The sequence below is a fragment of the Agrobacterium sp. ICMP 6402 genome (assembly GCF_009498615.1).
GTDB lineage: Bacteria > Pseudomonadota > Alphaproteobacteria > Rhizobiales > Rhizobiaceae > Agrobacterium > Agrobacterium burrii.
Genome location: NZ_QSNV01000014.1, coordinates 1 through 56626, shown reverse-complemented (window position 1 = coordinate 56626; position 56626 = coordinate 1). Strand labels below are relative to the sequence as shown.

Sequence of the window (56626 nt, the reverse complement as noted above, 5' to 3'; positions counted from 1 at the left end):
TCGCCCGCAAGGTCGCACCGCTTATTACCGTCAACGGCATTCTTTCGAGACCGGTAAAGTCCGCAAAACTGACATTGACAGTCGTACCACCCACCGTCCCGGCTACGGCATCAGCCTGCGCTGCCGCAATCGCATCCAGGAGGTGTTCGGTTGGATCAAGGCGCAGGCCGGCTTCGCCAAGGTCAAAGTCCGGGTCAGACCGAGAGTTGCCGCCGTCCTCAGATTCGCAATCGCAGCCTATATCCTTGTCAGAATGCCAAAACTGATCGCCGCAGCAGCCGCATAGGCTTCCGCCCAGCCACCAAAGACCCAGAGCCAACAGTGGCAACCAAACTCAGGAACCCTAACAAACATAATACCCAACCGAACGCGCCACCAAAAAAAGAACGCAGACGCATTGCAGCAACCTGCCAGAGTTTTGCCGTTACCAGTGGCTGCGTCTCCCTAAGGTCACCTATGGACCGTCATCCTACCATGAGGTGGCTCATCGCCGGATCGGCGATGACTACGAGCGCGCTTCCTTCGCGTACGTTTTCGTAAAGGTGGATCACATCTTGATTGATCATGCGGATACATCCGGATGACACGGCCCGACCGATTGTCCAGAACTCCGGATTGCCGTGGATGCGATAAATGGTATCCCGGTTGCCCTCGTGGATATAGAGCGCGCGCGCTCCAAGAGGATTCTTGAGCCCTGGGCCCATGCCGCCGTTTGCAATGCTCACAGGTTCCAGTTCCGGCTGGCGCGCCACCATCTCGTCAGGCGGGTTCCATCGGGGCCATTCTCGCTTATAAGCGATATGACGGCCCCGACCAGCCCACGAAAAGCCGTCTCGACCGACGCCGACACCATACCGGGTAGCACGACCGTATGCCTGTATATGGTACAGATAGCGGTTAGGCGTATCAACGACCACAGTGCCTATAACTTCATCGGTCGGATAGTCCACACTCGTCCGCCACCACTTTGGGTCGACCTTGGAGACATCGACTTCTGGAATAGGAAACATCTCGTTCGGCATGGCGTAGTACATGGGTGGGGGCACCAAGCGTGGCGTTTCAGTCTGCACGGCTTGGACTGGTTGTGTCTCCATAGTCGTGCAGCTAGCCAAAGCAAATGTTCCAAGCCCTCCGATAAACGTACGCCGGGCCATTGCGCCAGAGGCCAGTATTTTCGAATTCAAAACAAATCCCTCGTATCCTGTTTGATGGTCATATGACGAGGGAGCAACCTTAAGGACACCTTAAAGGAAACCGATTGACCCCTGACAATCGGTCTATCGCGCGTATCGCGTTCTGGCTTAGGATCTGTTGACAAAGTGGATTCCAAATCAGCGGAAGCGTGATTCAAACCTGCTTTTAGTAGGCGGTTTTGGCTCGCGGCGACCTGACAGATATCGAATGGCGGATCATCGAGGGGGTGTTGCCCACCAAACGTGGGGGGAAGTCCCGGCCCGCACACGATCGGCGATATCTAAACGGCATGTTGCATGTTTCGGGTCGGCTGTCCCCGGCGCCACAAGCACAATCGCTACGGCAAGTGGCGTTCCTTCTATGTGCGCTTCCGCCGTTGGACCGAACAGAGCGTGTAGGATGCCCTCCCTGAGACCCTCGTCGAACTGGGGCTGACTTATCCTTGCGTGGTGACCACTATCGGCGAATTTCGTTCCGGCGACAAAATTTCCACAATCGTTGGCACCGGAGCGACTGACGAGCGAGAAGATCAGGGCGCCCAACCGACGTCTTACCGAAACAGGTTCGACACAAGTCCCCAAAACGACTGCGTCGTGAGACCTAAACACGGCTGAGCGGTCCTTTCCAGGCTCCAGATTTCTATTAAAATAGCTGATCGACCGACACGACTAAAAAGATGGTCGGCCCGCTTCTTCCTGCGAAAGGCGAGCTACCGTGGTCACCGTCGAATGATATTTTCCCTTAACTGGCGGCCACCTTTAAGTTTGGCTTAAGGTTGGTGGTCGATGACGTGCGCGCTCGCGGGGGGCTCATCAAAGGGACGGGTGGATAGTGCATGGTGACGATGGGACTATTACTGGCGTTAAGTTTTGCCGTATCATTGCTGGCGCTTGCCTTCCTGATTTGGGCGATCAGTAACCGGCAGATCAAGCTCGATCAGAGAGATGCAAATGTCATCTTTGCAAGCGGAGATGATAGCCATCTCGATAGTCCCGATACTAAACATTCGCTCTCCGAGCGGCACTACTTCGACAGTGCGACTTCTGGCATCGATGGGATTTCTGCGACACCCGTCACCGTTCTTTTGGTCGCTGCAACCTTCTGGCTTATACTCGGCTCTACCTTTGGGTTAATTGCCTCCCTAAAGCTTCATTGGCCGGACTGGCTTTCGGCTTTTGCACCGATCACCTTCGGTCGGGTTCGCACCCTACATCTCAACCTCGTTATCTACGGTTGGCTTTCCCAAATGGGTGTGGCCTCGATGATTTGGATCCTGCCACGCGTCTTCCACACACCGTTGCGCGCGCCGAAACTCCCCATAATAGGCGCAGTTCTTTGGAATATAGCAATCTGTCTTGGAGCGCTTGCAATCGCCAATGGGTGGACTGACGGCGAAGAATGGCTGGAGATCCCGTGGCAGCTCGACATGCTCTTGGCGCTAGCAGGCATGTTCTTCGCCATATCGCTGGTTAAGACAACGATCGCTCGGCAAGTCCACCACATCTATGTGTCCGGCTGGTATTTTCTTGCTGGGATTGTATGGTTCCCTTTCCTTTTTGTCGTTGCGAATATCCCCTATATTCACTCTGGTGTCGAAGAGGCCACGGTCAACTGGTGGTTCGCCCATAACGTTCTTGGGCTTTGGCTAACGCCTCTCGGTGTTGGTACTGCTTACTATTTCATCCCTAAGATCATCGGGAAGCCAATTTATTCTTATTCTGTATCGTTGCTTGGGTTCTGGGGCCTTGCTCTCTTTTACAGTCAAGTCGGCATACACCATCTGATCGGCGGGCCTGTGCCGACTTGGGTTGTGACGCTCTCAATCGTCCACTCGGTGATGATGTTCATTCCAGTGATCGCGGTTGCCATCAACCAACATGTCACGGTCGCGCGCAATCTGTGGGCTCTTAAGGAATCGTTACCGCTTCGCTTCATCTCATTCGGCGCAGTCATGTATACGCTGGCGTCTTTCCAAGGCTCGATCGAGGCTCTTCGTTCCATAAACACAATCACACATTTCACGCACTACACCGTCGCGCACGCCCATCTTGGCGCCTATGCTTTTGTGACCATCATTATGTTCGGGGCGGCTTATCAGATCCTCCCGCGCATGACCGGACGTGCATTCCACTGGCCAGCGCTGATCAACGCGCATTTCTGGTTAATCGTGTTCGGCTTTGCGATTTACTTTTTTGGGCTGTCGATTGGCGGCGTCCTTCAGGGTCTTGCCATGCTCGATGCAACCCGGCCATTTGCAGACAGTGTCACCGTTACCATCCCCTACCTCGAGGCACGTAGCGTTGGCGGCGGCTTGATGACGCTCGGCCACCTCATCTTCGCGTTTAACGTCGCCTCAATCTTGTTCCCTTGGCGCGAACCGGCTGCCACGAAAATGGTCCCAGCAGAATGAACCGGTATCTCCCACTTTCAATCATTGCTTTGGGTATCCTTGCATTCGCGACCTTGATGCTTGTCGTCGCGCCTGGAATCCAAATCAGCCGGCACGAGATTCCGTCCGATCTAAAACCCTACACCGAGCAACAAACACGTGGTCGCGAGGTCTACGTCTCGCTAGGCTGCGTTTACTGTCACAGTCAGCAGCCGCGCTCACCCGACCAGGGGCCGGACGGTGAAAGAGGCTGGGGCCGTCCGGCGGTCGCCGCAGACTACAGTTATGACAGTCCACACCAACTCGGCACGATGCGGACAGGGCCGGACCTGCTCAATGTCGGCGCTCGTCTTCCATCGCGAGATTGGCATCTCACGCATCTCTACCAACCCCGCGCCATCTTCGAATGGAGCATCATGCCTTCCTATCCCTTCCTGTTTGAGGAAAAGAGCGCTGCGGCTCCCGGTGACGTCGTCGTCGCCTTGCCATCACAATATGCGCCGAAGGCCGGCGTTTTGATCGCTAAGCAGGAAGCGCTCGACTTGGCGGTTTACCTGCAATCGCTCGACCGAACCTATCCCGCGCCGGCCAATGCACTGCGCGACGATGGCTACTACCGTCAGGAAAGAGCGCAATGACGATCGATAAACCTTCGCAGAAGGACAGGTTAGAACGACCCGACGAGAATTTCGAGCCGTACGAGCTTCACGGCAAGATGCCATGGCCGTTGATTGCTATCGCTGTAGGACTTGGCATATGGGGCGCTGCGTCGCTATTTACCATGCGAGAGGATGTTGCAGCGCAGAGCGACGAGAGAGTAGCGGAAAGCGGAAAGGCGACAGGTGCAATTACGGAGCCGGGTGCCGCGCTGTTCACTGCCCGTTGCTCTACTTGCCATCAGTCTGACGGCGTGGGCGTGCGAGGCGCTATCCCGCCTCTTGCCGGATCGGCTTTCACCGCACAAGGACCCGAACTTGTTTCAACAATCATGTTGCGCGGCATAGATGGGCCGATCCGCGTCGGGAATTATAACTTCAGCGGCCATATGCCAAGTTTTGCCAGCGTGCTGAGCAACGTGGAGCTTGGCGAGCTGGCCACTTATGTGGCGCATCGGTTCGGAAAGTCGTCCGAGAAAATTGAAGCGGCGGCTGTCGCTATGCTCCGCACCGAGGTTGCCGACAAAGGCGGCTTCAAAGGAGGGGCGGAGATCGCGTCCTCCACCGGACTTTCCCTCGGCGACCAGCCTCCTTTCGAGGCGAAGACATCCATTTCTCTCAGCCCTGAAGTCTCCGCAATAATTTTCAAAGGACGCGGCGAGCAATGGGCATGTGCAAGCTGTCACGGCGATCTCGGACAAGGTAAGGAAAATGTCCCACGCCTTTCGGGCCTTCCAGCAGACTACATCATCAAGCAAATCGACGATTTCGCGCAAGGACGTCGGCTCAACGAGACTATGCGTATCGTCGCTATAACACTGTCCGATCAGGAAAAGCGCCAGCTGGGTGAATATTACGCCAGCTTGCGTGTGCCTTCGAACGCTAAACCGGAACTCGGAGGCGACATCGCGCGTGGCGAAGAGCTTGCACTGCGCGGTGACTGGAACCGAAATGTGCCGTCCTGTTTCTCCTGTCATGGGCCATCGGGCTTCGGTGTTTCGCCGGCATTTCCAGCTCTCGCCGCCCAGCACGCGTCCTATACGGCAACTCAGCTCGCTGCGTGGGTCGGTGGTCATCGCAACAATTCTTCGCTCGACCTGATGGGTCGGATTTCCCGTGAGCTTTCCGACGCGGATCGCAGAGCGGTCGCAGACTATCTCGCCTCGCTTCCTCCAGTCCCGGCAGGAGATGGCGCCAAGATCGGAGACGTGCAATGATGGAGCCAGAAGAAAACACATCAGTCAAACCGGCGGTGCCACAAAAAGGACGCATCGCTCGAACGTGGATATACGCTGCTGGAGCAGGTTTAATCGTAGCCGCTCTGGGCGCTCTGGCCTATGAGACAGGTTTTATTCCTAACCGACAGACTTCGGAGAACGAGGTAGTCGGTACCCATGCCAGTTTGTTTCAGCCCCCGACCGACGACCAGATCCCGAACGATCAGTTTGGCGCGGCTGTTCGGCGAGGCCAGGCAATATTCACGAATACCGCGACCAATGCCTCGCAATACGTTGGCAACGGCCTGTCGTGCTCCAACTGTCATCTCGGCGCTGGCCGACAACCATTCTCGGCCCCGATGTGGGCCGCTTGGGTACAATACCCGAAATACCGATCAAAAAACAAACAGATCAACACCATGGAAGATCGTGTCAAGGGGTGCTTCACCTACTCGATGAATGCACAACATTCCGTGAAAGGTGGTCCGCCGCCGGCGGGCGATGATATCTACCGTGATCTGCAGACGTATTTCTATTGGCTCGCCACCAATGCTCCGACCAATAAAGCTCTCGAGGGCGGCGGATTCGGCAAGGTTGCTAAGACCGAGCTCGGATATTCGCCGGAGCGCGGCCAAGAGGTTTTTGCAACGAACTGTGCAGTTTGTCACGGCGGCGATGGCCAAGGCCAGAAGGACATCAACGGCCGCTACGTCTTTCCGCCGCTTTGGGGTGCCAACTCGTTTAATTGGGGTGCCGGCATGGCCCGCATCGACACCGCGGCTGCGTTTATCAAAAACAATATGCCTCTGTCGCAACCCGGGCGTCTAACTGATCAGGAAGCATGGGACGTAGCCGCATATATAGACAGTCTGGAACGGCCTAAGGATCCACGCCAGAAAGATAAGACAATCGAGGCAACCCGCAAGCAGTACCACGACGGCGACCAGATCTACTACGGTCAGACAGTCGACGGCGTACTCCGCGGGATCGGCACGCCAGACCCGGAGCGCCCGGTCGGCGCCGTGGACTAGCGATTTGCGCCGCCTTTTCGGGGTCAGCGGCATGGCATGTGGAGGCTGCGCCCGCGGGCTTGAGCGTCATGTTAGCCGGCTTCCCGGCGTCAACTCGGTTGGCGTGCATCACCTAACTGCCTCGATATTGATCGATTGGGATGGTCCGCGTCTCTCCATTGCAGACATAACCTTGGCGGTCTCTGCCGCGGGATACACTCTGATTGATCGCCATCGGCCAGACGAACTCTCGGCGATCATGTCTGCCGACATAAGCTGTCTCTCTTTGCGCCTAGCAGTTGCCGTCATGTCGGGAATGTGGTCGATGGCACTTGCCATCGTTTTGTATGTCACGGTTCTCGATCCTAAGGCCGCATGGTGGGTAGCCTTTGGATCGGGAATACTGGCCTTGCCTGTTATCGTGTGGTCGGGTGCTGAAATTTTTTGGATGGCGTTCAGGTCAATACGGCTTCGCACTCCGGGCATGGACCTGCTTGTCGCGCTCGGCGCCGGGGGTGCATTCCTCCTCTCCTGCTTCTCTCTCTTTGCTGGATCGTCTCATGTCTATTTTGACACGGCAACGATGCTGATCACGCTGTTGCTTATTGGGCGTCTCGTCGATTTGATGACACGGCAAAGCGCGATCGAAGCGCTGAAAGCGCTCGAGGGAATCTCCCTTGAAACGGTGGTCCGGCGATCATCTGCTGGCGACCAGTCCATTCCGGCGACTGAGAGTGGAATCGGCGACAAAATTGTCGTCGACGCGGGTTCCACCATCGGGATGGACGGGGTGATCGAGGAAGGGCAAAGCCTAGTCAATCGTGCCGTACTCACCGGTGAAAGTTGTGCAATCAAGGTCTGCGTGGGACAACGTGTCGAAGCTGGATCCGTCAACCTCCAACATCGCATCGTTGTCGCTATCGATCGTCGGTATGGAGATCGCGACATTGATCGCATGGGCGGCGCGGTTGCGCTTGAGCTTGCGCAACGGGGCGCGACGACGTCACGCGCTGAGGAAATTGCCGCAACGCTCAGTTGGAGTATTCCTTGTCTCGCACTCATCACTGCTATAGCCCTGCCGATTGCAGGTATATCTGCGACGGAGAGCGCTATCAGGGGGCTTACCATTCTTGCCGCGGCCTGCCCATGTGCATTGTCGATCGCGGGACCCTTGGCACAGGCGCGCGCTGCAGGTATCGCGGCGACACTTAGTCTCCGTCTGCGCGACCCTATCGCATTCAGTGCACTCGCGCATATCACGACTGCGATCTTCGACAAGACCGGGACGCTGACTTCCGGTAGACCAACGGTAGTCGAGGTTCACCCCTCCGAAGGCTGGACTCAAGACGAAATACTACGAGTCGCCGCTCGGGCCGAGACGGGGATCGATCATCCGCTGGCGCGCGCTATCGTCGCACGGCACGGGCGCGAAGAAGGAAAGGGAGGGACACGCCTAGAGCGAAGTGCCGAGGGTAGCGATTGGGACGGCCGTCGCATTACGGTATCCGGGTTGAACACGAATGACGGACTAACATCGCTTGCCGTTACCCTTGACGGCGAATTGGTCGGCCGGCTTAGTGTTGCTGACGCCCCAACCGATGAAGCGCGCATGACAGTGCATCGATTGCGCGATAGCAACATTGATGTCTGGATCGCGTCTGGTGACGCCGTTGGGCCGACTATGAAGGTAGCCGCGGAACTTGGTATCCCCGCTCGTCGTGCAGTCTTTGGCTGTACTCCCGCGGACAAGGTCAAGCTTATAAAAGCCGTCCCCGGTCCTGTTTTGTTTGTGGGCGACGGCGTCAACGACGCACAAGGGCTCGTCGCTGCAGATTGCGGGATGTCGGTTGCCGAGGCCCACGGCGCCGCCGCGCAGACAGCCGATGTGGTCATTGTAAAGGGAGGCATCTCCCAGATACTGACAGCGATAGCGCTATCTAGCCGCATGGGGACAATCGCCAAGCAGAATCTGGTACTGGCTATTGCCTACAATTTGATTGCGGTTCCGTTTGCTATCACAGGCATTCTTACACCATCCATGGCTGCGCTAGCTATGTTCGCCAGCTCTCTCTCCGTAGCGTTGAACAGCATTCGGTTGAAGATATTGCCACAGCCGCGTCGTTAGACCGCCTCGAGCACTGGATCGTGAGCCAAAAAGCACCGAGTTTGGCAAGCTGTGTGCCGTGTACTCAAAATTCCACAAAAATCGGTTTCCGAAGCCTTCACGGGACAAGACGCGTTTTGCCGTATGCCTGGAGTGCGTGTATTGTGGACAAGCCGGCTGGCTCACATTGGCATCAATGCGTATCCTTCAGCTTCTAACGTTGTGATTGTCGTCAGCGCCGAGAGCGAAAGCGTAACCGACTTGTCGATCCAGGCATATTCGAACTTGTGTTCAGCGACAGCCTGACCGCAAACTGCGACATCCACCCCATGATCACGTAGCAGTTTGATAAGTGGTAGGTTGGGATTGTCGACTCCCAGCGCCGCCTTGTAGTGCTCGTTGTCCAACGCGAGGTTGGTCGCCTCCCCTGACGCGACAGCGACGAACTTGAGATTGGACAATGGGACACCCGCGGCGACATAGAGATTGAGCGTTCGTGCGACGTGGTCGAGCGAAGGATTGGGCTTGTCTGGCGCGGTCGCTGCCTTTGTCAGCCCGAAAACGATTTTGTAGGTTTTAGCCGGTTCAGGGCGATACTGGGCATCAGGAAGATCATGCATCTTCCCGTATCCAGGGATCGTCGGCGTTGTCCAAAAGTCAGACTGAGCAAAAACCGAAGGGGTTGTCGTGGCTAAACCCACAACAATGAGGCAAATCCTTCGTAGTGACATATGCATTTCTCCAGTTTACTGCGGCAACGAGCGCACGCCCCGCAAAATGCCGTGAAAGTGAACCCAGCAGGACAGGAAAGCCCTTTCGAGCGTCGTCGTGCTCTCGCCCTGATAATTATTGACGTTGAACCGACGTCTGATGTCGCGGTATAAAAGGACAACGCCTGATCTCAAATCCTATGCCGTACCGCACTGGAACGACCTAAAGGAAAGGGTAAGGTACCACCACCTACCGTTGGCGGGAAGTTCATGGAGTGATCCGGATTGCCCGAAGCCGCACGATCTGTACGGTGCACCGAAGAGTCGTATCGGCGCTCAGGAGCAATGACCAGAAGTTCAATTGGTTCGCTCACCGACACTGCCCAGCTTAAAAGTTGAATCTAGGATCGGGAACGCATACATTCTTCATGTCTTCAACCAATCTATCCTTAAGGCCGCGCCTGCGATTCAAGGAATGTGCGGCTTTACTCTGCATCCTCTTTGCGCGGCTGAAAATATCCGACCGGAATTTTAAGGTATGACCGGCCGTTGTTTTCGGGTTTCGGAAGGCGCCCACCACGGATATTTACCTGTAGGGCTGCCAGCATCAGCTTCGGTAGCGGCAATTTCGCGTCGCGCGCGTCGCGGACCTTCACGAATTCATCCTCGCTTGGCGATCCGGAAAAATGTTTATTGTGAGCAAGGTGATCTGCCACGCTCGCCTCACACTTCTGCGACCTACCCTCTGGAGCATAATCATGCCCGACAAAGAGTCTGGTCTCTGCCGGCAAATCGAGAATCCGGCGTATGCTACGGTAGAGCTCACGTGAACTTCCGCCGGGGAAGTCGGCTCGGCTCGAGCCGCTATCGGGCATCATTAAAGTGTCGTGCACAAATGCCGCGTTGCCTGCGACGTAGGTGATCGAGGCCATCGTATGTCCGGGTGAGAAGAATACTGTCACCGGAATTTGGCCGACTTCGAATGTTTCTCCATCTCTGAATAGACGATCCCATTGCGAGCCGTCCGCGCGGAAGCCATCATCAAGGTGGTAAATATCCTTCCACAGCTTCTGAACCTTCACGACGTGTTCGCCGGTCGCCATCGGCGCCGTCAGCTTCCCTTTGAGATAAGGTGCGGCCGAGAAATGATCGGCATGAGGATGCGTGTCGAGGATCCAGACGACTTCGATCCCCGTTGCCTCGATATAAGCCAGAATTTCGTCCGCGCGGGTCGTATCGGTTGCGCCAGCAAGGGTGTCGTAGCCGAGAACCGGATCGACGATCGCGCCCTTCATCGTGGACGCATCGTGAAAAACGTATTGCCAGCTGCCAGTAGGCTTGTCCCAAAACGATTTGACGACAGGCGAATGCATGGACATGTGGTTTCCTCTCTTACTCTGCCGCTTCCAAGCGTGCCCACCGCGCCATCTCTCCGGGGAACGTCGATCGAACAACTTGGAGCGTTTTAGTCACAGCTGGCTTCACGGGGTCATCGATCGGGCGGTTGACGTAGGCCGGACCGCAAAACATCTGCATCAGCATATTCATGACGACGGCTACTCGATCGTCGGCAATCGAATAATAGATCTGACGAGAAGCCCGGCGCGTTTGTACAACCCCTGCCTGGCGAAGTTCTGCCAGTTGCTGGGAAAGGGCGGGCTGCTTGAAATCCAGATCTTCCTGGATTTCACCGACCGATCGCTCGCGCTGCGCAATATGGCACAACAGCATCAGTCGGCTCGGAGTGCTGAACAGGCGCATGAACTCTGCCGCCTCCGCGCATTTGTCTTGCATGACTTCCAGGCTCAAGGCCACTTCACTCATGCCCGACGCTCCCTGTAATACCAGGTCTGGCCTTCGGTCGTCTGATCTGCTTCGTCCATGGAGGACGCGGCCGGCTCCACCAGCGGCTGTCCGGGTCTCCAGCCCTCTGGTGTCAGGGCGCAGTCTCTCTCAGAAGTCTGAAGTGCTTCGACGAGGCGTAGAAGTTCATCAACTGACCTCCCGACATTCATCGGATACCAGACGATCGCACGCACGATGCCTTCAGGGTCAATTGCGTATGTCGCACGGACAGTGCCGCTATTTTCCGAAGCGGAATCCAGCATGCCATAGGCTCGGGCGACAACCATCGCCGAATCCTCGATCAGGGGAAACTTCACCTTGACGCCAAAGCTTCGCTCGATATCGCGCAACCATGCGACATGCGAGTAAAGGCTATCCACCGAAAGCCCCAGAAGGTCGCAGTTCAAGGCTGAAAATTTGTCCTGCGCCTGTGCGAATGCGATGAACTCGCTCGTGCATACCGAGGTGAAGTCTGCCGGATGCGAGAAGAACAGGAGCCACCGACCGCGATAACCAGACAGTGAGACTTCACCCTCAGTTGACCGGGCTGTGAAGCCCGGTGCGCGATCGTTGATCCTCAGTGTGGTAGCCGCCAGTACCGGCGCGGCATTTACTGCATCCATCATCCAACCTTTTCCATCAAGAAGCCGATGCCCGGCTATAGAGAAGGGTCACAGCGCTGGCTATGAGGAATACACACTTGCACTCTTATTGTAAATATGTATTTTACTGAGTGAAAGTTGCGAAAACGGCCAAAAGCCTATCGTTTGTCACGCCACGGCAAATTTTTCGTCAATAACGCGAATTTGCAATCGTTGGTCCGATGGTCCACATGAAAATCGATTACGTAAAATATGAAAGTGTCGGAGCGGACGAGGGTCTGGCCTCAGCGGGCCTAGAACGTCCGAGACAGGAGCGCCACATTGTCTAACCTCAACGTCATATGGCCTCTTACCGGCGGGCTCCTGATTGGCCTTTCGGCAGGTCTTTATCTTCTTTTGAACGGCCGTATCGCGGGCATTTCCGGTTTGACGGCATCCATGCTCGGTTGGACGGGCGGGGGCCAAACCGGCCTCGCCATCGGTTTCGTTAGCGGGATTCTCGCCGGAGCCGCAATCGCCTTCAATCTCATCCGAGAGGCCGATGTGGTGATAACCGGTTCGCCTGTTCTGCTAATCGCCGGCGGGCTTCTGGTGGGGTTCGGAACCCGACTGGGCTCCGGCTGCACCAGCGGCCACGGCGTCTGTGGACTTGCCCGCCTTTCGCCGCGCTCGCTCATCGCAACCGCCACTTTCATGGTCATCGCGGCGGCCACCGTTTTCGTGACCCGCCATCTCATCGGAGGGCTGTCATGACCGCGCGAATACTTTCATCCGTTGTATGCGGCGTCCTTTTTGGCCTCGGCCTCGTCATATCGGATATGGTCAATCCAGCACGGGTGCTCGCCTTTCTCGACGTTACCGGATCCTGGGACCCGTCCCTCGCCTTCGTCATGGGCGGGGCTTTGATCCCGTCCTCGCTCGCGTATGCGGTGAAGCGCCGACGCCTGCGGCCGGTCCTCGACAATCAGTTTCATGTCCCCAGCAACAAGACCATCGACGGCAAGCTTCTGTCCGGAGCCGCCTTGTTCGGCCTTGGATGGGGGCTGGTCGGGCTCTGCCCAGGCCCTGCCCTGGCAGCACTTGTAACGGCTCGTTGGGAAGCCGTTCTGTTCGCGGTGGCCATGCTTCTCGGCATGTTCGCCTATCGCATCGTCTCGTCCCGGCACAACGCGCCGCTTCGGGCTCACTGAAGGAGGAAAGCCTCATGGACATCCGAAAGATCAATGACAGCATCAGCGTTTCACCGCAGATCAAGAATGAGGATATGGGCGAACTTGCGCGCCTCGGCTTCAAATCCGTGATTTCCAACCGCCCGGATGGCGAGGAAGCCGGTCAGCCCGGCGCCGAAGATACAGCGCTCGCCGCGAAGGCTGCCGGCCTGGAGTTTCGACACATCCCGGTTGTTGCTTCCGACATCCGTGATCGCGATGTTTCGCTCTTTGACGAGGCGATGAGGGATCTGCCCAAGCCTGTTTTGGGATTTTGCCGATCCGGAACGCGCGCCGCTACCCTATGGGCGATGTCTCAGGCCGACAAAGACGGCGCAGACACTGTGTTGGCCGCAACCAAGGCAGCAGGGTATGATCTCGAAAAACTTCGTCCACGGCTTCAGCCGAAGCATTTCAAGCATGACCAAATACTGCCGGCTGTCTGCGACGTCCTCATTATCGGCGCTGGCTCCGCCGGTATCGCCACAGCCGCCAGTCTTCTTAAGCGTCGGACTGGCCTAAAGATCACCATCGTCGACCCATCCGAGCGTCATGCTTATCAACCAGGATGGACCATGGTTGGCGGCGGAATTTTCAAGCCCGAGGAGACGGTGCGCTCGATGGCGGACGTTATGCCCGATGGCGTAACCTGGGAAAAGACGGCGGTCACCGAATTCGATCCTGATCATGACCGTGTGCATTTGGCCGATGGTCGGCGCATCGGTTACCGTATGTTGGTGGCCGCTCCAGGCATCAAGCTCGACTGGGCGGCAATCGAGGGCCTTGAAGAAACACTCGGCCGCAATGGGGTCACCTCCAATTATCGCTATGATACCGCACCCTATACGTGGTCGCTGGTGCAGAATCTCAAGGGTGGCAAGGCGCTTTTCACGCAGCCGCCCATGCCGATCAAATGTGCTGGCGCCCCACAAAAGGCGCTGTATCTTTCTGGCGATCACTGGTTTCGAAACGGCCGCATCAACGACATCTCGATCGAATTTCACAATGCGGGTCCGGTTCTCTTCGGCGTCAAGGACTATGTGCCTGCGCTGATGGAGTACATCAAGAAATACCGCGCGGATCTTCAATTCGGCTCCCGGCTCGTCGCCGTTGATGGCTCAAAGAAGGAGGCGCGATTTGCCCGTGCTGGCGCAGACGGCGCGGTGGTTGAAGAAACCCGCGGCTTTGACATGATACATGTCTGCCCGCCACAGGTCGCTCCCGACTTCGTCCGTTCAAGCCCGCTTGCCAACCAAGCCGGTTGGATCGACGTGGACGAGGCCAGCCTCCAGCATAAGCGCTATCCAAATGTCTTTTCGCTCGGTGACGCCGCGGGCACATCGAACGCGAAGACGGCGGCGGCGGCACGCAAGCAGGCTCCGATTGTCGCGGAAAACGTCTTGGCCACTCTGGACGGCCGGCCAATTCCGGCAGCTTACGATGGTTACGGCTCGTGCCCTTTGACAGTCGAACGCGGAAAGATCGTACTGGCGGAGTTCGGATATGGCGGAAAGCTCATGCCAACCTTTCCAAAATGGGTGATCGACGGCACGAAACCGTCCAGTCTCGCCTGGTACCTGAAGTCCGAGGCGCTGCCGAGGATCTACTGGCATGGCATGCTCAAGGGCCGGGAATGGCTTGTCTCTCCAGCCCTCAAGACAAAGGTTGCCTAGCGGCGGCCGGAGACGATAATGAATCTTGAACCGGTACAATATGGTCTGGGGGCGCTTTCCGGCGGCCTGGTGGGTTTCACGCTTGGCATGTTTGGAGGCGGCGGCTCGATCCTGGCTGTGCCTCTGATGGTCTATGTCGTAGGCGTCCCCAGCGCCCACCTGGCAATTGGAACCAGTGCTTTCGCCGTCGCAGCGAACGCGTTCGCCAATCTTATTGGCCATTGGCGGCTTGGCAACGTCAAATGGCGTTGCGCTGGGGTATACAGTGTTGCGGGCGTATTCGGCGCCTTGGCTGGTTCGACACTTGGCAAAATGGTCGATGGACAGAAGTTGCTTTTCCTTTTTGCTCTTCTGATGCTGGTGGTCGGCGTGCTGATGTTTCGAAAGCGAGGAGCCGAAGGCAATCCAGGTGCACAGTGCTCACGAGAGAACATCCATAAGGTCGCGGGATACGGTGGCCTCACCGGAATCTTCTCAGGTTTCTTTGGGATTGGCGGGGGCTTCTTGATCGTACCCGGGCTGATCGCATCGACCGGAATGCCGATCATCTTTGCCATTGGTTCTTCACTCGTCGCGGTAACGGCTTTCGGCCTGACCACCGCCTTGAACTATGCGATTTCCGGATATGTCGACTGGGTTCTGGCGGCAATATTCATCGGCGGCGGCGTTGTCGGAGGGCTCGCGGGCGCTTCCTTGGCCAAGAAACTATCTTCACGTAAAGGCATGTTGAATAGTCTTTTCGCGGCACTTATTTTTGTGGTTGCTGCGTACATGCTGTACAGAAGCGCTGGTCAGTTCATGCACGCCTGAGCAGCGTCGTCAGGAGACATCATGTTCGAACATTTTGACGCGACTATTCTGGCTCGAATCCAGTTTGCTTTCACCGTCTCGTTTCATATCATCTTCCCGGCGTTTTCTATCGGGCTGGCGAGCTACCTGTTTGTCCTTGAGGCACTTTGGCTGAAGACCGGAAAAGAGGTCTATCTCGAGCTTTTCAATTTTTGGAAGACCATCTTTGCGGTCGCGTTCGGGATGGGCGTGGTCTCAGGTATCGTGATGTCTTATCAGTTCGGCACCAATTGGGCCGTCTTTTCCGACAAGGCCGGGCCGGTGATCGGTCCTCTAATGGGATACGAAGTCCTAACAGCATTTTTTCTTGAGGCAGGGTTCCTAGGCGTTATGCTGTTCGGCCTCAAACGGGTTGGACACGGTCTGCATTTCCTGGCGACATCGATGGTGGCCCTAGGCACGCTCATTTCGGCAACATGGATCCTTGCCGTCAATTCCTGGATGCAGACGCCTGCAGGATTTGGCATGAACGACAAGGGGCAATTCATACCTGTCGATTGGTGGGCTATCGTATTCAATCCCTCTTTCCCTTACCGCCTCGTCCATATGGTGCTCGCTGCCTACCTGACGACTTCTCTTGTCGTTGGGGCGGTTGGTGCCTGGCATAACCTTCGCGGTACAGCGCCACGCCGATCAGCCAAGATGTTTTCGATGGCGATGTGGATGGCTGCATTGGTCGCGCCTTTGCAAATCCTGGCCGGCGACCAGCATGGAATCAATACTTTGGAGCACCAGCCTGCCAAGGTGATGGCCATGGAGGGCCATTTCGACAGCCATCCAGACGGCGCGCCCCTCATTTTGTTTGGCATTCCCAATCAGGAAGAAAAGAGAGTCGATTATGCAATTGAGATACCCAAGCTTTCCAGTCTCATTCTCAAGCACGGCCTGAATGAGCCCCTTGCTGGGCTGGACACGATCCCCGACGACCGGGAACCACCGGTTATCATCGTGTTCTGGTCTTTCCGGGTGATGGTGGGTCTCGGGTTTGCCATCCTCGGTCTTGGCGTTTGGTCGCTATTCTGTCGCTATCGGGGGACCCTGCATACAAACATCTGGCTTCACCGCGCCGCTGTCGGAATGGGGCCAGCAGGATTTGTTGCTGTACTTGCGGGATGGATCACGACGGAAGTCGGACGACAACCCTATACGGTCTACGGACATCTGCTCACAGCCGACTCGATCTCGCCGATCGCAGCTCCCGCCGTCGCGACGTCCTTGATCGCATTTGTCATTGTCTATTTCTTCGTCTTCGGCGCCGGCACCTTTTACATCTTGCGCTTGATGGCGAGACTTCCGCGCGATCCCACTCCGGAATTGCAAGAAGGCCCACTTCGTACCCAAGGGATCACCCCTGGTCCCACCCAGGGAGGTTCCCATGGCCATTGATCTACCTTTCATCTGGGCCGCCATCATCGCCTTTGCCGTCCTTGCTTATGTCGTCATGGACGGCTTTGACCTCGGCGTTGGTATTTTGTTTCCGGTATTTCCGGAAAAGCACGATCGCGATGTGATGATGAACACTGTCGCTCCGGTCTGGGATGGCAACGAGACCTGGCTGGTTTTGGGCGGTGGGGGACTCATGGCAGTCTTTCCACTGGCCTATGCCACGATCCTGCCGGCCCTCTACATGCCAATCATCGCGATGCTCCTCGGCTTGATTTTCCGCGGCGTGGCGTTCGAGTATCGGTGGCGTACCAAGCGCTGGGAGAGGGTCTGGGACGTCGCTTTTTCCGGCGGATCGATGGTAGCAGCGTTTTCACAGGGCGTCGCGCTTGGCGGCCTCGTGCAAGGCATTCCGATCGTTGGCCGCGCCTATGCCGGCGGCTGGTGGGATTGGCTGACACCGTTCTCTATCGCGACCGGCGTGGCTTTGGTCATCGGATATTCGCTTCTGGGATCGACCTGGCTGGTGATGAAGACGACGGGAGCGCTATCGGAACGGGCGCGCTGGATTGCGACGCGCGTCAGTTTGGCGACCATTGCAGCTATGGCCATCTTTAGCTTATGGACGCCGTGGCTACGTCCACAATATCTCGATCGCTGGTTTGGCTTCCCGACTGCGATCTTTAGCGTTGTGGTTCCCTTGCTGGTGCTTGGCTGCCTCTACCTCATCATCACGGGGCTCAAAGCGAAAAAGGATGTTCAGCCTTTCCTGGCGGCGCTTGCGCTGTTCTTCCTAGGGTATGCGGGAATTGGCATAAGCTTCTATCCTTACATCGTTCCGACTTCACTGACGATTTGGGAGGCGGCTGCACCGCCTGAAAGCCTCAAATTTCTGCTCGTCGGCGCGTCGGTCCTGATCCCGATCATCCTTGCCTACACGAGCTATTCCTACTGGGTGTTTCGTGGGAAGGTTCGCCCGGAAGAGGGATATCATTGATGGCCAGCGGCCTCCGCTGGGGAAAGCGGCTCCTCTGGTTCGTCTCCCTGTGGGTGGCGGGTGTCGGCGTGACGGGCGTCGTGGCGTTCGGTATTCGTCTGTGGCTATCACCTGGCTAACCGTAGCGTCAGCGCCGGATTTGGCGGCATGAACTGGCGGGCCTAGACTGCTCGGCCAGTTTCATTGGGAGAATAGCGTGAACCTGGAAACGAGACCAAACGTCATCCCTTGGCCGCCGTTGATCTACATAGCGGCATTTTTTGCGGCCTACGCCTTAAACACCTTGCTATCGGTTCCCTTGCCGGATCACTGGGTCGTCAAGATTCTGGGCAGCTTGGCAATCGGTGTGGGTCTTGCGTTGGACCTTTGGGCTGCAGCGTCGCTGTATATACACCGAACGAGCATAATGCCTCATCGAGCCGCCTCACGTCTTGTGACCCAAGGACCCTACCGGTTTACAAGAAACCCCATCTATCTCGCCAATATGTTGGTTATGATTGGCATTAGCTTTCTAATCGCCAATGCCTGGCTGACGCTGTTTGCATTCTTGTCGGCCGCCATTGTGGGTCGCGTTGCAATCCAGCGTGAAGAGGAGCATTTGCACCGCCGATTTGGCGACGGCTGGAAGCTTTATGCCGAGAGAACGAGAAGATGGCTGTAACAGGGCGTGGGAAGCGCGACGATGAATCCAAAGCATTGCCTATCAGACGAATCTCGCCCTTCGACTTAGTTGATACGCCTGACTTGTTTTCGCCGAGGGTCTCCATGTCGATACCAAGGCGAAGGCGAGGAGCATCTCGGTGATATCACCGCCATAATACATCAGCTCAGCCGCATGCTTGAGGTGGTCAGGCGGGATTGGCAGATCGATGAATAGCCCGGCGTACAGCATCTGCGCCATAACCGAATGCATCAGAACCGCGACGCCCAGCACGATAAGCCGCGCCGGAACGGAAGGGCGACGCGGTGCTGGGTCAGGACCTGCAATGACCCACGTGTAAAGGCAGCCGGCCGCCACGAAATGGAAATGCACCACGTAATGCAGCCAGGGCTGCATCATCATCTCGTAATAAAGTGATGTAAAATAGAGGGCCGCCATGCCACCAATGTTCAGCGCCAGTGCCGTAACCGGATTGGCCCACAAATGAAAAAGGCGGCTTTGCAGAATAGTAGTGATGATCCGACCATAGCGGGCGGGAACAGTTTTCAATGTGAGCGTGACGGGCGCAGCCATCACTAGCCCCAGAGGCGCGAGCATCCCCATCATGATATGCTGAAGCATGTGCTGCCGAAAATCCCCTTCGGGGAAAGGAAGGTACTGCGGGAGCATGCTGACAGCCAGGACACTGCATCCCGCAATGAACGACGCCGTTCTCCATCCGCTCCAGGCGCGCCCGCCCGCCCGCTGCCGCCATGCGGCTGTTGCGTAGAGGAAAGCAACCAGCGCGACGAGCATCAGGGGCACGATCATTGAGGGGTAGAAGGACGGACCGCAAATCATCCGTTGCGGCCCATGGGTTCACTTGCTGCAATGCCAATGGGCCTGCCACTGCGTGCCATCATCCAGCCAATTACCATAATAACCACGCCTGACGCCAAAAATATCATGTCCCACATAAGCTGGTTCGGCCCCGAGTGGACGTGATGGATTCCGAGAATTTGGTGGTCGATGAGTCCTTCGACGAGATTGAATAGTCCCCAACCGACCAACATCCACCCCCATAGGACGCGAGACCCCCACACTTGACGCCGTTGCTGGGTGACGCGCGAATAGAGAATGCCAAGCCCGACCAGTACCGAGATCCACGTCACGGTATGAAAAATTCCGTCGCCTAGCGTGTTCATCTCAAGGCCGGGGACATCATTGACCGAGTACACATCGCTGAACATGTGGTGCCATTGAAGGACTTGGTGCAGGAGGATACCATCGAAGAAGCCCCCAAGGCCGATGCCTAGGATAATGCCCGGCGCCTGAACCGGCAAAGTTTCGCTGGATACTGACAAGTTTTGCCGCGCCATGGTCCTCTCCCTAATGATCAAGGATCAAACTGCAATTATGCTATGATGTTCCATGAGCTCAGCAGATTTGACTTTAAGCAAAGAACCCTGGCCGTCAGATAGAGAGTTGCAAAGCCGAGGCAGGCCAAAAGCAACTTAAGGATCTCGCTTCGAAGCTGCTGGCTTGCTCTCTGCTGTCAACGGCACGCGAGAGGGTGCTTGGTTTTGTCCGCTGAAACAATTGATTTGCCGGCAATCTACATCAGGCGTCAGCATCGCTTCTCTCGAGAGGAAGCGCTAGTACGGCAGCAAAACCGTCCGAGACTCTTTTGAAATTGAGTCCACCACCCAGTTTCAGCATCGCCATATCGACAATCGCCAGTCCCAAGCCGCTCCCCTCGCCGGCCGCTGCATGGCCTCGCTTGAATCGCTCCCGCACTTTGGTCAGCTCAGTCGGATCGATACCAGCACCATGATCGATTATCTCCAATTCGACGTTCTCGCCGTTTATCCGACTGTTTATCAGCACGACTGTGTTCGGCGGAGAGGACTGGACCGCGTTCTCGACAACATTGCGTAATGCCAGCCGCAGCAGGTTGGCATTTCGTACCCTCAGCTCGCCAACGTTCAGCTCATTGACGATCACCGCAACTTTTGCCCGGCTGCAAAGAGAATCGAGGTCGGTGATGAGTTCCGCGAACATGAGGGGGAAATTGACGGCTTCTAAATCGCTTCTTCGATCCGCAGAGTCGACGGACGCCATATCGATCAGTTGGCGGACCAGCCTTCCCGTTCGGTCCACGCTTTTCGAAATTTGCGAGAGAGCTTTTGCACGGACATTCTTGTCTTCACTGCGCAAAGCGACCTGCGCTTGCGTTTTTAGGCCGGCGAGAGGGGTCTTCAATTCGTGGGCCGCATACGCGATGAACGTCTTTTCGCGGTCGCGCGCTTCCTCTACGCGGCGGAAGAGAGAATTGAGCGATGTGAGCAACGGCTTGATCTCGCTCGGCGCTTTTGTTTCGCCGATCGCATGGAGCTCGTCGGCCGAGCGTCCTGCAATCAATGATGCTATCCGGTTGAGCGGCCTGAGACCCTGAGCAACGCTCAGCCAGATCAGTAGCGCCAGCACCGGAAGTATGGCAACAGCTGGGAATAGCTGCCCCTTGACCACATCGGCAACAAGGCGATCGCGGATTTCCAAACTGTCTCCTACCAATACCCTGACATTCAGCGTTGGATTGACGACAGCGTAAACGCGCCAACGCGCGCCATCGACCAGCGTTTCGCTGAAGCCGTCCTGATGGTCCGAGAGCGAGATACGTGGCGCGCTTTCCGAGCGACTGACGAGCTGGCCTTCGAGAGACCATATCTGGCAAGATAGCTGCCGCCGGTAATCGCCTTGTTCCGTTTCGAACGAAAGCGGGACATCGGTCGCGGTTGCCGCATTTACCGCTGCTGCGACATCGATATGGTGGTCCGTGATGAGCGAACTGACCATGCGAGCCGCCTCTGTCAAGCGCGCGTCCAGCACCTTTTCGACCTGATGTTGCACGCTGAAATAGGTCCACAGGACCGCGAGCAGCCACACGGCCCCCGTCGACGCAAGCAGAATGACGAAAAGACGCAGGCGAATGGACCGCATCATGAATTGCCCAGCCGGTACCCAACGCCGCGCACCGTCTCGATTGCGGCGCTGCCCAGCTTGGCTCTTAGTTTGTGGATGTGTACCTCGATCGTGTTGCTCTCGACATCTTCCTGCCAACCGTAAAGCCGCTGCTCCAGCGCTTGCTTGGAATGAATGACCTGCGGGCTTTCCATCAGTGCGTGAAGGATCGAAAACTCACGGCGAGACAAGCTCACCTCCGCACCGCCGCACTGGACCAACATGGAGGCCGGATCGAGTCTGAGGCCGCGAACGGTGAGCTCACTGCTGGCGCGCCCACCCGAGCGTCGTGTAATCGCTCTCAGACGCGCCGCAACCTCGTCGAGATCAAATGGCTTTCCGAGGTAATCGTCAGCACCTGCGTCGAGGCCGTCGATCCGATCGCCGACTTCGTCCTTTGCCGTCAGAAGCAGGACGGGGGTCGTATTGCCGGCGCGGCGAATTGTCTTGAGCACATCGAGGCCGGCCCCATCAGGCAGCATACGATCGAGAACGACAGCGTCGAAGGTGTCGTTGGCAAGCGCTTCTGTTGCGTCGGAGACAGTTGCGACACCATCCACGGCAAAGCCGACCAATTTCAGGCCTTCGCGCAGCCCGTCTAACAGAACCGCGTCGTCTTCGACCACAAGTATGCGCAATCACGCCTCCGTGAGTTGATAAGTCGTCGTGTCTCTCCGCTACTCACCTTAAGCCTGTCTTAAGCTCACGACGAGATCCCTGCCGCATAGATTGAACTGATAAAAGGAATGGTGGATGAGAATCGCCTCGTTCGTATTGGCAGGCATAGCGCTCCTGATAACCGCACTGGCAGCGAGTGCCACAGATGCGCCTTTGCCGATGGACGAAGCATTCAAGCCTTCTGTCGAACGCACCGCTGATGGACGGGCATTAGTCAGGTGGCAGCTTGCCGACGGCTATTATCTCTACCGCGAATACCTTGGCGCCAAGGATGATGCTGACAAGTCGCTCGATCTTCAAACAATGCCCGGCACCACAAAGGACGATCCGAACTTCGGAAGCACGGAGATCTATTACAAGTCCGCTTCAGCGACGATTTCCGACCCACCCAACTCGTTCCAGGTGACCTATCAGGGGTGTCAAGATCACGGACTTTGCTATCCGCCGACCACGAAATCCGTCAATATGACGACCCTGAGGATTGGAGACAGCCAAGCTTTTGCAGCGTTGAAGACAAATAGCGCGTCGCAGGTGTCTTCAGCCTTTTCTAAAATCGCTGACGAGCCGGATTTTACCCTTTCTGACGATCATGCCCAGACGATGATCGACCGCATGCTCGCTGACGGCGGGCTGACCCTGCTGGTTGCGGGCTTCGCCGGGTTCGGCCTTCTCCTCGCCTTCACCCCTTGCGTATTTCCGATCTATCCGATTGTGGCGGCTATGCTGGCGAGGGAAGGAGAAACGCTGACTGCCCGGCGGGGGTTCGTTCTCTCCTCATCCTATGTGCTGGCACTCGCCGGTGCCTTCGGACTTTTGGGCATGGCAGCCGCCTGGTCCGGCCAAAACCTCCAGATCGCTCTTCAATCGACCTATGCGGTCGGTGCGATCGCCACACTTTTCGTCATCTTGGCACTCTCGAATTTCGGGCTGTTCCACCTCCAGCTTCCGGCCAGCATCACAGCACGCATGGCGCCGACGCGAAAGCGCGGAGGGTCCGTGCCAGGCGCGATGATACTCGGGTTTTCATCCGCGTTGTTCATTGGTCCCTGCGTCACGGCGCCGCTCGCCGGTGCCCTGCTTTATATCGCGCGCACGGGCGACGTTGCAGTTGGGGCACTGGCGTTGTTTGCGCTGGGTATGGGCAAAGGTATTCCGCTTATCGTCATGGCAACCGCAGGCAGCAATTTTCTGCCTAAGGCGGGGGCTTGGATGGAGAATGTTCGCCACATCTTTGGATTTCTCTTCCTCGCAACTGCTCTTTGGTTGGCCTCACCCCTCTTTGCAGAAAGCCTCGTATTGCTGGGTTGGGCACTCTTGGCTCTTGCATTTGGGGTGTTCGTCTTTACAACAGCGACCGCCACACAACGCCCGGGCCTCGTCGTCTTGTCGCGGACAGCCGGCCTTGCCTCCATATTGTGGGGTGCTCTCCTTTTTGTCGGCATCGGTCTTGGTGCGACCGATCCACTGAACCCTCTTGCTCCACTGCGATCAGCAACTGGATCGGCATCTGTCGCTTCGATCGAGAAGGGTATGTTTGCCAAAGCCTCATCGACAAGCGAACTCATCAAACTGATCGACGAGGCCCCCGTACAGGAGCCAACGCTACTATATGTTACGGCAGACTGGTGCGTGTCCTGTCGCAGCATTGAACGTTCGGTCTTGCCGTCGCCGGAGGTCGCGCGCGCGTTGCAGGGTGTTCGCTTGGTAACCTTGGACATCAGCCAGCTCGACGCTGCAAAACAGGCAATGATGTCCCAGTTGAAGGTCATCGGGCCGCCGACGATGTTGTTTCTGGAGAGCGATCGGAAGGAAGCGGCGTCCACACGGCTTGTTGGGGAATTTTCGGCTGACGATCTCGCGGAAGCCGCGCTCAAGGCAAGGACCCTGAAATAATGGGTTCGGTTTCGATCGGCCCCTTCGCTTTCGATGCGCAGCGGCTCGCTGTAATCGTCGGAATTATTATTTTTCTGACGGTGGGCTCGTTGCTCTCTCGTCACAGGCCGCGGCTGAGTTCATGGACAACGGGAGCCGTTTTGACCGGGCTCGTTGGAGCCCGCGTCGGTCACGTGGCTTATCATTTTGCGAGCTTTGCCGAAGAACCCTGGCGCGTCTTTGCCGTTTGGCAGGGCGGATTTTCGTTCGCTGGCGCAGCAATCGGGGTTGCTGTTGGGATCGCGTGGCTAGCTGCGCGTTCTCTACGGGACGTCCCTTGGGCGGGTGGCGCGGTGGCGGCCGGGTTCTTCGCTTGGTTTGTCATCAACGCCCTCACAAGCAGTGGAATTGCGCCGGGGGCGCCGACCCAACCTTTCCAAGCTCTGCAAAACGCAAAGACGGTGGTACTTGCCGAAAGAATTGGCCGACCAGCGGTCATCAATCTCTGGGCGACCTGGTGCCCTCCTTGTCGTCGAGAGATGCCGATGCTCGCGGAGATGGCCGGTGACAATCCGGAGGTGGATTTCATCTTTGCCAATCAGGGCGAGAACCGGGAGGCAATCGAGCGCTATCTGCAAAGCGCAGGCATCAAGCTTGACGTCATCCTGCTCGATCCGTTTCTCGCACTGTCCCGCCACTATGGAGCTCAAGGCCTACCTGCAACGCTGCTCGTCAGAGCTGATGGAACGCTAGCGACGTCTCATCTGGGAGAAATCTCAAAGGAGTCGCTTTCGGAAGCGCTCTCGGACCTGGGGAAATGATCAAGGAACTTCAATGAACATTCTACTCCGCCCGCCACACCCGCGCAGACCGGTGCGTATCTTGACTGCCGCCGCGCTGGTAGGGCTACTTTCCGCTTGCGCTCAGACCTCGATGCATTCCACGCGCGTCCAAGCTGCTGCTGTCGATCCCGGAGTGCAAGCCATGTATGGCGCAGTTCAGGACGGCGACAGCCTTATACCCGCAGTGAATATTGCCAAGATGGACCCCAAGAATGTCCGCCAGATTGTCAACTACCGCACCAGCTACGCTCCTGGAACGATCGTGGTCGATCCTCACGCGAGGTTTCTTTACCTCGTCATGGAGAACGAAAAGGCGATGAGATATGGCGTCGGCGTGGCAAAGGCTGGTCTGGAATTTACCGGAGAGGCGGATATCGAGCGTAAAGCTCGATGGCCCGGATGGGTTCCGACGCAGGATATGATCAAGAGAGAACCGGATCGATATGGTCCCTTGGCCGACGGCTTGCCGGGCGGCATCGCCAATCCACTTGGAGCGCGGGCTCTCTATCTCTATCAGGATGGGAAAGACACTCTGTACCGCATCCACGGGACCAATGAGTCGTGGTCGATCGGCCAGTCCGTCTCGTCTGGCTGCGTGCGGCTGCTCAACCAGGACATTATCGATTTGCATAGCCGCGTTCCGAAGGGTTCCCGCGTCGTTGTGCTTGGACCGGAAGAATCCGGAAAAGGAGAGTTTTGATGTTTTCGCGAAGAGATCTTTTGACCACGAGCCTGGCAGTTGCTGGTGGCCTTATGCTTATGAACCGCAGTGTCGGGGCTCAGCAGATGTCGATGAACGAGGTTTTCTTCGACAAGGAGGCGCCAGTGCTTGGTAATCCCAAGGGAAAAGTCACAGTCGTCGAATTCTTTGATTACCAGTGCCCATATTGCAAGTCGTCTCACCCGATGGTGAACAAGGTCGTCAAGCAGGACGGTGACGTACGGCTGATCATGAAAGACTGGCCGGTTTTCGGAAACGCATCGATATTCGCCGCTCAAGCAGTGCTCGGCGCGGCCCAAATCGGAAAATATGAGATCGCCTTTGAAGCGCTGATGAAGACCAAAGGAAAATTGTCTGAGGAGATGGTCGAAAAGACCCTGACGGGAGCAGGCATTTCCATGAAGGAGATCGCTGTCGCTGTGAACAAGAACAACAAGAAAATATCCGGACTTCTGGACCGAAATTACAACCAGGCTCTGGGCTTCAATTTCGCGGGCACGCCGGCATTCGTGATCGGCAAGACGATTTATCCGGGCGTACTTGATGAAAAGGGATTGAAGGATGCAATTGCCAAGGCGCGCGCCTGACGTGTTTGACCAACTCGGCCAAGAGGAAGCCCATTGCTTCGACTAAGTTTTGAGCGGGTGAGGCGCTGCAGTGCACTTCCTCTCCTCTCCTCTCCTCTCCTATCTGTAAAAACTCGCAAGGCAGCGACGGAACATTTCTTGTCAAAAGCGGTTTCTCCGCTAGGAGGAAAGTAAGATGGCTTCGACCGCATCGCGTGTAAAACGGCATACATCGCATGAAGTGAATGAGTGGATTCGCAAGGAGACCGAGGATCGGCTGAGCTACTATGAAGTCCATCCGCATGAGATTGAGGCAAGGCTTCAACAACTTGATCAGGAATGGGACGTCGAGCGCACGTTGGAGGCCAACGCGTCCACGCTGGCCTTTACCGGTGTGATGTTGGCTGCCACGGTTGATCGAAGATGGCTGGCCCTGCCCACTGTGGTGACTGCGTTTCTGTTTCAGCACGCTGTACACCGTTTGGTGTCCTCCGCTTCCCATTCTTCGCCGTCTTGGTTTCCGCACCGCTGAGGAGATCGGTCAAGAAAGATACGCTCTTAAAGCCCTTCGCGGCGATTTTACCCAAGACGGTGGTGGAAAAATGTCGACGATATTGCGTGCTGTTGGCCTTCGGAAGTTTTTACCCGTCGAAACGCGTTGATTGGCGACCGACACCTTACGCGGCGTTTTAAAATTCACCGGGCGATTCGCGGTGCCGGCGATCGAGTTCCTCGCTGTAACGGCGCAACGTTTGACTTTCGCTGAGCTGCCCGACGACTTTCCGCTAAACAAGATCGTTTACGACTGCAAGCGCTTCACTCTGGGTCTTGTCAAACATCATCGCCGCCTGGCGTGCATTCATGTGCGGCTGCAGGACGTCGTTCTGAAACCTTGCAGAGTCCGTAATTCTATCTCCGCCCTCCTCGCGATCGACCAGTCCTGCGTATAATTCCGGTACAATGACCAGGCCCGCGTACTTGCCAGCATCGTCGACCAGAATGACCCTTTGGGCGGCACCAACTGGAAAGGCTTCCTATGCACGCGATCGACAAGTCCCTTTTGGAACTGGACATCAGCCTGGGCCGGTTGCTGGACACCATCGACGGTGCCCGCGATGTGCCGCTGATCTTTTCCTACGACGGCCGGCCGGTGAAGCCCGGCTACCATGTCACCGAGGTGAAAGCCGGTCAGTTCGCCGCGCTTGATTGCGGCGCCAACCCGGAAGCCTGGTCGGAAAACTTCTTGCAGCAGTGGGACATTGAGGAAGGCGACCGCACTCATATGCCAGCGGGCAAGTTCGCGGCGATCATCCGCAAGGTCTCGGAGCACGTAAAGCTAGATGGATCGGCGAAACTGACATTTGAGGTGAGCGATGGGATCCGGCCAATGCAGCTCTACTGCGGATCGATGCCAAGGCTTCGCGATGGCGCATTGCATGTTGAACTCGCGCCGCGTCCGGCAAGCTGCAAGCCGCGCGATCGTTGGCTTGAGCAGGAGAACCGGAAGACAACACAAGCATGTCGCGGACTGAGCGCCGCCGAAAACACATGCTGCGGATAAAGCCGCAGCACACTTGGCGTCCGCAAAATTAGAGGTCCGCAGCGCTATAGGGGAAAGGATGCTGACAGGAGCTTTGCCGGTACTGCGGGGTCGTCCGCATCGGTAACGAGAAGCAGGTCCAGCCTGTCATTTCCCATGTGAGCGCTAATGCCTTCCACCTTCTCTGGCTGTTCGAGCCGGTGCAGCGAGAGCAACTGCCCTGTCGTGTCGACGATCCCGATCGCGGCCCCCACGCAACGTCCATCCAGATACGCGTCGTCGGTGTCTTCCGCCACGGCGCAGAACACCACGTCGCCATTGGGTAGAGCCGCCGCATCGGTGATGCAGAGCGGAACGCCCTCGATCACACCGAGATTCACCCTCGTGATGGCGGATGGCGCAATCGCAGCGGTACCGGGACCTCGCACAGCCTCGAGAACCGGCAGCAGCGGATAATGGATGATCGCGTTTTCGATATGTTTCTTGTTGCCCCGCTGAAAAAGCAGGAATTCACCGCCAACCACGGCTGCTCCCTCGATGTTGAGGTCGGCAAACGCTTGAAGGAGTGGGCCAAGCAACGGCGCCATATCGACTTGCGCGGGTGAACCACTAACTGCACCTTGTGGATCAAGACCAAGAAGAACACCTCGTCCGCGGTTTGGCCTCGATGCCGACCCCAGAGACAGCAGAGCACCACACGGAAATTCTTCGAAAGCTGGAATGAACACGATCGCCTCCAGGTCCGGCTTTTGGCGTTTTCGATCAGCTTTGACGATGGGCAAGTCACCCGCAAATAGGCGGATCAAACGGCCCGGCTCATTGTCGCCCGCGGAAAATACACCAAGATATAGCTCGTCATCAGCCACGACATAAATGTGTGAGCCGACGCAGACCAGACCGCTCGCGGCGCTTATATAGGACGGCCGCGTATTAGGTCTTTCGGGAAAGACATCCAGTGTCCGTAGTTCGGTCGCGGTAATCATCCTATTTTGCTATCATTATGAACGCCCTGCATCTACCGGCTTAGACGCGAAATACGGAGGCCTTGAATGAAATCGGACAGCAGGCGCTGATTTCACGCCTTGAACGGATACGAACCAAGGCCACAAGCTTTGATTGACTAAAGCATTAATTTAATTGTTTTTTTTCCTGCTCCGGCGACTGCTAACGACAATCTCGTATCGTCTTGCCGAGAAGAGATCGAAAGAGCTTCACATAGACACGCGATTGGGGACGCGGAGCGTCTGCCTCCGGCGAAACCGTTCCGTCTACTCTCTTTCCCGACCAGTGCGAGTTGAATGATCCAGAGAGAAGGCGTTCGCCCACCTTATCCAAGATACCCTAGGACCACAGTGCAGACTTTATTGCGGGGCGAATTTTTTCGCGGTAGTTGTAAATAGTATTTGGGAGATACTTCAGGTGGGTAAGCCGCTATTTATTGGGATTGCCGTTCATAAGCCGCGTTATATGGCAACCCTTCCGGGAGTTTTGGAGGCCAACGACAGAATTTGCGCCTGGGCAGGACGGAACTATGATGTCGTTCAAATAGACGACAGGACAGCTCCCGTTACCGTCAACCGTATCCGGGAAACGCTAACGCCGAACCACGAGGACGAACCAGATCCTACACTTTTATTGGATCGTGACCGAATCGTAGTCTACTTCTGCGGGCATGGGATCGCTGCGTGGCCTGATCAGTATTGGATATTGTCGCCAGGCCCAAACCAGTCTCGCGATCGAATAAGCGCTAATGCCTTCCGTGACGTACTGGCGTCCTATGATCCTCTGCAGATCGCATTCATAAGTGATGCTTGCCGGTCGTCAGGAGTGCTTTCCGGGACAGGGGATCCGGTGGTTGACCGTCTCGAAGGCAGCTCCCGCAATCCGCAGAAGGATATTTTCTATTCCTGCCGAGAAGGAACCAGCTCCTTCGCAATGCCTGCGACAGGCGGCGAGCCAGCATATTTGATTTTCTCGTCCGTGTTGATCAAGGCGCTTTCGGCGCCGGATGGCGTGAATATTGATCCGCTGCTATCGCAACTGAACCGACATGCGGTAACGAGTCAAAGCCTGTCCGACTACCTCGAGGATAACGTACCTGCAGCCGCGTTGGGAGTTGACCGCCAACAGGCGCCACAGTGCGACCCAGGATTTCGGCCACTTAATCACATTTACGAAGAGTTTACACATTCAACTGCTCCGGATGATGATCCTGACAGTGATGGCCTCACCTTTGGCGACGATAATGTAGACTTCTACATATTCGATTTCGACCTTGAGGACGCTCTCGACTTCAGCGATAGTCGACCTGTGCAAGACGAGAGAGGCCGACAACCGTCAGGGAGCTCGATCTTCGGCGAAATGGCCGTGGCCCTTCGCAGGCAGTACCGGTCTCAGGAAGAGGAGCGTGTGGAGCGGGGCCAAGCAGAGCGGTTTGAGCTGTCCCGTTCGGAGTGGCGCGCGCCCCTAGTGAGACAGGTTGCGGAGGAGCTCGGCGAAGCGAGCCCCAACAATCCATCGGTTGCAATTGTCGGAAGCGGCCGGCCTAGCATTCTCCTTCAAGGCCGCCGACCGGCGCCGGTGCGCGGCCGGTTGAACGCGGAAATCCGCGGGTCGCGGGTCGATATTTTCAAGCTCGAAAACGTAATGCATCGGTCAAGCGAAACCGCTTGTCTGTGTTACGGCGACCGCTCGCTCAGCCTCGTTCCGATATTTGCGGATATGCACGTCGTGACATCCGTCCAGAATTTTGGTGACGAACAGGGCCTAGAATTTTTAAGCTGGATCCCTGTTTATGGTGACTCCGGTGACGACCGGCTGCTTCACTCCGCGGAGGCACTGAAAGGCCTCTCACAGGGATACCTGCGATCTGCGGACGCCAAAAAAATTGCAGGCCAAATACGGTATGCAAAGCACCTTGACCCGATGATGGGTATCGTTGCTGCCTATCTCTACAATACGGTCGGCGATATCGATAACATCCGGCGCATGGCCTATTATTACACGACCCATGACCAACCAATTCCGTTCGATATAGCCATGCTCGGGGGACTTGAGCTTATCCGCGGCGACCGTGGATTCTCGGCAGAGGTTCCTGCGGTCCCAAAAGCTCTTGAACAAGATCGAGGTGAGCCGAACTTTACGCAAGTCGCAACTCACAAAGCATTCGGGAACGTCGCTGGTCTAGCGCCTGTTCTCCGGGTGGGATGGCCCTATCTCCGCGAGAGCCGCCATCCGTTTCACAAAAGTTGCTGGAGATTCATCGACCATCTGGCGCCATCGCCGGTGACTACGTTCACCGGTCGCTCCGCCGTCAAATATATCACCGCTGCCTTCAGAGGAGATTGATCGTGAGACTAGTTTTTATTCATGGGATCAACAATGAATCGTATACGAGCGAAGACATCAAAGAGCGATGGTTATCGGCCCTTGAAAAGGGTTGGCAGGAACAGCAGCTCGCTCCAACCAGGAAGTTTACCGTCGACACCGCTTATTACGCAGACATCCTCGCGCAGGCCAGCGACGGAAAGAAGGCCGCCGTCGAAATGGGTGGCGGCGACGTAAGCTCCAGTCTAGCGATTGAATTTCTTAGGGCGTATGCCGAAGAGGCCGATGTCAGCGAAGAAGAGCTTCAGGCCGCAGCAATTGCTGAGGGCATTCCTCCGGAAGCCGTGGCCCAGGGTGTGCCCCACGAAGGATGGGTGATTGCCTTCGCCAAGGTCTTGGAGAGGTTGCTCCCGACAAAAGGGAAATATGTCGCAAGGCTGTTTCTGCGACAGGCAGCGATTTATATCGGCGATCCGGCATTGGCAGCTAAAATCGAAAGCACCATTGCAAAGCAGGTCTTTACCGGAAAGCAGGATCCGACCATCGTGATCGGTCATTCTCTGGGTTCGGTCGTGAGCTACAGGATGCTTGCGGGGCAGGCACTTGCGGGGCGCTCGTTTCCGCTTTTTGTGACAGTTGGATCGCCACTGAGCGTGGACATGTTCCGACCGATCCTCCCAAAACGGGGCCGGCTCCCGACGCCACCGATTGCGCGGTGGGTTAATGGTCGTAACAAGGAAGATTTCGTGACGATGGGTAAGGCCATCACAAAGAATTCAATCGGCTTCGAGGGCGTCGAAGACGTGACCGATATAATTGATAATGAAGACGACCGTCATGATATCTCTGCTTATCTTCGCAGTCCGAAAATAATCAGGGCGATTTTTGATGCAATTGAAGCTTGAGTCATGTGAGACGGAGTGGGCATCATCCGCTCTCATTTACGAACGTCATCTTGCCGGCGAACTGAGCCATGCGGTTCTATGACAGCCAGAGGCTGTAAGAAAACTCTTGCATGTCTGAATTTCCGACTTTATAGCTGGTCCATGTCCTAGTTCGCGACGGGAGTTTCATGTGTCAACGACAACCGCTACTCTTGGCAGTGTTACATTCCCCACGTCGTCAATCGAGGCGACGTTGCGCGCTGATCTGGTTGACGCGATCAAGAATGAGGCGGCGATGAAGGGGATTGTTCTGCCATCGTCTATCGCTGCTATTTCGAGCATGCCAGTTCCGATAGACTCGTTGGTTGTGGTATCGATCTTGTGCAATGTCGAACCCACACTCGGATTCCTGCTGCCCGACAAAGTCGTAAAATCGGGAGGATATTCATCGGTCGACGAGGCCATTCAGCAGCTGCTGCCGAAAATCGAAGATAGGTGGAAAAAACACAAAGGTATCAAGGTATGAAGAGTTCCGCGATAACTCAGGACGATGATGATGTCGAGCGGAGACGATTGGGGGAACGCCTTCGTGATTCTCGGAAATATCTTGGGTTGAAGCAAGAAGAGGTTGCTCAATATCTCAAGATCCCGCGAACCGCTCTGACAGATATTGAGAATGGCCAACGCAAGGTGGAGGCCATCGAACTCAGTCGTTTGGCGAAACTCTATCGCCAGCCTGTCGGCTATTTCACGGGTGAGGATAAGACAACATCAGAGCTTCCCGTTGATGTCGCCCATTTGGCAAGACGCGCTGCAGACCTGTCGACTCAGGACCGGGCGGAGCTCGGAAAATTTGCTGAATATCTGAGTTCGCGATCCCGAACGAGTAGGTGATATTGAATGGTCGCGCAAAACTATGCAGGGGCAGTGAGGGCAGGCGCAATGGCGGCGGCACGGATCCACCGGGATATGACCCTGAAAGAGACAATTGAAGCACGTGGCGGAAATGTCGACGTGTTCAAAGCGATCCATCAACTTGACGTGACGCTATTGCTTCGACCGCTCAAGGGATTGCTCGGCGCATTCTTAAATGAGCCATCCCCAGGCATTCTGGTAACGACGGAACGCCCCATGAGCATTCAGCGGTTCACCGCCGCTCACGAGCTGGGTCATTATATTATGAAACACGAGCCGAGTTTGGACGACGAGAGCATGTTGCGACGGATGCCGATTAATGCGCAACCGGCGTCTGACCTTCAAGAAGTTGAAGCGGATGCTTTCGCAACAGCCTTCATGTTGCCAGCATGGCTTTTGGGCTGGCACATGATGCGGCAAGGATGGACGGTCGAAAATTTCCGGCGCCCCAGTACGGTTTATCAATTTGCGCTTCGATTGGGCGCAAGCTATGAAGCTACTTGCTGGACGCTTGTTCGCAATAATCTCATTGATCGCAAACTTGCGCGCGAGCTGTTGCTGACCAAACCCCGAGAACTGAAGGCCGGCCTTTTGGAGCCTTATGAGCCCGAGAACTATCGCGGCGATGTCTGGTTGCTCACGGAAAAAGATGCGGACACCCGCATAGACGGTAGTCGCAATGATCATTTTGTTTTGCGGCTGAAAGAGCATAGCGGCGGCGGTTATCTCTGGGATATGGATCAGTTGAACGCGAGCGGATTTGCAATCGTGCGCGAGGAGCTGGAGGCTGTCGATGGCGACGGGGTTGGTGGGCCCGTCGTGCGCCGGGTCACCGCCCAGCCAACTTCCTCTTATCGCGGAACGATGGCGATTGACGAACGCCGACCCTGGGATCCCGACGACGCGCCCCTGACCTCTCTTGAGGTAGAGTTCGATCTCACAGGGCCTGAGGAGGAAGGGCTGTCACGGGCAGAACGTCGGGATTTGCTTGAGGCGGCATGAGCAATATCGTCATTAAAAAAGACCTGCGCGCCCTGTTTGGGCCGGCGCGAAATCAAGGCGCACGGCCTACTTGCCTCGCCTTCGCCACCAGCGACACCCACGCGGCCGCGCGCGGGGATTGGTCGCCGCTCTCCTGCGAATATTTGTTTTTCCAGGCGCAGCGGCGTTCGAGCCGTTTGTCCACGCAAGGCGCTCTACCGGCTGCAATCCTTGCCGCTTTGAAGAAGGTGGGGCAGCCCGAAGAAAGTGGCTGGCCATACTTGCCTAAATCGCCGGTGGACGAGAGTACATGGTACCCGCCTGGCACTGTTATCTCGCTTTACGGTCGCAACGGCCGCGGGATGCGGGCTTCGATCACTGACGTAATCGGTGGGATCGATCGAGGGATACCGCTGGTGCTTCTTTTGACGCTGTCTCCTTCTTTTTTCCGTCCCACGAGCGAAGCCATAGTCACGCCGGCGATCGGGGAGCAACCCGAGCCAGAACGTCGACATGCTGTCATTGCCGTGGCGCACGGCCTTGTCGATGAGAAGCGCTCCGTGCTGGTGCGAAACAGCTGGGGTCCGCGATGGGGAGCGTCTGGTTATGCTTGGCTCACAGAAGAGTTTTTAGGACCGCGCCTGTGGGGCGCGCTCGAGTTACTGGAGGACGTAGATGTATCTGGCAGTTCCGCCGCAGCCTGATTGCCAAACCGCGTGGCGTGAGGCCGTCCGTTTGGTCGATGCAAATCCAGGGCATGAAGCGCACAATGTAATCATTGATGTTGTTAACCCCGTAGCTGGGGCCGATCGCGCCAATCCGAAAATCGCTGTCGTCAATACCTTCCTTGAAAAGCACGAGAAGGCCGTCGAGGCCGTCGCAAATACGATCTTCCCGCAAAGCCTCTATTATAGCTTCGGCGCGCCGAAATTTTTTAAAGTCTTCGATGAAAAAGTTCTGTCGAAGGTGCGCAAGAACGACCGATGGTCGGGCTACTACTTCGAGCGGATGACCCACCTCCCTGGAGGAAGTGACAATTTGCCAAATCCGCTCTGGGACATCGTCAGACGAATTCGTGATCCTGACGTCACCGCTCTAAACAAGTTCGAGTTGACCATTTTCGATCCCCTCCGCGACATCGATGACTCGCCCTACGGCGGTCAGTGCCTGAGCTTTTTAAGCTTCAAGCTTGCTCAGAGTGGCAATCGGAAAAAGCTGAACCTCACTGTCATGTACCGAAACCATTATTACATCGAGAAGCTGCTTGGAAACCTGATCGGGTTAGGCAGGTTGATGGATTTTGTTGCCCGGGAAGGTGAGGTTGAACTCGGAAGCCTGACCGTGATCTCAACGCACGCTGTTATCGACCAGCCAGGCAAAACGACGAAGCGACCTGACATCGAGAAATTGCTTGCCGATTTTGACTCGGCGTAAGTTCGCGACGGCTGTGTAAATCTAGAAGGGCAATTCTAGAGTGACTCCCTGTCGGCTGGTGGCCGTGAGGCCGTAGATCTTGCGAAGACCGGAAATAAAGTCGGCCTGACCTCCGTAGCTGGGATGTCGCACGGTGGATACCGGAACGCTGATTCCGTCCAAAGCGAGGCCAGCGTCCCGGCCGATCGCGACGATCCTGCGGGGCCGGATCATCGAAATGAGCGCGGTCAGGAACGGCCATGCTATGTCGCGTTCCTTCCGAGTGTGGCATCGGTTCGAAAAGGGGTCGCCGGCTTCGTACGGGTGCAAAGGAAAGACGTTCCAGAGGACGGCGGGTTCATCGATCACCGACAGCATATTCCATACGACGGCCGCCGTTCGCTCTGCGACAACCGGACCGGTGGTCGCTCTTTCGAGCCTGACCCCTCCGAGTAGGCGGGATGCATCATTGAGATGCACTTCGTCCGTCAAAGGGACCCCGGTACGGCGCCCACCACGATAGCCAAGGTCCCGTGCGATCCAGATTGTATCGACATGAGCTTCCAACGCCGCCTCGAGACAACGTTCGAAATTGTCGCGACGGATCTGATCTGCATCGGCTCGATCATGCGTGGGGCAACATTCACGATAAGGATTAAAAACGTTCGGAAGCTCAAGTTCGGCCAGTGCGGCTGTGAAAGAGTGAGGTGTGATCACGGTAGCTCCTCGATCGTGAGGCGTCTCTGCGCAGTATCTATATGCAATAGCCCTCGGCGGTGTTCCCGTAGAAACCGGAAGGCTGCATATCCTTGGAGGATCGCGTCTTCCCAAAGCCAAAGTGGCACCGTCTCTACCTCATAGCCGCCGACGAACTGTCGGATGTGTTTGAGCAGGTCGAATGGCAGATCTCCCGCGCCCATACCAGAGAAAAGATTTAGATTCACAGCTTGGCCGAAAATCCAAGTCGTGACGCCTTCTTCGATCAGGATGGCGCGGGCACCGTCTTGTGCCTCATCGATCTTGGCTGCGCTTTTCCGCTTGAGCCTAAAAAGAGCGCGGATGACGGGGGACCAGCCAAGGGCAGCGACATAGGCGTAGTGAAAAACATCGTGAAAGCGGTAGTCATCGGGCGTCATCGCGTTGTCGGTGAGGCGGTCGCCTATATTCAAGCCGTTGCAACGTTGGAAAACATAGCGTCGCGCCCCGACTTCACGTTCGAAGATCTCGACGCGTAGATCGCGGGGGAGTTGCTCTTCGGGAACGGCCATACAATCGAGGAGATCCGGATGGATCTGTTCCGCCGGCCATCGGTCGTCAATCTTTGCTAAGTTCTTGATAGCGGCGGCTTCAAGCGTGGTGCCGGACTCACTGGCAGCCTGGACAAGATATCCCATAACGGTTTTCAGGCGCACCACGAGCGCCGGGTGGTCTTTCAAAAGGCGCCCCGCTTCATGGTCCGCCAACAGGCTGCCAACGGCGCCAGCCAATTGCAGCAATGTTCTCTCAAATGCCGGCGTCGGCTGCGTCCGGCGCGGCATGATCTCAGGCTGAATTGCCGAGAATGACAGCGTGCCCTTGTGAGCACTTCTCTCGCCGACGACGATTTCCGACAAGGGAATATTGGCCCGTTCGGCGACGACAGTCAGGTACCACAGGACGTCGCCAAGCTCTTCCGCGACCGCGCTTGCGTATCCAATATAGGAGGTTTGGTCCCGCTGCTTCTTCTTGACTTCACTCAGCAGGCTGCCGGTTTCTCCGAACAAACCCAACAGCGGGAAATTCATCGACCCCGCATCGCTTCGCTGATCGGTCCTTAGAGCCCTCACTGCATATTCATCGACTGACAGCGGGGTAAAGGCTTCGGTCATGATTTGCGCGTCCTGCGTCTGTCGGCAATAGACCCTGCCGGAACTGTGAAGCCGTACGCATCCAGGGCACGAAGGACAACCATGCGCAAAGGCTCGCGTGTCTCAGCGGATCGAATATCCAGCTGCCGCTTGGTTGAAGCGGGGATCAAAACCTGAAGATATTCTTCTTGCTCCTCATCAGAAGCAACCGCTGGATGTTTCATGAGACCATGATACTATCATTTCACGTAAACATGCAATCATGAGATCATGGCGTTGGAACAGTGGGAGGACATTTGTGTCAGAACGGGCCTTGTTTCTTCATTTGACCGACGTGCATTTGATGGCTTCGGGAAATCCCCTGCCCCGAGACGATCACAAAGTGAACATCCCGGGCATTACTCAAGACACTCGCGAGAGCGCTCTCGAGTTGATGTTGAGCCGCCTTGCGGAACGCTTGCGCAAGGACGTACTCCAACTTGATGGCGTTCTCTTTTCGGGCGACGCTCAGGACAAAGGCGAAGCAGGCGGGCATAAGATCCTGTTCGAAATGCTGATAAAGCACTTGGCTGGCTTGGGGATTACGCCGGCAAACATTGTGGCCGTTCCCGGCAATCACGACGTCGTGCAAGATTCTGCTCCCGGCTCGTCGCAGCGTTACGAGCAATTCTTGCAGACTTGGCGTTCCGAGGGATGTGTGACACCGTGGCTGGATGGGATCGATGAGGCCCCTACCGATGGCGGAGCTCATATGCTGCTGGCGAATGATTTCACCTGGGCCGCATTCCCGATCAACACGAGCAACTGGTCTCAAGTTAGCTCAATTCTCCCAAAGCCCCTATCCGATGTCTGGGAGACTATTCCCGCCCTGCTTGCGCCTGATAATCCAGACATGGAGATAACCTTGCGCAAACAACTCAACGGGCTGGCGAGATATGACATGGCGAGGGTGTCGCCCAATCAATTGGAAGTTCTGCGCGAACAAATCGAAGGCGCTCCCAAGCCCCTGGCCGGCCAACAGCTTCGCATCGGTGTTCTTCATCATCACATTCGTGCGCCTTCGCTAAGAGAGGAGCTGAAGCCGTTCGCCGACTTTTCAAATCTGGAGCAACTTCGTGCTTTCTTACGCGACCGCCGGATTTCTGTGTTGATTCATGGCCACAAACATGAATACGCCATGCAGTTCGAACATCTCTACGAGCAAGACTCCGACGATGTCTGGAAAACCTTGGTTATCTCCGGGTCGACATTCGAACCCGGACGGGAGACGGACGCGGCGCGGCTTATTTCAATTTCCGGCATGCCATTTAACCCGTCCATTTCGATCGAACCGATTTCCCTCGTCCGCGGTGGTGTCGATACAAAGCCAACCGCAATGGCGTCCAGGCGAATTTGGAACCACAAATCAGTTCCCGGCGCCCCAATTGTCATCCAGGGAACTGACATTGATGAGGTCTATAATCGGGCGTGCGAGGCAGCCGGTTCAGAGGCGAAAGAGGGTACGTTGATTGTCCATCTTGACCTTCCAGTCTCCTTTCCCGGCTCGCTTCCATTGCCAAACGAATATCCCATTGCAGAGCCCTTAAACGACAACGAACGGCAACAGTGGCTGAAGGAACTTGTCGGGTGGTGGCAGTTGGATCGATCGGGTCTCGATCACCGGATGCCATATGTGCACGGTGGGCGGCTTCGACGGTTCGGGGGCAAGATCGATCAGATAACCCGTATCAAAAGCCTCCTTCGTGAGAAAGCAAGTACGCGTGCACTGGCTGTCCTGATAGACCCTTTCCGCGACTTCACCATCGATGGAAAAGGCGAAGAGTTCGCATCATTCTGTCTCGTTGAGTTCAAGCGACGCGATCTCAGTGACGGGCGTGTAGAATTAGATGCGATTGCCTTCTACCGAGCCCAAGAATTCGCTCGGTGGTGGCCTATCAATGTTGCCGAGCTTCGTTTTCTCCAGTGGGAGATTTGCGGTGACCTAGGCTTCAAACCGGGTCGTATCACCACTATTTCCGCCGATGCTCGAACGCATTCGCGTACGCCGACGCAAGTGGCCATGCCAATCATCGACCGATGGCTGGATCAGGCTCCAGAACGCCTCCACCTTCTCGCGATATCGCTGGGACAAAAACGCATCGATGGAGCGTCACAGGCGCAAGCGGTTGCTGGCTGGAAAAGAACGCTCGACGACCTTCAAGCCGCGGCTGATACCTTCAATCCAGACGGAATACCGACCCCAATTGAGGGACTTCAACTTCTGGCCACTTATCTTCGCGTCTCAAATGATGGGGATATACAAATCGCCGAGGCCGCAGTGCTAATCGAAGATCTGGCCGATAAGAACCGGGCGTATGAGCGCGGGGCGAAAAACAAACCCGATTTCGACAGCTGGGCGCCTACGGTGAGACGGTTGGTCCAACGACTTCGCGAATTTACCGAATCCCGCTCAGAGCACGGGAGCCCAAGCTAGGGGTTCCAGGATGCAATGACCATGTCCACTTAACGGGCTTCGCAAGCCCGAAAGAACGAAGCGATTTTGGGATGTTCGATCTTGCGCAACAGGTCCGGACGGCGCCTGCCGAAATGCTGGTAGGCTGCCGCAGCCATGTCGCTTTCCTCGAGCCTCATCAACTCTGCCGCGAGTTCCGCATCGGTTAGCCTCGGCTCCATCCATTTCAGTCGGAGAACCTTGAGGGCTTCCCGAAGGAATTCATCGTCGAATTGGTCGAGATCGGAAATTTGGTTTCTTGAATCGGATCGCACTTGCTCCTCAACCGCGAACCATTTCTGGAGTACGCTATCGAGATCGGCCCACATGACCGAAAGCGGCAGACTTCGAATTCCGAAATCATAAGGTGAAATGCCATGGAACTTCGAAACAATGTCTGGAGCCATTTTGAAGTGCCGCTCGTATAGATGGAACGACGCCGCAAAAAAAGTCGCCGTTCCCACCCGGGTGTTTGTCCAGCCCGCTAGGAGCTCATGCAGCACGCTCCACTCGAAAGCGTTCGCTCCAGAGAAACCCCACATCGCATCATTGCTTCGGATGGCGATGCTCATGTTAAGCCGACCATCACGAATGAGCCATCCGATCCAATTGTTGCATGGAATATCGAGGCTCGCTGCATAATCGAGCTCCGGATCGAAGATACTCATGACTGCCCGCCGGGTCGAAGGATCATTGAGCAACAGCTTTCGGACCTCATCGAGCTGATCAGATCGACCGCGCCAGTTGCGAAGTCGCGGCCCATATCCGGCACGCCACGTTTTTCCATCATCAGAAAAATCCGGGGCGCGCGGCAGATAGTGAGAAAGCCAGGCAACATCGTTTCGTCCTGCGACGATCCAGATCGACTCGGCAATCTGGGCAAAGCAGTCGTTGAGGCGGCCGGGGAGAAATAGAAACCGTTCCAAGGGTCGCTCAAGGACGGTAACCTGATTGCAGATTTCGCGGGTCAGCTGCCCTCTCACGGCAATCTCGTCGCCTTTTTCCATAATTTCGGCGAAACTGCCGGGTGCCGCAAAGCTGATATTTCGATAGATGGGTGACATGGACCACAAGACTCGCGCTGGACTCTGTTTGCCATAATCTGGATAGTCGCACGGAATTCTACAACCTTAATTGTATAATGGTTTTGCTCAGATGCTTGTTACCGCGCCGACTTCCCTCGACGAACTGGCCAAGTACATTCACCCATTCATGGCGTTAGCCGGCGAGAAGCGTTGGATCAAGCGCCTCGATCAACTGGCCACCGACAAGGACGCATCTTATTTCCGGTGGAAAATTGTCTCCGACTATCATTGGTTAGAAATGGCCATCGGATTTCAAGCTGAAGTCTTTGCGAAGGAAGGCAAGCTTCGTCCGGATCTAGTCGACGAGCTCATCATGGCATCTCTCAATTTCGCAGCGGTAACTGTGGAGATCCATTCCCAACTATCGCCCAAGGGACGACAGGTGCTTGAAGGGCGTTTACGCGATGCTTTGAAGGCGGAAAACGGTTTTGCCCCCGTCTATCTGGAATTCGATCTTGCCCAGCGTTTAATGGATCACGGTTACGACGTTGAGTTCGCAGATATTGAAGGACGAGCCCAGTTCGATCTCCTCTTTCGTAGAGGTTCGTTTGCTGGCGAAGTCGAATGCAAGAGCCTTTCCGCGGATGCAGGGCGGTCAATTCACAGGAAGGATTTCTACCGCTTTATGGAGTCAATCGGTCCAGCATTGACGCAGCACACGGTGTTGAAGCAGCGAGAGGTCTTGATCGTCACGCTTGACTCCCGCCTGTCATCGAACACGGCCGAGCAGCGCGATCTTAGACGGGCCTGCGAAACAGCTTTACTTCCGGGGGCACCAACGACAATCTCCGGTCCGGGATTTCAATTGCTTCGGACATCTTTCGGGATTCCTCTAAGCGGCGTCATCGACCAGAAAACCATATATCAGTATTTTAAAAAGGAACTCGGCCAAAATATCCATATTTCTGGCGCGATGGGGGAGGATTTTGGCTGCTTCTTGGTCATGCGAAGCAATCGTGAAGACGACACTTCAAAACCGTTGCTTGAGGCGATGCGGAAGGCAGCAAGCCAGTTCACCGCGACGCGTCCAGGGTTCATTGCTATCCAAGAGCACGGCATCGAGGCCGCTGATTTGATGCTGCCCCACATCCGGCGACGCATGGGGATCTTGTCCTATGCCCTTTTCGGCCACTATGGCGCATCGCATGTCAACGCGACCTACGTCTCCGGATTCGGAGCAATCGTCTTGCGCAATGGTTTGGTGGGCACGCCAGCCTTTAGTATCCCAAATCCTCAACCAAAATTTTCGGTGCAGGCAGCCGATGCAGAACCTTTTCTTGGAAGCGATCTCACGGATCAGGAATATGCGGACTTCATAGGCGCTCCCCTTCCGGCTCCTGACATTTCTTTTCTACCTGTTGAGCATGTGCCTCCTCCCGAGCAGGCTGGTTGAGCTCATTCAAAAGGCAGCGCACGTTGTAAACGTTTCAAAGCACCCCCCACGCCCGAAACCTCCCCCTCCCCGTCATCTCTCTGAGGCCGAGTTCCGAAACAATCCGCCGCGCCGCCTGCGGCGTGACGTCCAGCGTCGTCGCCACCATCCCGGCCGAGACCAGCGGCTTTGCCATCACCAGATCGACCAGCGCCGGCAATTTCGAGGAGGTTCGCCGTCCTTCAATTTTTCGGTCCATCATCGTCTTCGCCAGCGTCAGCCGGTCATGCTCTTTCATGCCGATCTCGGCAGCCGCCAAAAATCCGTGGGCAATGGCGAGCAGCCGGGTTTCCCGATCACGATGCCGGCGCCGATCAACGGCAATGGTTTTGAGGCCGAGATTGATGGCGGCCAGATGGGCGCCGGTGTTAATCCCCGCCTGGCGCAGGATCGAGGCGCACAATAGCCTGCCGAGCCAGGGCGCGTGCTGAAGGACGGAAAGCTCGTTCCAGGCATCGAGGGCGACGATGGCCTGCGCCACCGCCGGTAGACTTTCAGCTTGGCGCAACACGCCTCGCCATTCGTCTAGCCGTGCATCCTCGTCCCAGTCGAGATCGTAGATCATCGAATCTTTCTCGGCCCCGCCGTCGCGGCTGGGCCGTGTTGCATTCACGATTGCCGCCTCCGATCGCGCCAGAACCGCATCGATGGCGGCATAGTCGACGCCGGGGAGATTTTCGACGTCGTCACCTTCCTCTCCCTCCCCTTCCGCGTGGATCGCGGACGCCGGCCAAATAACTCCGGCTGTCGACGCCTCGTCCCCGCCGCCCGAACCGATCTCCGAGGTTTTCCGCAGCGAGCGGATGCCGTCGGCAGAGAGCGCCCAATCCGGGGATTGGCCGGCGGCCCGCCGACGCGTGCGCAGCACGTCCAGGGCGATGGTCAGTTCATGGGTGGGCGTGCGAATGTCCCGGGTGTCGTCGTGGAGGACGAGGTCTTCGAGGTGGACGAGTTCGCCATCGATCCACAGCGAGGCGCAGGCGTCAGTGAAGTGGGTGCGCTCGATCCACCCCAGACCGACCGGAGAACGGGCGATGCGCTCATCAAGACGCGTGAGTGCGATACCCGCCCGAAAAGCCGGCTCCAAAAGCGCTGTCATGGTGATTTTCGGGATATCGTAAGCCATTGATATTATGGTAAACGATTTGCTAAACGAACTCTATATCAATATTGTGGTTCTCCATATGGTGTGATCGCGCGTTGATGTCATAACCATCGATAAGTACCTCTTATCGATGGTTATTGATTTCGAGTCGCAAATCAGAAAAGGTCGTGTCATTGGACGGCCACGGCGCCGTCTCGAAGCACCGTTTTGGAGCCACGCTTGCCATCTTCAAGCCAAACGTCACTGGTTGATCGCCGCGCCGAAGAGCTCGACACAATCGCCGCTGTCCTGCCGATGGAGCGGCGCGACGAACTCGCCGAGCTGCTGACCGACCAGGACATCCAAACCCTCAAGCATCTGGTCAACGAGGGCATGGGCGAAAACACCCTGCGGGCACTGACGTCCGATCTTGCCTATCTGCAGGCCTGGTCGCTGGCGGCGACCGGCGCCTCCCTCCCCTGGCCGGCACCAGAAGCGCTTCTCCTGAAATTCGTCGCCCATCATCTGTGGGATGCGGAAAAACGTGTGACGGATCCCGACCACGGCATGCCTGCCGCCGTCGACCAGAACCTGCGCGACCAAGGCTTTCTGAAATCACTCGGCCCGCATGCACCCGACACCGTGCGCCGCCGGCTGGCAACCTGGTCGACGCTCACCAAATGGCGCGGGCTGACCGGTCTCTTCACCTCCCCTGCCCTCAAATCGGCGATCCGTCTGGCCGTGCGCGCGGTCCCGCGGACCCATCGTCGCAAGAGCGCCAAGGCGGTCACATCAGATGTGCTGGCAAAGCTTTTGGCGACCTGCGCGACCGACAGCCTGCGCGATGTCCGTGATCGTGCAATCCTGATGGTGGCCTTTGCCTCCGGTGGTCGCCGGCGCAGCGAGATTTCCAGCCTGCGCGTCGAACAGATCAGCGTCGAGCCGCCGATCAAAACGGACAGCGGCCCTCCCCTCCCCTCGCGTGCTATCCATCTCGGCCGCACCAAAACCTCCGGCGCCGATCACGACGAAATCGTCTATCTTACCGGCCGGCCTGTCGAGGCGCTCGATGCCTGGCTCACGGCTGCAAACATCGCGAGCGGCTCGGTGTTTCGGAAGGTCGATCGCTGGGGCAATGTGTCGAAGCGGGCGCTGGAGCCAGGGGCGGTTAATGCAGTTGTCAAACACCGAGCGCAGATGGCCGGCTTAGCGCCGTCGGAATTCTCGGCTCACGGCTTAAGATCCGGATATCTGACCGAGGCGGCTAACCGTGGAATCCCCCTCCCCGAGGCCATGGAGCAATCACGGCACCGCTCAGTGCAGCAGGCTTCGAGCTATTACAACAGCGCGACGCGGAGAAGTGGCCGGGCAGCAAGACTGTTGTGAAATGCGGCAAACAAAGTTTCCCGCTCCGTGTCGTCACGTTAACGCTCGTATTTGTTACAGTCAGTGTGGCGGCCGGGAGAAACAGATAGCGCGTCACATAACCCGTGTTGTTTTCTACGTAATGTAAACCTATCTCGATTTAGATTTAATGACAATGTAGCTCACTGAGAGGGGAGAAAGGCGCGCTGCCCTCTCTCCCCCACAAGCACTAAACCGGTTTCCCCCATGCTTCAGCCTGCGGCTTGCAGCACCGGTCCGATTTTCTACAAAAAATCCGACGCGGCCCTTCGGGTGGGTGATCCCCCTCCGGTTTAGCGCTTGTCCCCCTCTCTCCAGCTGTTCCGCACGAGCTCGGGAGCAGGACCAGGTCCTGCCCTCCCTTCGATTTGGGAGGTCAAACGGCTTCGGCTGGTTTTGTGGATAGAGGTGAGATGATGAAACAGGGAATGGAAGACGGTTCGCTCTTCGAGAAAATGGAACGCCACATCGCGGCTCAGATGGCGACGGCTAAGACGGTGAGAGAATGGGACGAAAAGCGAGCGACCGAGCGCGTAAGTCCTGTGATTTATGCCGGGGCTTTGGCTGCTGCATCGAAGGAAGATGAGGCGGCACGACTATCGATCGTCATGCACAAGCCAGCCGACCGAAACGAATCCGACCGCAAACTCGAATATTTAGCTGCCTATATCCTGACAACGCAGGCAGCTTTGGATCCCAAAGAGATGGAAGTGATTCAGACAGAGGCGGACAACCTCACTGTTTGAGTTGGCCTGATAGCTGCTAATATCCGTTCGCAACCCAATCGCCTGAAGCGGTTTTCGAATATCCAATAACGCGATCGAGAGGTTGGGCGGACGGGGTAAACTTGATGGACGTAAGACAAGACACTCCCGGCCCGGCTGGATTCTGGTCGCACTCGCCAAGTCGTATTGAGATACGGTCCTCAGATCCGCGAGTTCGCATCGGATTGGAGGAGTAGGCTCGGCGGTATGCCGCCAAGGCCTCTTCTTCGCTCGGGGTCTCCAAGGCCGGGGCTACAAACTCGCGCGGCAGAAGAGACGGATCAGCTTCTATTGCTGCTACAATTTCTTCATGCGTGGGTGCGCGAACTTGCGGATCTGGCTGCGGCATCAAAACGTAAGTTGCGCCGGAGCCGGCAGCAATGCCAACTCCGGTAGCGATTACGAGTAGAATGTTCTGGTTCATGGCGCTGGCCTCATAGATTGAGGTTGAACCAATGACGTTCCTTCACGCCTTTGTCGTTCGGGATATCGAAGTAATAGGGGTCAGCCCTCATTGGCCTTGGCTGCGTGATGACAACTTGGCAGCTGTTGCCAAAGCCGTTGTCATTGTTTGAATTAAGTTCGCGGATTGTGATGCCGGCCTGCTGGTTCGCGCGTTCGTTCCCGTAGAGCGTCCGGAAAGCGCCGCGGTTGCTGCACTGGTTGACCGTCTTTGTGCATACATTCGCCTCGCCACCGCCAAAGAGGGAGTCGTTGTCGCGGCCAGACGATGCCCGCCCGGCCTGAAAACCGGCAGGGCAATCTTCAAAAGGTTGATGGCCGGGTTTCCCGGCTTTAGCTTCTTCGCAGATCGGCCACGAAAAGCCGGGCTTCTTCATAGCCGAAATCAATTTCTGCATCGGCGGCACGCAGTACCCAACCCCCTGCCATGAAGGGTTTTTGGACGCTGCGCAAAGGAGGATCTGGCACCCCCAAGACGCATTTTGCGCCCTTGCGGCAGGTGTCATGGCAAAAGCCGCAACACCTGCGGCGACAAAATACAGAGCTTTCATTAGCTTTCCCTCTCTCATTCGTTCACTGCGGAATTGGCCGGTGTGAGATCTTGGCTTCTATCGCGTGGGGGTCTGTTCGGTCGGAGGCCGCATAAATGACGGCGGCGATCAACGAGAATGCTGCAAACCAGAGGATACCGACGCGGTAGAGGAGGGGGCGGTTTGGGATATCCCGGCAAACCGCCGCAAATGCAAAAAAGCCGACAAGATAGCTGTCGAAAGCGAGATGACGCTCGGCCTGGAATAAGGCTGAGGCCACGAGGAGGACCAAAGCGCAGGGGGCGTGGATCCACCACAAACGTTCGCAGGGCACGATCAGGGCGAGCGAAAGGGGAATGGCAACCAATAGCGCCGCCATCGGATCGATAGCGAACGATGTCGCGATATGTGCGATATCCGGCAACTATCGATCTGTCCTCTTAGGTTTGTTGCGTGCGTCAGCAAACGGCGGCGAGATTTCGCTTTTTCGTTCTGCCAAAAGGTTGAAATCCGCCAGAGGTCGCCGCTCAAGGGTCTTATCAACCGCTTTGCGCCGCCATTCGTTCATGTCGAGCACGTAGGTGCCCCACATTCCATAACGGGCGGCCATGGCATCGTGCTGATAGGAAAGGTACTGTTGGTTGGCGTAGGGGGAATCCACTCGCGCCCAGCCTACGCGCAGCATTTCCGTCGCCACGTCTCGGCCTTTGACCGTGCATTGAGCGAGAGGAATGCCATCATTCCCATACCCAAGCGTCGTGCAGACCGTCACCTTGTTGCCAATGGTTCGCTTCAACCAAGCTTTTGCAAGCGGGCCACAGGAAACCGGCATAGGCGCTTGGTTCTTTGTCCGGTCTACCCACTTGGGGTGGAGAGCCCATTGCGGGAGCTCGCATGCATCGATACTCGCGAGGCGGACCTTATAGCCACGTCCGAGAGAGCCATACCAAAGAGTGCGGCCGTCCAGAACGGTTACAACGCCTTTGAAGACCGGCAACCTGACGGGCGCGGAATCGACGGGTGGTGCAACGCGCCCCGAGTAGCGCGGGGTATAGTATTGTAGGTCGGCGGCCATTGAAGGTGTGGCAATCGCAGCGATAATGACGCCGAACAGGGGAATATGTTTCATTGCTCCGCCTTCCTGGCGCGCTGATTGGCTTCTCGGCTAAGGGTGATCGACGGGTGCTGGACGTCTTTGAACTGCCAGAGACCCGCCTTTTTCTGCTGGGCCATCTGTTCGGCCACAGAGTAGGGGACATGATATGGAAGTCCGTCGCTCTTCAATGCAGCAAACGCGTACCCACTGCTGACGAGAACCTGCCCTAGATCCAGCCGCTGGCTCCCAACGGTCGCGTAACAAATGACATACGAAATGTCGTTTGCCTTAGCGACTGGTGCGCAAATCGGCTGCGTGTCCTTGATATACGCGGCAAGAACAGCGAGGGACGCCTCGCCGCAATCGCGAGTGTTACCGTGCGCATCGGTATAATTGGTACCGCGCAAACATGACTGTATTCCATAGAGACGGAACCGCTCTCCATTGGATACCCATGTGTCCCCGGTCTCCAGCGTTATTCCGTCCGGCCTTAAATCGAAATAGCCCTCCGGGGCTGCGAGAGCCCAGGTAGGCATCAGTGCTGCCATGAGAAGGGCTATCCGCTTCATTGCGACTTTACCCGCGGATCGGCCCACATGCCGAAGTCGCCCTTTTTGCCGAGATTCTCGGCTTCCTGAAGATCAGGCCGCTCCACTGATCCATCAGGTTTTTTGGCGAGACGAAGAGCGCCTAGAGAAAGAAGCTGTTCCTCAAAATTATCGACCGAGTCCATGGCACCAGGGTAATTGTAGTACCCGTAGCACGTCGCATTCTGCATCGGCGCCCCCTGCTCGCTGACGAAGGCGCGGCAGAAAACGACTTTTGGGCTCTGCAACATGACCTGAAGCTGTTTAAGCGCATAGTCATCGCAGGTTCCGGCATAGTCTTCCGTCCGGTTGACCAAATCGCCCTTACACGGCTGGAGACCGTAGAGATGTACTGTCGTCTTATCGTCAATCTTGAAGTCGGTTCCGGAGACTGCCTTGAACCCTGAGGCTGTTGCATAGCCCTTCCGGTCAACGACCTTCCCATTGCCGTCATAATACTCGATCACCAAAGCCGTTTTACCGGGGGCGGCGAGCGACTTGACGTAATCCTTGTTGATCGCCGGCGCGGCAAAAGCTTGTGTTGCCATCGCGCAACTCGCGAGTGCGGTAATGATGGTCCGTATCATTTTCTAGCCCTAACCATCTTGGTACAACGGATTCCCTTGAGAAAGGGGGTTTAACACTGGCACAAAAACTTGTAAGTCTGAGCCAAATCGGTATGCTACAAGCATCAACTTAATCGGTTTTTTTCCTAATCACAACACCGTTTGGCAGGCGGAGACGATGGAATAAAGGGCTCGCATGGCAGGCTTTTCAGGCACCACCGTCCTTTTTGGGACAGCTCTCGTTACGCTGTGGTCGGCCAACTGCGCATATGCCCAAGACGCTGTAAGAAATACCAGAATAGCTAGTGCATACAACGAAACCGAAGCGTCTGAAACGCCGTCGCTCGCGACTAATTTCGCGGAAAGATGGGCCGGTGAGCCTGTTGCAGCCAAAGAATTTGTCTTGGGCGCTGATGGTGTAGTGAAGGGCGCGAACCAGCAGAAAAACACGACCGAAGCGGCGGCTTTGCCGAGTACCAAAATTGGCGCAGGAAACTCCCCATATGTGGATGCATCGTTATCAACGGTAGACTCTCCGACTGCTACTCGTGCGACCGGTTCACTTAGCCAAATCGGCGCAGGAAACGTGTTAGCTTCGCCCGTAATGGGGGCAAAAGAGTGTGGCGCATCTCCAATGACGCCGGACGAGATCAAAGCTTTGGTTGTAGAGACCGCGCGCCGCCATCAGGTTGATGAGGGGTTTGCTGTGGCAATCACTTGGGCCGAAAGCAGGTTTGACGTGGTTCGCAACTCTCCCAAAGGAGCTCGTGGCCCCATGCAGCTTATCCCCGATACCGCAACGAGGTTCGGCGTCGTTGATATCTGCGATCCACGGCAGAACATCGAGGGTGGCATCAAGTATCTCCGGTTTCTGCTCGATGAGTTTCAAAATCCTCTGCTCGTAGCCGCTGCATACAACAGCGGCGAGAACCGGATCTACGAATATGGCGGCGTTCCGCCCTTTCAGGAGACGGTCGGATACGTAGCAAAAGTCCTCAATTTTCAGCTTGGTCTTCCGATGCCTGCGGGCAAGCGGAAGGCCGGAAATGTCGTCCGTGAGGCAGCGGCGACGAATACGGCCAACGGTAGCGGGGTAATTGCCGTTGAGAAAACCGGCAAGTTTGTCGGCGGCGTGATGCACTTCTAAGGAGAGAGTCAGATGAAAAAGGTGAAGTTGGGTCAATCCCAAGCGGTTAAGGTGATCGCGCTTCTTGGCGTGGTCGCGGCGGTGCAGATCGTCGGCGCGGAGTTGGCGTTTGCCCAAGGCGCAGGCGGCGGAGGCAGTGGTGCTTTCGGCCCTATCCAGACCGCCGTGCAGATGATCGTGGATTTCATCACTGGCCCATTTGGCCGGTTGTTGGCGATCATTGCCGTTATCGCCCTGGGCTTCATGGCATTTGCCGGTCGTTTGTCTTGGTTTACAGCCGGCGCGGTCGTTATTGGTATCGGCCTCGTCTTCGGCGCTCCGGCCATTGTTGATCAGATGATTTCTTCGGTGGGCGGGCAGTAAGTTGAGCGAGTTCTCGGATGAGAAGCCGGCGCTCACGCCTTTGGTGATCGGTCTGACCCGATCACCAACCCTATGGGGCGTGCCATACATGGCGGTGGTGCTGATCATCGGCCTCACCATCATCGGATGGCTTGCGTCGAACCATCTCGCGGCACTTCTGCTCGCGCCTGTGGGCTATCTCGTCCTTTTCTCGCTTTGCACATGGGACGCGAAAATTCTCGACGTGCTTCAGGTTTCGTCACGCAAGACACCCCGCACTCCCAATAAGCGCTTTTGGGGCACCAACTCGTACGGACCATAATCATGCTGAAAGTCGTCAAAGAAGAGCTAGGATTTGGGAAGGTCGCAGGAAACGAGCGGCCTATGTCCGTTCATATTCCCTACATGCGGCATGTCTCGGACACGGTGGTAGGTCTCGAGAATGGATCACTCGCCAGTGTCATCAAGCTCGACGGCTTGTTTTTCCAGACCGAAGACCAGGCCGAATTGAATATGCGATCAGTCGTCCAGAACACGATGATACGCGCGCTCGGCTCAAGCCGGTTTTCCCTATGGTCAACCGTGATCCGTCGCGAGGTCGAGACCGAGATCGGCGGAACGTTTGATCAATCATTCTGCGACATCCTGAATACGCGATACATGGGTCAGCTTCGCAAGAAGCGCATGTTCACCAACGAGATCTACTTGACGATTGTCCGTTCGGGCATGCGCGGCGCGCTTGGTGTTGGCGACTCTCTCAAGCGGATTTTTACGCAGTCCAACAAGGACGCCAAAACACAAGCCACGCGCGAAGAGGTAACGGACCTAGAGGAACTGATCGGGAATATCGTCCGTGAACTGAGTAAATATGGAGCCCGCACGCTCGGCATAACCTATCGGAAGAAGTCCGATGATATTGCAAAGATCGAGGGGCAGGAGGAAGAGACCAAGGGCGAACCGTATTCCGAGCCCTGCGAATTTTTCGATTCTGTCCTCACGGGGAGTGTGTCTCGAAAGATGCGATTGCCGCGCATGGGCATTCGCAACTTCATTGGAACATCTCGTCTCCACTTCGCCAAGCGCGCCTTTCACGCGCAAGCCGCCGTGGACGAAGATTCGCGGTATGGCGCACTGCTGTCCATCAAGGAATACCCTCCTTTCACTGGACCTGGCATGTTGGACGGACTGTTACAGGTGAACCATGAGTTCATCCTGACGCAGTCGTTTACCCTTGCAGACAAGCCAATTGCGCAGGAGCGCATAACGCGCCTTCAGAGGCAAATCCGTGCCTCGGATGAAGCTGGGACGTCTGTAGAATCTGACATCAATTTTGCTCTCGACAGTATGCTGAATCAGGAAGCCGTGTTTGGCTTCCACCATTTTTCGCTACTTTGCATTTCCCGGGACCTCGAAGGCTTGAGCCGCTGCGTTTCGGAACTTGGTGCATGCCTCACGGACATGAATATCAACTGGCTGCGTGAAGATCTCAATCTTGAGGCAGCGTTTTGGGCGCAGTTGCCCGGTAACCATTCCTATATTGCTAGAAAGGCGATGCTCTCCAGCTCGAACTTCTCGGGCCTGTCATCAATGCACAATTTCGCCAGTGGTCAGGCGGAACGTACGCATTGGGGCCTTCCCATCACGATCCTTGAGACGACATCGCAGACGCCCTACTGGTTCAATTTCCACCGCCGCGATATCGGGCATTTTACCGTCACAGGACCGACCGGCTCGGGTAAAACTGTCGGTTTGAGTTTCCTGCTCGCGCAGGCCATGCGAGTTTCCCCAACACCCCGCGCCGTCTTTTTTGATAAGGACCGCGGAGCCGAAATCTTCGTTCGAGCCATCGGCGGATCTTACGAGATCCTTTCCCCGGGTACACCAACTGGATTCAATCCGCTCCAGTTGGAGAACACGGGACCAAACAGAGAATTTCTTCAGCGCCTTCTCAAGGCGATGCTCGGTGGACGTGATCGCCGCGACTTCACCCAGGAAGATGAAGATATCATAGAGCGCGCTGTGGTCCGCCTCATGGAAGAACCGGCACAACAGCGAAACCTCACCAACCTCGGCAACCTGCTTATGGGCCGTGCCCGTGCTGATGCCAATGACCTCTATTCTCGCCTTCGTCCTTGGACCGAGGGCGAAAAGGCTTGGCTCTTTAACGCTCCACACGATGTGCTGTCCTTCTCTGGCCGGACGGTGTTCGGCTTTGACATGACCAGTATTCTTGGGAACGAAGAACTGCGGACGCCCGCCCTCATGTATCTCTACCATCGGCTTGATGAACTGCTGGATGGCAATCCGGTCATGTTCTTCATGGACGAAGGCTGGCAGCTGCTCCTCGATGAAACTTTCAGCGCGTTCATTGTCGACAAAATGAAGACCATTCGTAAGCTCAACGGCATCGTGGGCTTTGGCACTCAATCGGCCGCCGACATTGCAAAGTCGAAGGTCTCTCACACGCTCATTGAGCAGTCTTCCACGAACATTCATTTCCCGAACCCGCGTGCAGACGAAGAGAGCTACATCAAGCGCTTCGGTCTCACGGTGAAGGAATACAACTTCATCAAGAACACCCCGCCCGAAAAGCGAACCTTCCTGATCAAGCACGGCAATGACTCAGTCATCGCCCGGCTGGACCTTTCGAGCATGCCCGATCTCGTCAAGGTCCTGTCCGGGCGCAAGGAGACGATCGAGGAGTGCGCCGCACTCCGCGAACAATATGGAGACGAGCCGGAAAACTGGTTGGCTAAATTTTGCGGATGGGAGAATGCTGAATGAGGAAAAGTCCCACTCTGGTGCTGCTTGCTACAGCCATGTCGATTGGCGCTCCAAGCGCAGCCTTTACGCAGGTTCCAATCACCGACGCCGCACTAACGGCGGACGACACGGTGAGGGAGAAAACAACCGACGACATCAAGGAAACAGACAAGAAACGCCACACTGTCAGCACCAGCGTCACTTGCTCGATGTACAAAAAAGGCAAGGGAGGCGACGCGCCGTCTGCCGCGCAAGCTAATCCGGAGATCGTCGGCCTCGTAAAGCGCGTTGCCCAGGAAGAGGGCGTAGACGAAACGCTGTTCATGGCTCTTGTCTATCAAGAGAGCCGCTTCAACCCCTGCGCAAAATCACCGGTAGGCGCGACGGGTCTATCGCAGCTTATGCCAGGAACCGCAAAGGACCTCGGCGTTGACCCAAACAACATGGAAGACAACCTTCGGGGCGGCGCGCGGTATCTCAAGCAACAGCTGAAGCGTTTCAACGGGAATACGAACCTCGCTCTGGCCGCTTACAATGCTGGCCCTGGCAACGTGCAGAAGTATGGCGGCATCCCACCATTCAAAGAAACCCAAGGCTATGTCGCGAGCATCACGAAACAATGGATGCCGCAGTTTGGCGGGTCGGATACCTCAAACATTCCGATGAACTATGGAGGAGGCAGCACAGCCTTCTCGGGTGCTCGTGACAGCTCGATGAACGCTATGGCAACGAGCCAGTCCATCACGGAAAGCAGTGGCAATGTCAGTTCGTGGTTGCAGCAGCTCGGGCAGATGCAGACGGGCACGATCCAAGACAGCTGGGACCAGAACTCAGGGGCGCGAAACGCGAATCTCGAAATGATGAATCAGGTCATTCGTCTTGGAGCGACAATGGCTGAACTCATGAACTCGAAGAACGCGCTGGATCTCGGTGAAAGATCCGGCTCGTCTCGCACGAGCTCGGTGAAGAAAAACGACGATAAAGACCCCGAAACGGTGAAGCTCTGTGACCCGGCGCTGAACGTGGAGTGGAACGAGAAGGAACAAGCTTGCGTCCAGAAGAGGGAACGGGCGTCCGAAATGAAACTGATGTTGAGTACACAATAAAGGAGAACTGCCATGAAAAAGACGATCGCAACGGCGTTTTCGCTGGCTCTAGCTTCGACAGCGTACGCTCAGGTCCCCACAATCGACAATGCTAACCTGAAGGTTGCTCAGGAAACATCGAAAACAACGACCGACATCCTCGATACCAACAAGGAGGTTCTCAAGACGGTCGAAGAAACACTTAAAGCCGTAACGGGTGACCGTGGAAGCGTGCAAAGCCCTATGCAGAACCTTGCTATCGGCAATGGCTTCAGTGTCTCCCAGATGCCGTCCTTCGACAGCTTGATGAGCGGTGGCGTACCGAATTTCGGGAACATGGGGGGCGATATCGGCAAAATCGCCTCCACGTTTATCAACGGGCTGCAGTTGGTGAAAAACCTGTCGGGAAAGGCCGATAGCACATTCTCAGGCGACAAGTCCTATGAGGAGGTGATGAACACGGTTCTCGGCGTTGCGGCTTTGGTGACCGGTTCAAACCAGGCGGTACAACAGCGTACCCAATCCTTCCAGCAAGCAGGTCAGCAGATTGGCAAGGCTGAGGATATCAAGGGCTCGATCGATCAGAATACGCAGCTTCAGGTCCAATCCGGGCTGGTGCTAAACGAAATGATCGGCGTCATGAATGGCACAGTCCAGTCGCTCAACGCTCAAAACCAGCAACGTCTTGTCGATATGTCGAACTCGAAGAAGGCGATGACCTACGGTGATTAAGGCATTCGAGATAGCGGGAACGGTGCTTCTAGTCGCGACCTTTACAGCCGGGCTTGCCGGCTGTGGGACGGCCGCGAAAGAGAAAACGGCACCATGCAAACGGCCCGCCAATATGACGTCTTATGCTGAGGATCCACGTCACGACTGTGGTCCAATGACAAGCGTCAATGGCGAACCATCCGCCGCTCTGGCGGCCATCGGCACAATAGCAACTGAATAAGGATGTTGGGCGATGGAGGATTTCCTCGGTGGGCTTTTGGATCGGATCGAACAGACGGGCGCTAGCTTTACGCAAAGCGCCTATGGGGTTGTTGCGAGCGAAGTAACGCCGCTTCTAACCGTGCTTCTGATTGCCTACGTCGCCTATTACGGTCTTCAACTGATCATGGGCACTGCGCGTGTCAGCGTTGGGGAGGTGATCAGCCGCGTAGTCAGAATGACGCTGATCGTTGCTTTCATAAACTCATGGGGTAACTTCAACACGTTCTTCTACGCTTGGCTGAGCGATACACCGGAAGACGTGGGACGGGCAATTCTCGCGGTCAGCAATACAGGTATCACAGAGCCGACAAACGGCCTTTCGATGATCTGGGAAACGGCCAACAAGGCGGCGGGGGCCTTTGCTGAACAGGCCGGTTATTTTTCTGTTCTTCCGGCTATGGTCGGTTTTCTGATCATGTTTGGCGTCGGGGTGTTTATCGCCGTCGCTCTTGCGATCCTTTTGCTTGCTAAGGTCATGATGTGGGTGCTGCTAGGAACCGCCCCCATTTTCATCGCATGTTTGTTGTTTCAATCTACGCGAAGCTACGGAATGGCATGGTTCCAAAGTGTGCTGATGTACGCGATTATTCCGTTGTTCGTTTACGTGGTGGCTGCGTTCTTGATCTCCGCAATGGATCCAGAGTTGACGAAAGTCGCTGCAGCGGCCGATCAACGCAGGCTTCAACTCGATGATGTTGCAGCTTTCCTTCTTTTGTGTGCCGCCGGCGCCTTTGTGCTTTTCAACATACAGACACTTGCTCAGGGGATTACGGGGGGTGTCGCAGCCGGGATCGGCCAAGTGGCGCGAACCGTCGGAGGCCTGACGGGCTTCAGTGCCCCCGCTGCTGCACTCACAGGAGCGCGCAGTGTCTCCGGCGCGGCCGGTCGGATCGGGATGGCTGCCAGGGAACGTACCCATGCGGGAATGCGGGAAAATATTCGAAATGCAAGCGCGGACGCGATGCAGAAAAGCATCAGCAGCAACAGCGTGCCACGTTAAGCGCAGGCTGTTCAGAGGGGTTTAAGGGCTAGACCATGGCAGATTCAAATGAAGCTCTCCGGAGCTATTTTCAAGACGGCGACAAGTGGGAACAGGAGATTGTAAAAAAGGCAAATCGCTCAAGGACATTCGCTTGGTTTATCGCCCTGATAATGAGCGCCATCACCCTTATGTCGCTCGGGACGCTGGTGATGTTGGTTCCGCTCAAGACCTTCGAGCCCTACATCGTCGAGGTCGATAAAAATACAGGTTACATCGAGGTCAAGACGGGGCTCACGCGCTCGGCAAACCTCACTGACCAGCAGGCTGTCACTCAGGCCAATGTTGTCCGGTACATCCGCTCACGCGAGGGCTATGACCCGTTTGCCATCCAGCAAAACTTTGGAATTGCCGCGCTTCTTTCCACGGCCGATGCGGCCAAGGAGCTTCAAGACGAATGGAGCGCCGCTAATCCAAACAACCCGGGCAGGCGTTTGGGCAGAAACAAGAAAATCACAGTTGACGTAAAGTCGGTCACGTTCTCGAACGCTAGCACCGCGCTAGTTCGCTTCTCGACAACAGAGAGTTCTGAGAGTGACAATATCACCCGGCACTACATCTCTGTTGTCAGATTCCGTTACACGGACACACCGGAGCGAAATGATTGGAGGTTTGAGAACCCCCTTGGCTTCCAGGTGTACAACTACCGTCGCGATCAGGAAACGGTTACGC

Annotated in this window: 56 protein-coding genes and 3 pseudogenes; 39 read left to right on the top strand and 20 right to left on the bottom strand. The window is 56.3% G+C overall.

Translation table 11 applies throughout. The annotated features are described in order from the left end of the window. Positions 1-464: 464 nt before the first annotated feature. Positions 465-1094, bottom strand: a complete 630-nt coding sequence (locus DXT96_RS25000; RefSeq protein WP_371418999.1) for a L,D-transpeptidase — start codon at positions 1092-1094, stop codon at positions 465-467. Between the two features lie 935 nt (positions 1095-2029). On the opposite strand from DXT96_RS25000, the gene DXT96_RS24990 reads away from it, so the two are divergent. The 6 genes and pseudogenes from DXT96_RS24990 (at position 2030) to DXT96_RS24970 (ending at position 8591) form a co-directional block, all read left to right on the top strand. Then, complete coding sequence (locus DXT96_RS24990; protein ID WP_153516937.1) at positions 2030-3604, top strand: cbb3-type cytochrome c oxidase subunit I; 1575 nt, start codon at positions 2030-2032, stop codon at positions 3602-3604. After that, complete coding sequence (locus DXT96_RS24985; protein WP_153516936.1) at positions 3601-4221, top strand: cbb3-type cytochrome c oxidase subunit II; 621 nt, start codon at positions 3601-3603, stop codon at positions 4219-4221. The genes DXT96_RS24990 and DXT96_RS24985 overlap by 4 nt, the downstream gene beginning before the upstream one ends. Beyond that, positions 4218-5456, top strand: a complete 1239-nt coding sequence (locus DXT96_RS24980) for a c-type cytochrome (protein ID WP_153516935.1) — start codon at positions 4218-4220, stop codon at positions 5454-5456. Before DXT96_RS24985 ends, DXT96_RS24980 begins: the two co-directional genes overlap by 4 nt. Continuing rightward, a complete protein-coding gene (locus DXT96_RS24975; RefSeq protein WP_246670650.1) occupies positions 5453-6487 on the top strand; it encodes a c-type cytochrome in 1035 nt (344 codons plus the stop codon). The genes DXT96_RS24980 and DXT96_RS24975 overlap by 4 nt, the downstream gene beginning before the upstream one ends. A 31-nt stretch (positions 6488-6518) precedes the next feature. Further along, a pseudogene (locus DXT96_RS27440) lies at positions 6519-6674 on the top strand (cation transporter); the annotation flags it as partial. A 117-nt stretch (positions 6675-6791) separates the two neighbouring features. Beyond that, entirely contained in the window at positions 6792-8591 is a 1800-nt protein-coding gene (locus DXT96_RS24970) for a cation-translocating P-type ATPase (RefSeq protein ID WP_246670649.1), read from the top strand. Between the two features lie 161 nt (positions 8592-8752). On the opposite strand, the gene DXT96_RS24965 is transcribed toward DXT96_RS24970, so the two are convergent. The 4 genes from DXT96_RS24965 to DXT96_RS24950 all read right to left on the bottom strand — a co-directional run bounded on the left by DXT96_RS24965 (position 8753) and on the right by DXT96_RS24950 (position 11751). After that, positions 8753-9190, bottom strand: coding sequence for a DsrE family protein (locus DXT96_RS24965; protein ID WP_210251604.1), 438 nt, complete (start codon positions 9188-9190; stop codon positions 8753-8755). 575 nt (positions 9191-9765) lie between these two features. Further along, entirely contained in the window at positions 9766-10659 is an 894-nt protein-coding gene (locus DXT96_RS24960) for an MBL fold metallo-hydrolase (protein ID WP_246670648.1), read from the bottom strand. A 13-nt stretch (positions 10660-10672) separates the two neighbouring features. Next, a complete protein-coding gene (locus DXT96_RS24955) occupies positions 10673-11104 on the bottom strand; it encodes a helix-turn-helix transcriptional regulator (RefSeq protein ID WP_153516932.1) in 432 nt (143 codons plus the stop codon). Beyond that, positions 11101-11751, bottom strand: a complete 651-nt coding sequence (locus tag DXT96_RS24950; RefSeq protein ID WP_153516931.1) for a peroxiredoxin — start codon at positions 11749-11751, stop codon at positions 11101-11103. The genes DXT96_RS24955 and DXT96_RS24950 overlap by 4 nt, the downstream gene beginning before the upstream one ends. A 297-nt stretch (positions 11752-12048) precedes the next feature. Between DXT96_RS24950 and DXT96_RS24945 the strand changes: the two genes are divergently transcribed. The 7 genes from DXT96_RS24945 to DXT96_RS24915 all read left to right on the top strand — a co-directional run bounded on the left by DXT96_RS24945 (position 12049) and on the right by DXT96_RS24915 (position 18498). After that, complete coding sequence (locus tag DXT96_RS24945) at positions 12049-12480, top strand: YeeE/YedE family protein (protein ID WP_153516930.1); 432 nt, start codon at positions 12049-12051, stop codon at positions 12478-12480. Further along, complete coding sequence (locus DXT96_RS24940; RefSeq protein ID WP_153516929.1) at positions 12477-12917, top strand: YeeE/YedE family protein; 441 nt, start codon at positions 12477-12479, stop codon at positions 12915-12917. The genes DXT96_RS24945 and DXT96_RS24940 overlap by 4 nt, the downstream gene beginning before the upstream one ends. A gap of 14 nt (positions 12918-12931) precedes the next feature. Then, on the top strand, positions 12932-14608 hold the full coding sequence (locus DXT96_RS24935) for a bifunctional protein tyrosine phosphatase family protein/NAD(P)/FAD-dependent oxidoreductase (RefSeq protein ID WP_153516928.1): 1677 nt from the start codon (positions 12932-12934) through the stop codon (positions 14606-14608). An 18-nt stretch (positions 14609-14626) separates the two neighbouring features. After that, positions 14627-15418 (top strand): sulfite exporter TauE/SafE family protein, encoded by a 792-nt coding sequence (locus DXT96_RS24930; RefSeq protein WP_153516927.1) that lies wholly within the window; start codon positions 14627-14629, stop codon positions 15416-15418. A 21-nt stretch (positions 15419-15439) separates the two neighbouring features. Continuing rightward, positions 15440-16843 (top strand): cytochrome ubiquinol oxidase subunit I, encoded by a 1404-nt coding sequence (locus DXT96_RS24925; protein WP_153516926.1) that lies wholly within the window; start codon positions 15440-15442, stop codon positions 16841-16843. After that, entirely contained in the window at positions 16833-17837 is a 1005-nt protein-coding gene (gene cydB / locus DXT96_RS24920) for a cytochrome d ubiquinol oxidase subunit II (RefSeq protein ID WP_153516925.1), read from the top strand. The genes DXT96_RS24925 and cydB overlap by 11 nt, the downstream gene beginning before the upstream one ends. A gap of 196 nt (positions 17838-18033) precedes the next feature. Continuing rightward, positions 18034-18498, top strand: a complete 465-nt coding sequence (locus DXT96_RS24915) for an isoprenylcysteine carboxylmethyltransferase family protein (protein WP_371418998.1) — start codon at positions 18034-18036, stop codon at positions 18496-18498. Positions 18499-18540: 42 nt separating this feature from the next. Here the strand turns inward: DXT96_RS24915 and DXT96_RS24910 are convergent, their stop codons facing one another. From DXT96_RS24910 to DXT96_RS24895, 4 genes are all read right to left on the bottom strand, one after another. After that, the gene (locus DXT96_RS24910; protein ID WP_210251603.1) at positions 18541-19293 is read right to left on the bottom strand and encodes a cytochrome c oxidase assembly protein; all 753 of its coding nucleotides are present in this window, start codon (positions 19291-19293) and stop codon (positions 18541-18543) included. Positions 19294-19334: 41 nt separating this feature from the next. After that, a complete protein-coding gene (locus DXT96_RS24905) occupies positions 19335-19856 on the bottom strand; it encodes a DUF2243 domain-containing protein (protein ID WP_153516922.1) in 522 nt (173 codons plus the stop codon). 241 nt (positions 19857-20097) lie between these two features. Further along, entirely contained in the window at positions 20098-21480 is a 1383-nt protein-coding gene (locus DXT96_RS24900; protein WP_246670646.1) for an ATP-binding protein, read from the bottom strand. Then, positions 21477-22136, bottom strand: coding sequence for a response regulator (locus tag DXT96_RS24895; RefSeq protein ID WP_153516921.1), 660 nt, complete (start codon positions 22134-22136; stop codon positions 21477-21479). Before DXT96_RS24895 ends, DXT96_RS24900 begins: the two co-directional genes overlap by 4 nt. Positions 22137-22251: 115 nt before the next feature. Here DXT96_RS24895 and dsbD point away from each other — a divergent pair, with 115 nt between their 5' ends. The 5 genes and pseudogenes from dsbD (at position 22252) to DXT96_RS24870 (ending at position 26839) form a co-directional block, all read left to right on the top strand. After that, the gene (dsbD, locus tag DXT96_RS24890; protein ID WP_153516920.1) at positions 22252-24069 is read left to right on the top strand and encodes a protein-disulfide reductase DsbD; all 1818 of its coding nucleotides are present in this window, start codon (positions 22252-22254) and stop codon (positions 24067-24069) included. Further along, complete coding sequence (locus DXT96_RS24885) at positions 24069-24869, top strand: TlpA disulfide reductase family protein (RefSeq protein ID WP_153516919.1); 801 nt, start codon at positions 24069-24071, stop codon at positions 24867-24869. Before dsbD ends, DXT96_RS24885 begins: the two co-directional genes overlap by 1 nt. Positions 24870-25032: 163 nt before the next feature. Beyond that, the gene (locus tag DXT96_RS24880; RefSeq protein WP_371418997.1) at positions 25033-25590 is read left to right on the top strand and encodes a L,D-transpeptidase; all 558 of its coding nucleotides are present in this window, start codon (positions 25033-25035) and stop codon (positions 25588-25590) included. Then, the gene (locus tag DXT96_RS24875) at positions 25590-26198 is read left to right on the top strand and encodes a DsbA family protein (protein WP_210251605.1); all 609 of its coding nucleotides are present in this window, start codon (positions 25590-25592) and stop codon (positions 26196-26198) included. Before DXT96_RS24880 ends, DXT96_RS24875 begins: the two co-directional genes overlap by 1 nt. Before the next feature lie 175 nt (positions 26199-26373). Beyond that, positions 26374-26839, top strand: a pseudogene (locus DXT96_RS24870) (hypothetical protein). Positions 26840-26866: 27 nt separating this feature from the next. On the opposite strand, the pseudogene DXT96_RS27435 reads toward DXT96_RS24870, so the two are convergent. Beyond that, a pseudogene (locus DXT96_RS27435) lies at positions 26867-27211 on the bottom strand (chloride channel protein); the annotation flags it as partial. A gap of 2 nt (positions 27212-27213) precedes the next feature. On the opposite strand from DXT96_RS27435, the gene DXT96_RS24860 reads away from it, so the two are divergent. Next, a complete protein-coding gene (locus DXT96_RS24860; RefSeq protein WP_153516916.1) occupies positions 27214-27738 on the top strand; it encodes a DUF6428 family protein in 525 nt (174 codons plus the stop codon). 44 nt (positions 27739-27782) lie between these two features. On the opposite strand, the gene DXT96_RS24855 is transcribed toward DXT96_RS24860, so the two are convergent. Further along, a complete protein-coding gene (locus DXT96_RS24855; RefSeq protein WP_194287742.1) occupies positions 27783-28700 on the bottom strand; it encodes a hypothetical protein in 918 nt (305 codons plus the stop codon). Positions 28701-29568: 868 nt separating this feature from the next. Between DXT96_RS24855 and DXT96_RS24850 the strand changes: the two genes are divergently transcribed. From DXT96_RS24850 to DXT96_RS24820, 7 genes are all read left to right on the top strand, one after another. Next, on the top strand, positions 29569-31065 hold the full coding sequence (locus tag DXT96_RS24850; protein WP_371418996.1) for a hypothetical protein: 1497 nt from the start codon (positions 29569-29571) through the stop codon (positions 31063-31065). Positions 31066-31067: 2 nt separating this feature from the next. After that, positions 31068-31949: a hypothetical protein gene (locus tag DXT96_RS24845; protein ID WP_153516914.1), complete on the top strand. Its 882-nt coding sequence runs from the start codon at positions 31068-31070 to the stop codon at positions 31947-31949. Positions 31950-32118: 169 nt separating this feature from the next. Further along, positions 32119-32454, top strand: a complete 336-nt coding sequence (locus DXT96_RS24840; RefSeq protein ID WP_207903414.1) for a hypothetical protein — start codon at positions 32119-32121, stop codon at positions 32452-32454. Continuing rightward, positions 32451-32822, top strand: coding sequence for a helix-turn-helix transcriptional regulator (locus tag DXT96_RS24835; RefSeq protein WP_153516913.1), 372 nt, complete (start codon positions 32451-32453; stop codon positions 32820-32822). Before DXT96_RS24840 ends, DXT96_RS24835 begins: the two co-directional genes overlap by 4 nt. A 6-nt stretch (positions 32823-32828) precedes the next feature. Further along, positions 32829-33845, top strand: a complete 1017-nt coding sequence (locus DXT96_RS24830) for an ImmA/IrrE family metallo-endopeptidase (RefSeq protein WP_153516912.1) — start codon at positions 32829-32831, stop codon at positions 33843-33845. Continuing rightward, positions 33842-34528 (top strand): C1 family peptidase, encoded by a 687-nt coding sequence (locus DXT96_RS24825; RefSeq protein WP_153516911.1) that lies wholly within the window; start codon positions 33842-33844, stop codon positions 34526-34528. Before DXT96_RS24830 ends, DXT96_RS24825 begins: the two co-directional genes overlap by 4 nt. Continuing rightward, positions 34500-35258: a hypothetical protein gene (locus tag DXT96_RS24820; RefSeq protein WP_210251602.1), complete on the top strand. Its 759-nt coding sequence runs from the start codon at positions 34500-34502 to the stop codon at positions 35256-35258. The genes DXT96_RS24825 and DXT96_RS24820 overlap by 29 nt, the downstream gene beginning before the upstream one ends. Before the next feature lie 21 nt (positions 35259-35279). Here DXT96_RS24820 and DXT96_RS24815 read toward each other — a convergent pair whose 3' ends face one another. Both DXT96_RS24815 and DXT96_RS24810 read right to left on the bottom strand, forming a co-directional pair. Then, complete coding sequence (locus tag DXT96_RS24815) at positions 35280-35954, bottom strand: uracil-DNA glycosylase (protein WP_371418995.1); 675 nt, start codon at positions 35952-35954, stop codon at positions 35280-35282. Then, positions 35951-37105, bottom strand: a complete 1155-nt coding sequence (locus tag DXT96_RS24810; protein ID WP_153516910.1) for a nucleoside triphosphate pyrophosphohydrolase family protein — start codon at positions 37103-37105, stop codon at positions 35951-35953. Before DXT96_RS24810 ends, DXT96_RS24815 begins: the two co-directional genes overlap by 4 nt. Positions 37106-37382: 277 nt before the next feature. On the opposite strand from DXT96_RS24810, the gene DXT96_RS24805 reads away from it, so the two are divergent. After that, entirely contained in the window at positions 37383-39557 is a 2175-nt protein-coding gene (locus tag DXT96_RS24805) for a metallophosphoesterase (RefSeq protein WP_194287741.1), read from the top strand. 29 nt (positions 39558-39586) lie between these two features. Here DXT96_RS24805 and DXT96_RS24800 read toward each other — a convergent pair whose 3' ends face one another. Next, complete coding sequence (locus DXT96_RS24800) at positions 39587-40639, bottom strand: thymidylate synthase (protein ID WP_153516908.1); 1053 nt, start codon at positions 40637-40639, stop codon at positions 39587-39589. A 91-nt stretch (positions 40640-40730) separates the two neighbouring features. On the opposite strand from DXT96_RS24800, the gene DXT96_RS24795 reads away from it, so the two are divergent. Next, positions 40731-42053 carry a hypothetical protein gene (locus DXT96_RS24795; RefSeq protein ID WP_153516907.1) on the top strand — a complete coding sequence of 441 codons (1323 nt, stop codon included), beginning with the start codon at positions 40731-40733 and terminating at the stop codon, positions 42051-42053. A 34-nt stretch (positions 42054-42087) separates the two neighbouring features. Here DXT96_RS24795 and DXT96_RS24790 read toward each other — a convergent pair whose 3' ends face one another. Beyond that, positions 42088-43218, bottom strand: a complete 1131-nt coding sequence (locus DXT96_RS24790) for an RHE_PE00001 family protein (RefSeq protein WP_153516906.1) — start codon at positions 43216-43218, stop codon at positions 42088-42090. A gap of 198 nt (positions 43219-43416) precedes the next feature. Here DXT96_RS24790 and DXT96_RS24785 point away from each other — a divergent pair, with 198 nt between their 5' ends. Beyond that, the gene (locus tag DXT96_RS24785) at positions 43417-44562 is read left to right on the top strand and encodes a site-specific integrase (protein ID WP_194287740.1); all 1146 of its coding nucleotides are present in this window, start codon (positions 43417-43419) and stop codon (positions 44560-44562) included. Positions 44563-44993: 431 nt separating this feature from the next. Further along, on the top strand, positions 44994-45326 hold the full coding sequence (locus DXT96_RS24780; protein WP_012653031.1) for a hypothetical protein: 333 nt from the start codon (positions 44994-44996) through the stop codon (positions 45324-45326). 452 nt (positions 45327-45778) lie between these two features. Here the strand turns inward: DXT96_RS24780 and DXT96_RS24775 are convergent, their stop codons facing one another. Genes DXT96_RS24775 through DXT96_RS24755 form a run of 5 tightly spaced genes read right to left on the bottom strand, consistent with a single transcriptional unit; the run spans position 45779 to position 48606 of the window. After that, positions 45779-46357: a hypothetical protein gene (locus DXT96_RS24775; protein WP_194287739.1), complete on the bottom strand. Its 579-nt coding sequence runs from the start codon at positions 46355-46357 to the stop codon at positions 45779-45781. Between the two features lie 22 nt (positions 46358-46379). Then, positions 46380-46760, bottom strand: coding sequence for a hypothetical protein (locus tag DXT96_RS24770; protein ID WP_153516904.1), 381 nt, complete (start codon positions 46758-46760; stop codon positions 46380-46382). Further along, positions 46761-47465 (bottom strand): thermonuclease family protein, encoded by a 705-nt coding sequence (locus DXT96_RS24765; RefSeq protein WP_153516903.1) that lies wholly within the window; start codon positions 47463-47465, stop codon positions 46761-46763. Further along, positions 47462-48001 carry a thermonuclease family protein gene (locus DXT96_RS24760; RefSeq protein WP_071207519.1) on the bottom strand — a complete coding sequence of 180 codons (540 nt, stop codon included), beginning with the start codon at positions 47999-48001 and terminating at the stop codon, positions 47462-47464. The genes DXT96_RS24765 and DXT96_RS24760 overlap by 4 nt, the downstream gene beginning before the upstream one ends. Further along, a complete protein-coding gene (locus tag DXT96_RS24755) occupies positions 47998-48606 on the bottom strand; it encodes a hypothetical protein (protein ID WP_153516902.1) in 609 nt (202 codons plus the stop codon). Before DXT96_RS24755 ends, DXT96_RS24760 begins: the two co-directional genes overlap by 4 nt. Positions 48607-48781: 175 nt before the next feature. Here DXT96_RS24755 and DXT96_RS24750 point away from each other — a divergent pair, with 175 nt between their 5' ends. The 9 genes from DXT96_RS24750 to DXT96_RS24710 form a co-directional block, all read left to right on the top strand. After that, positions 48782-49732 carry a lytic transglycosylase domain-containing protein gene (locus DXT96_RS24750; protein ID WP_246670644.1) on the top strand — a complete coding sequence of 317 codons (951 nt, stop codon included), beginning with the start codon at positions 48782-48784 and terminating at the stop codon, positions 49730-49732. A 12-nt stretch (positions 49733-49744) separates the two neighbouring features. Then, positions 49745-50095, top strand: coding sequence for a TrbC/VirB2 family protein (locus tag DXT96_RS24745; RefSeq protein WP_153516901.1), 351 nt, complete (start codon positions 49745-49747; stop codon positions 50093-50095). Position 50096: 1 nt separating this feature from the next. Continuing rightward, entirely contained in the window at positions 50097-50396 is a 300-nt protein-coding gene (locus DXT96_RS24740) for a type IV secretion system protein VirB3 (protein WP_080517092.1), read from the top strand. Positions 50397-50398: 2 nt separating this feature from the next. Then, positions 50399-52858 carry a VirB4 family type IV secretion/conjugal transfer ATPase gene (locus DXT96_RS24735; protein ID WP_153516900.1) on the top strand — a complete coding sequence of 820 codons (2460 nt, stop codon included), beginning with the start codon at positions 50399-50401 and terminating at the stop codon, positions 52856-52858. Continuing rightward, the gene (locus DXT96_RS24730; protein ID WP_153516899.1) at positions 52855-53943 is read left to right on the top strand and encodes a lytic transglycosylase domain-containing protein; all 1089 of its coding nucleotides are present in this window, start codon (positions 52855-52857) and stop codon (positions 53941-53943) included. The genes DXT96_RS24735 and DXT96_RS24730 overlap by 4 nt, the downstream gene beginning before the upstream one ends. Positions 53944-53955: 12 nt before the next feature. After that, the gene (locus DXT96_RS24725) at positions 53956-54654 is read left to right on the top strand and encodes a type IV secretion system protein (RefSeq protein ID WP_012653020.1); all 699 of its coding nucleotides are present in this window, start codon (positions 53956-53958) and stop codon (positions 54652-54654) included. Continuing rightward, entirely contained in the window at positions 54647-54874 is a 228-nt protein-coding gene (locus tag DXT96_RS27430) for a hypothetical protein (RefSeq protein WP_012653019.1), read from the top strand. Before DXT96_RS24725 ends, DXT96_RS27430 begins: the two co-directional genes overlap by 8 nt. A gap of 12 nt (positions 54875-54886) precedes the next feature. Further along, on the top strand, positions 54887-55915 hold the full coding sequence (locus DXT96_RS24715) for a type IV secretion system protein (protein WP_045232527.1): 1029 nt from the start codon (positions 54887-54889) through the stop codon (positions 55913-55915). A 35-nt stretch (positions 55916-55950) separates the two neighbouring features. Continuing rightward, on the top strand, positions 55951-56626 hold a 676-nt coding region (locus DXT96_RS24710; RefSeq protein WP_153516898.1), incomplete at its 3' end, for a virB8 family protein.

What these genes read in the sequence shown, in the direction of transcription:
- DXT96_RS25000 (WP_371418999.1), bottom strand. Translation starts at nt 1,094, where the DNA reads ATGGAGACACAACCAGTCCAAGCCGTGCAGACTGAAACGCCACGCTTG.
- DXT96_RS24990 (WP_153516937.1), top strand. Translation starts at nt 2,030, where the DNA reads ATGGTGACGATGGGACTATTACTGGCGTTAAGTTTTGCCGTATCATTG.
- DXT96_RS24985 (WP_153516936.1), top strand. Translation starts at nt 3,601, where the DNA reads ATGAACCGGTATCTCCCACTTTCAATCATTGCTTTGGGTATCCTTGCA.
- DXT96_RS24980 (WP_153516935.1), top strand. Translation starts at nt 4,218, where the DNA reads ATGACGATCGATAAACCTTCGCAGAAGGACAGGTTAGAACGACCCGAC.
- DXT96_RS24975 (WP_246670650.1), top strand. Translation starts at nt 5,453, where the DNA reads ATGATGGAGCCAGAAGAAAACACATCAGTCAAACCGGCGGTGCCACAA.
- DXT96_RS24970 (WP_246670649.1), top strand. Translation starts at nt 6,792, where the DNA reads ATGGCACTTGCCATCGTTTTGTATGTCACGGTTCTCGATCCTAAGGCC.
- DXT96_RS24965 (WP_210251604.1), bottom strand. Translation starts at nt 9,190, where the DNA reads ATGCATGATCTTCCTGATGCCCAGTATCGCCCTGAACCGGCTAAAACC.
- DXT96_RS24960 (WP_246670648.1), bottom strand. Translation starts at nt 10,659, where the DNA reads ATGTCCATGCATTCGCCTGTCGTCAAATCGTTTTGGGACAAGCCTACT.
- DXT96_RS24955 (WP_153516932.1), bottom strand. Translation starts at nt 11,104, where the DNA reads ATGAGTGAAGTGGCCTTGAGCCTGGAAGTCATGCAAGACAAATGCGCG.
- DXT96_RS24950 (WP_153516931.1), bottom strand. Translation starts at nt 11,751, where the DNA reads ATGATGGATGCAGTAAATGCCGCGCCGGTACTGGCGGCTACCACACTG.
- DXT96_RS24940 (WP_153516929.1), top strand. Translation starts at nt 12,477, where the DNA reads ATGACCGCGCGAATACTTTCATCCGTTGTATGCGGCGTCCTTTTTGGC.
- DXT96_RS24935 (WP_153516928.1), top strand. Translation starts at nt 12,932, where the DNA reads ATGGACATCCGAAAGATCAATGACAGCATCAGCGTTTCACCGCAGATC.
- DXT96_RS24930 (WP_153516927.1), top strand. Translation starts at nt 14,627, where the DNA reads ATGAATCTTGAACCGGTACAATATGGTCTGGGGGCGCTTTCCGGCGGC.
- DXT96_RS24925 (WP_153516926.1), top strand. Translation starts at nt 15,440, where the DNA reads ATGTTCGAACATTTTGACGCGACTATTCTGGCTCGAATCCAGTTTGCT.
- cydB (WP_153516925.1), top strand. Translation starts at nt 16,833, where the DNA reads ATGGCCATTGATCTACCTTTCATCTGGGCCGCCATCATCGCCTTTGCC.
- DXT96_RS24910 (WP_210251603.1), bottom strand. Translation starts at nt 19,293, where the DNA reads ATGCTCGTCGCGCTGGTTGCTTTCCTCTACGCAACAGCCGCATGGCGG.
- DXT96_RS24905 (WP_153516922.1), bottom strand. Translation starts at nt 19,856, where the DNA reads ATGGCGCGGCAAAACTTGTCAGTATCCAGCGAAACTTTGCCGGTTCAG.
- DXT96_RS24900 (WP_246670646.1), bottom strand. Translation starts at nt 21,480, where the DNA reads ATGATGCGGTCCATTCGCCTGCGTCTTTTCGTCATTCTGCTTGCGTCG.
- dsbD (WP_153516920.1), top strand. Translation starts at nt 22,252, where the DNA reads ATGAGAATCGCCTCGTTCGTATTGGCAGGCATAGCGCTCCTGATAACC.
- DXT96_RS24885 (WP_153516919.1), top strand. Translation starts at nt 24,069, where the DNA reads ATGGGTTCGGTTTCGATCGGCCCCTTCGCTTTCGATGCGCAGCGGCTC.
- DXT96_RS24880 (WP_371418997.1), top strand. Translation starts at nt 25,033, where the DNA reads ATGTATGGCGCAGTTCAGGACGGCGACAGCCTTATACCCGCAGTGAAT.
- DXT96_RS24875 (WP_210251605.1), top strand. Translation starts at nt 25,590, where the DNA reads ATGTTTTCGCGAAGAGATCTTTTGACCACGAGCCTGGCAGTTGCTGGT.
- DXT96_RS24860 (WP_153516916.1), top strand. Translation starts at nt 27,214, where the DNA reads ATGCACGCGATCGACAAGTCCCTTTTGGAACTGGACATCAGCCTGGGC.
- DXT96_RS24855 (WP_194287742.1), bottom strand. Translation starts at nt 28,700, where the DNA reads ATGATTACCGCGACCGAACTACGGACACTGGATGTCTTTCCCGAAAGA.
- DXT96_RS24835 (WP_153516913.1), top strand. Translation starts at nt 32,451, where the DNA reads ATGAAGAGTTCCGCGATAACTCAGGACGATGATGATGTCGAGCGGAGA.
- DXT96_RS24830 (WP_153516912.1), top strand. Translation starts at nt 32,829, where the DNA reads ATGGTCGCGCAAAACTATGCAGGGGCAGTGAGGGCAGGCGCAATGGCG.
- DXT96_RS24825 (WP_153516911.1), top strand. Translation starts at nt 33,842, where the DNA reads ATGAGCAATATCGTCATTAAAAAAGACCTGCGCGCCCTGTTTGGGCCG.
- DXT96_RS24820 (WP_210251602.1), top strand. Translation starts at nt 34,500, where the DNA reads ATGTATCTGGCAGTTCCGCCGCAGCCTGATTGCCAAACCGCGTGGCGT.
- DXT96_RS24810 (WP_153516910.1), bottom strand. Translation starts at nt 37,105, where the DNA reads ATGACCGAAGCCTTTACCCCGCTGTCAGTCGATGAATATGCAGTGAGG.
- DXT96_RS24800 (WP_153516908.1), bottom strand. Translation starts at nt 40,639, where the DNA reads ATGTCACCCATCTATCGAAATATCAGCTTTGCGGCACCCGGCAGTTTC.
- DXT96_RS24795 (WP_153516907.1), top strand. Translation starts at nt 40,731, where the DNA reads ATGCTTGTTACCGCGCCGACTTCCCTCGACGAACTGGCCAAGTACATT.
- DXT96_RS24790 (WP_153516906.1), bottom strand. Translation starts at nt 43,218, where the DNA reads ATGGCTTACGATATCCCGAAAATCACCATGACAGCGCTTTTGGAGCCG.
- DXT96_RS24780 (WP_012653031.1), top strand. Translation starts at nt 44,994, where the DNA reads ATGATGAAACAGGGAATGGAAGACGGTTCGCTCTTCGAGAAAATGGAA.
- DXT96_RS24775 (WP_194287739.1), bottom strand. Translation starts at nt 46,357, where the DNA reads ATGAAAGCTCTGTATTTTGTCGCCGCAGGTGTTGCGGCTTTTGCCATG.
- DXT96_RS24765 (WP_153516903.1), bottom strand. Translation starts at nt 47,465, where the DNA reads ATGAAACATATTCCCCTGTTCGGCGTCATTATCGCTGCGATTGCCACA.
- DXT96_RS24760 (WP_071207519.1), bottom strand. Translation starts at nt 48,001, where the DNA reads ATGAAGCGGATAGCCCTTCTCATGGCAGCACTGATGCCTACCTGGGCT.
- DXT96_RS24755 (WP_153516902.1), bottom strand. Translation starts at nt 48,606, where the DNA reads ATGATACGGACCATCATTACCGCACTCGCGAGTTGCGCGATGGCAACA.
- DXT96_RS24750 (WP_246670644.1), top strand. Translation starts at nt 48,782, where the DNA reads ATGGCAGGCTTTTCAGGCACCACCGTCCTTTTTGGGACAGCTCTCGTT.
- DXT96_RS24745 (WP_153516901.1), top strand. Translation starts at nt 49,745, where the DNA reads ATGAAAAAGGTGAAGTTGGGTCAATCCCAAGCGGTTAAGGTGATCGCG.
- DXT96_RS24735 (WP_153516900.1), top strand. Translation starts at nt 50,399, where the DNA reads ATGCTGAAAGTCGTCAAAGAAGAGCTAGGATTTGGGAAGGTCGCAGGA.
- DXT96_RS24730 (WP_153516899.1), top strand. Translation starts at nt 52,855, where the DNA reads ATGAGGAAAAGTCCCACTCTGGTGCTGCTTGCTACAGCCATGTCGATT.
- DXT96_RS24725 (WP_012653020.1), top strand. Translation starts at nt 53,956, where the DNA reads ATGAAAAAGACGATCGCAACGGCGTTTTCGCTGGCTCTAGCTTCGACA.
- DXT96_RS24715 (WP_045232527.1), top strand. Translation starts at nt 54,887, where the DNA reads ATGGAGGATTTCCTCGGTGGGCTTTTGGATCGGATCGAACAGACGGGC.